The 56,022-nt window shown below is 71.9% G+C and carries 56 protein-coding genes and 1 riboswitch; of the genes, 39 read left to right on the top strand and 17 right to left on the bottom strand.

Annotation, left to right across the window (positions count from 1 at the left end; genetic code table 11):
• The first annotated feature begins 53 nt into the window (after positions 1-53).
• The 4 genes from ACIF8T_RS16685 to ftsY all read left to right on the top strand — a co-directional run bounded on the left by ACIF8T_RS16685 (position 54) and on the right by ftsY (position 7,165).
• Positions 54-257: a hypothetical protein gene (locus ACIF8T_RS16685; protein WP_400035604.1), complete on the top strand. Its 204-nt coding sequence runs from the start codon at positions 54-56 to the stop codon at positions 255-257.
• A 210-nt stretch (positions 258-467) separates the two neighbouring features.
• Positions 468-4,022 carry a chromosome segregation protein SMC gene (smc, locus tag ACIF8T_RS16680; RefSeq protein WP_400035602.1) on the top strand — a complete coding sequence of 1,185 codons (3,555 nt, stop codon included), beginning with the start codon at positions 468-470 and terminating at the stop codon, positions 4,020-4,022.
• 237 nt (positions 4,023-4,259) lie between these two features.
• Positions 4,260-5,678: a sugar porter family MFS transporter gene (locus ACIF8T_RS16675; RefSeq protein ID WP_400035600.1), complete on the top strand. Its 1,419-nt coding sequence runs from the start codon at positions 4,260-4,262 to the stop codon at positions 5,676-5,678.
• Between the two features lie 281 nt (positions 5,679-5,959).
• Positions 5,960-7,165: a signal recognition particle-docking protein FtsY gene (gene ftsY / locus ACIF8T_RS16670; RefSeq protein WP_400035599.1), complete on the top strand. Its 1,206-nt coding sequence runs from the start codon at positions 5,960-5,962 to the stop codon at positions 7,163-7,165.
• A gap of 88 nt (positions 7,166-7,253) precedes the next feature.
• Here the strand turns inward: ftsY and ACIF8T_RS16665 are convergent, their stop codons facing one another.
• The gene (locus ACIF8T_RS16665; RefSeq protein WP_400035598.1) at positions 7,254-7,919 is read right to left on the bottom strand and encodes a bifunctional DNA primase/polymerase; all 666 of its coding nucleotides are present in this window, start codon (positions 7,917-7,919) and stop codon (positions 7,254-7,256) included.
• Between the two features lie 458 nt (positions 7,920-8,377).
• Between ACIF8T_RS16665 and ACIF8T_RS16660 the strand changes: the two genes are divergently transcribed.
• The 5 genes from ACIF8T_RS16660 to ffh all read left to right on the top strand — a co-directional run bounded on the left by ACIF8T_RS16660 (position 8,378) and on the right by ffh (position 16,024).
• The gene (locus ACIF8T_RS16660; protein WP_400035596.1) at positions 8,378-9,877 is read left to right on the top strand and encodes a hypothetical protein; all 1,500 of its coding nucleotides are present in this window, start codon (positions 8,378-8,380) and stop codon (positions 9,875-9,877) included.
• 325 nt (positions 9,878-10,202) lie between these two features.
• A complete protein-coding gene (locus tag ACIF8T_RS16655; RefSeq protein WP_400035594.1) occupies positions 10,203-11,543 on the top strand; it encodes an ammonium transporter in 1,341 nt (446 codons plus the stop codon).
• Positions 11,540-11,878: a P-II family nitrogen regulator gene (locus ACIF8T_RS16650; RefSeq protein ID WP_030231663.1), complete on the top strand. Its 339-nt coding sequence runs from the start codon at positions 11,540-11,542 to the stop codon at positions 11,876-11,878. The genes ACIF8T_RS16655 and ACIF8T_RS16650 overlap by 4 nt, the downstream gene beginning before the upstream one ends.
• A gap of 26 nt (positions 11,879-11,904) precedes the next feature.
• Entirely contained in the window at positions 11,905-14,391 is a 2,487-nt protein-coding gene (locus ACIF8T_RS16645; protein ID WP_400035592.1) for a [protein-PII] uridylyltransferase, read from the top strand.
• Between the two features lie 82 nt (positions 14,392-14,473).
• The gene (gene ffh, locus ACIF8T_RS16640; protein WP_400035590.1) at positions 14,474-16,024 is read left to right on the top strand and encodes a signal recognition particle protein; all 1,551 of its coding nucleotides are present in this window, start codon (positions 14,474-14,476) and stop codon (positions 16,022-16,024) included.
• 81 nt (positions 16,025-16,105) lie between these two features.
• On the opposite strand, the gene ACIF8T_RS16635 is transcribed toward ffh, so the two are convergent.
• Positions 16,106-16,996, bottom strand: coding sequence for a methyltransferase (locus ACIF8T_RS16635; RefSeq protein ID WP_400035589.1), 891 nt, complete (start codon positions 16,994-16,996; stop codon positions 16,106-16,108).
• An 880-nt stretch (positions 16,997-17,876) separates the two neighbouring features.
• On the opposite strand from ACIF8T_RS16635, the gene ACIF8T_RS16630 reads away from it, so the two are divergent.
• The 17 genes from ACIF8T_RS16630 (at position 17,877) to ACIF8T_RS16550 (ending at position 31,217) form a co-directional block, all read left to right on the top strand.
• Positions 17,877-18,479, top strand: coding sequence for a hypothetical protein (locus ACIF8T_RS16630; protein ID WP_400035587.1), 603 nt, complete (start codon positions 17,877-17,879; stop codon positions 18,477-18,479).
• 386 nt (positions 18,480-18,865) lie between these two features.
• Entirely contained in the window at positions 18,866-19,285 is a 420-nt protein-coding gene (gene rpsP, locus ACIF8T_RS16625; RefSeq protein ID WP_400035585.1) for a 30S ribosomal protein S16, read from the top strand.
• A gap of 2 nt (positions 19,286-19,287) precedes the next feature.
• The gene (locus ACIF8T_RS16620; protein WP_389825905.1) at positions 19,288-19,527 is read left to right on the top strand and encodes an RNA-binding protein; all 240 of its coding nucleotides are present in this window, start codon (positions 19,288-19,290) and stop codon (positions 19,525-19,527) included.
• A gap of 108 nt (positions 19,528-19,635) precedes the next feature.
• Positions 19,636-20,181 carry a ribosome maturation factor RimM gene (gene rimM, locus ACIF8T_RS16615; RefSeq protein ID WP_400035583.1) on the top strand — a complete coding sequence of 182 codons (546 nt, stop codon included), beginning with the start codon at positions 19,636-19,638 and terminating at the stop codon, positions 20,179-20,181.
• Positions 20,178-21,011: a tRNA (guanosine(37)-N1)-methyltransferase TrmD gene (gene trmD / locus ACIF8T_RS16610; protein ID WP_400035581.1), complete on the top strand. Its 834-nt coding sequence runs from the start codon at positions 20,178-20,180 to the stop codon at positions 21,009-21,011. The genes rimM and trmD overlap by 4 nt, the downstream gene beginning before the upstream one ends.
• Before the next feature lie 133 nt (positions 21,012-21,144).
• A complete protein-coding gene (gene rplS, locus ACIF8T_RS16605; protein ID WP_199212174.1) occupies positions 21,145-21,495 on the top strand; it encodes a 50S ribosomal protein L19 in 351 nt (116 codons plus the stop codon).
• 60 nt (positions 21,496-21,555) lie between these two features.
• Complete coding sequence (gene lepB / locus ACIF8T_RS16600) at positions 21,556-22,293, top strand: signal peptidase I (RefSeq protein WP_400035578.1); 738 nt, start codon at positions 21,556-21,558, stop codon at positions 22,291-22,293.
• A complete protein-coding gene (gene lepB, locus ACIF8T_RS16595; protein WP_400035576.1) occupies positions 22,286-23,377 on the top strand; it encodes a signal peptidase I in 1,092 nt (363 codons plus the stop codon). Before lepB (ACIF8T_RS16600) ends, lepB (ACIF8T_RS16595) begins: the two co-directional genes overlap by 8 nt.
• Complete coding sequence (gene lepB, locus ACIF8T_RS16590; RefSeq protein WP_400035574.1) at positions 23,265-24,239, top strand: signal peptidase I; 975 nt, start codon at positions 23,265-23,267, stop codon at positions 24,237-24,239. Before lepB (ACIF8T_RS16595) ends, lepB (ACIF8T_RS16590) begins: the two co-directional genes overlap by 113 nt.
• A gap of 166 nt (positions 24,240-24,405) precedes the next feature.
• Complete coding sequence (gene lepB / locus ACIF8T_RS16585) at positions 24,406-25,188, top strand: signal peptidase I (RefSeq protein WP_400035573.1); 783 nt, start codon at positions 24,406-24,408, stop codon at positions 25,186-25,188.
• Complete coding sequence (locus tag ACIF8T_RS16580; RefSeq protein WP_400035571.1) at positions 25,178-25,702, top strand: NUDIX hydrolase; 525 nt, start codon at positions 25,178-25,180, stop codon at positions 25,700-25,702. The genes lepB (ACIF8T_RS16585) and ACIF8T_RS16580 overlap by 11 nt, the downstream gene beginning before the upstream one ends.
• Before the next feature lie 56 nt (positions 25,703-25,758).
• A complete protein-coding gene (locus ACIF8T_RS16575) occupies positions 25,759-26,067 on the top strand; it encodes a DUF2469 domain-containing protein (RefSeq protein ID WP_003965949.1) in 309 nt (102 codons plus the stop codon).
• A 162-nt stretch (positions 26,068-26,229) separates the two neighbouring features.
• A complete protein-coding gene (locus ACIF8T_RS16570) occupies positions 26,230-26,631 on the top strand; it encodes a YraN family protein (protein WP_400035569.1) in 402 nt (133 codons plus the stop codon).
• Position 26,632: 1 nt separating this feature from the next.
• Positions 26,633-28,258 carry a YifB family Mg chelatase-like AAA ATPase gene (locus tag ACIF8T_RS16565; RefSeq protein ID WP_400035567.1) on the top strand — a complete coding sequence of 542 codons (1,626 nt, stop codon included), beginning with the start codon at positions 26,633-26,635 and terminating at the stop codon, positions 28,256-28,258.
• The gene (gene dprA / locus ACIF8T_RS16560) at positions 28,255-29,415 is read left to right on the top strand and encodes a DNA-processing protein DprA (protein ID WP_400035565.1); all 1,161 of its coding nucleotides are present in this window, start codon (positions 28,255-28,257) and stop codon (positions 29,413-29,415) included. Before ACIF8T_RS16565 ends, dprA begins: the two co-directional genes overlap by 4 nt.
• A 274-nt stretch (positions 29,416-29,689) precedes the next feature.
• Positions 29,690-30,529, top strand: coding sequence for an RNA polymerase sigma factor WhiG (whiG, locus tag ACIF8T_RS16555; protein WP_400035563.1), 840 nt, complete (start codon positions 29,690-29,692; stop codon positions 30,527-30,529).
• A gap of 130 nt (positions 30,530-30,659) precedes the next feature.
• Entirely contained in the window at positions 30,660-31,217 is a 558-nt protein-coding gene (locus tag ACIF8T_RS16550; RefSeq protein ID WP_400035865.1) for a TetR/AcrR family transcriptional regulator, read from the top strand.
• A 152-nt stretch (positions 31,218-31,369) separates the two neighbouring features.
• Here the strand turns inward: ACIF8T_RS16550 and ACIF8T_RS16545 are convergent, their stop codons facing one another.
• The gene (locus tag ACIF8T_RS16545) at positions 31,370-32,185 is read right to left on the bottom strand and encodes a murein hydrolase activator EnvC family protein (RefSeq protein ID WP_400035863.1); all 816 of its coding nucleotides are present in this window, start codon (positions 32,183-32,185) and stop codon (positions 31,370-31,372) included.
• 364 nt (positions 32,186-32,549) lie between these two features.
• Here ACIF8T_RS16545 and rpsB point away from each other — a divergent pair, with 364 nt between their 5' ends.
• The 5 genes from rpsB (at position 32,550) to ACIF8T_RS16520 (ending at position 37,266) form a co-directional block, all read left to right on the top strand.
• Positions 32,550-33,437 (top strand): 30S ribosomal protein S2, encoded by an 888-nt coding sequence (rpsB, locus tag ACIF8T_RS16540; RefSeq protein WP_400035561.1) that lies wholly within the window; start codon positions 32,550-32,552, stop codon positions 33,435-33,437.
• A 157-nt stretch (positions 33,438-33,594) separates the two neighbouring features.
• Positions 33,595-34,431: a translation elongation factor Ts gene (gene tsf / locus ACIF8T_RS16535; RefSeq protein ID WP_400035559.1), complete on the top strand. Its 837-nt coding sequence runs from the start codon at positions 33,595-33,597 to the stop codon at positions 34,429-34,431.
• Positions 34,432-34,620: 189 nt separating this feature from the next.
• On the top strand, positions 34,621-35,379 hold the full coding sequence (gene pyrH, locus ACIF8T_RS16530) for a UMP kinase (RefSeq protein ID WP_400035557.1): 759 nt from the start codon (positions 34,621-34,623) through the stop codon (positions 35,377-35,379).
• 196 nt (positions 35,380-35,575) lie between these two features.
• Positions 35,576-36,133 (top strand): ribosome recycling factor, encoded by a 558-nt coding sequence (gene frr / locus ACIF8T_RS16525; protein WP_014675285.1) that lies wholly within the window; start codon positions 35,576-35,578, stop codon positions 36,131-36,133.
• Positions 36,133-37,266 carry a phosphatidate cytidylyltransferase gene (locus tag ACIF8T_RS16520; RefSeq protein ID WP_400035555.1) on the top strand — a complete coding sequence of 378 codons (1,134 nt, stop codon included), beginning with the start codon at positions 36,133-36,135 and terminating at the stop codon, positions 37,264-37,266. The genes frr and ACIF8T_RS16520 overlap by 1 nt, the downstream gene beginning before the upstream one ends.
• An 889-nt stretch (positions 37,267-38,155) precedes the next feature.
• Here the strand turns inward: ACIF8T_RS16520 and ACIF8T_RS16515 are convergent.
• The 12 genes from ACIF8T_RS16515 to ACIF8T_RS16460 form a co-directional block, all read right to left on the bottom strand.
• On the bottom strand, positions 38,156-39,424 hold the full coding sequence (locus ACIF8T_RS16515; protein WP_400035553.1) for a tyrosine-type recombinase/integrase: 1,269 nt from the start codon (positions 39,422-39,424) through the stop codon (positions 38,156-38,158).
• The gene (locus tag ACIF8T_RS16510; protein ID WP_176128829.1) at positions 39,424-39,621 is read right to left on the bottom strand and encodes an AlpA family transcriptional regulator; all 198 of its coding nucleotides are present in this window, start codon (positions 39,619-39,621) and stop codon (positions 39,424-39,426) included. Before ACIF8T_RS16510 ends, ACIF8T_RS16515 begins: the two co-directional genes overlap by 1 nt.
• A gap of 2 nt (positions 39,622-39,623) precedes the next feature.
• The gene (gene repSA, locus ACIF8T_RS16505; protein WP_400035551.1) at positions 39,624-41,000 is read right to left on the bottom strand and encodes a replication initiator protein RepSA; all 1,377 of its coding nucleotides are present in this window, start codon (positions 40,998-41,000) and stop codon (positions 39,624-39,626) included.
• Positions 40,993-41,178 carry a hypothetical protein gene (locus tag ACIF8T_RS16500; protein ID WP_102637910.1) on the bottom strand — a complete coding sequence of 62 codons (186 nt, stop codon included), beginning with the start codon at positions 41,176-41,178 and terminating at the stop codon, positions 40,993-40,995. Before ACIF8T_RS16500 ends, repSA begins: the two co-directional genes overlap by 8 nt.
• An 85-nt stretch (positions 41,179-41,263) precedes the next feature.
• Positions 41,264-41,815 (bottom strand): GGDEF domain-containing protein, encoded by a 552-nt coding sequence (locus ACIF8T_RS16495; RefSeq protein WP_400035549.1) that lies wholly within the window; start codon positions 41,813-41,815, stop codon positions 41,264-41,266.
• Between the two features lie 91 nt (positions 41,816-41,906).
• A complete protein-coding gene (locus ACIF8T_RS16490) occupies positions 41,907-42,224 on the bottom strand; it encodes a SpdD-like protein (RefSeq protein WP_400035547.1) in 318 nt (105 codons plus the stop codon).
• Positions 42,225-42,236: 12 nt separating this feature from the next.
• A complete protein-coding gene (locus ACIF8T_RS16485) occupies positions 42,237-42,392 on the bottom strand; it encodes a hypothetical protein (RefSeq protein ID WP_106412442.1) in 156 nt (51 codons plus the stop codon).
• A gap of 11 nt (positions 42,393-42,403) precedes the next feature.
• A complete protein-coding gene (locus tag ACIF8T_RS16480; RefSeq protein ID WP_030767843.1) occupies positions 42,404-42,595 on the bottom strand; it encodes a mobile element transfer protein in 192 nt (63 codons plus the stop codon).
• Between the two features lie 19 nt (positions 42,596-42,614).
• Complete coding sequence (locus ACIF8T_RS16475; RefSeq protein ID WP_400035545.1) at positions 42,615-43,280, bottom strand: DUF2637 domain-containing protein; 666 nt, start codon at positions 43,278-43,280, stop codon at positions 42,615-42,617.
• Positions 43,280-43,483: a hypothetical protein gene (locus ACIF8T_RS16470; protein WP_400035544.1), complete on the bottom strand. Its 204-nt coding sequence runs from the start codon at positions 43,481-43,483 to the stop codon at positions 43,280-43,282. Before ACIF8T_RS16470 ends, ACIF8T_RS16475 begins: the two co-directional genes overlap by 1 nt.
• An 82-nt stretch (positions 43,484-43,565) precedes the next feature.
• Positions 43,566-44,921, bottom strand: a complete 1,356-nt coding sequence (locus ACIF8T_RS16465) for an FtsK/SpoIIIE domain-containing protein (RefSeq protein ID WP_400035542.1) — start codon at positions 44,919-44,921, stop codon at positions 43,566-43,568.
• 3 nt (positions 44,922-44,924) lie between these two features.
• The gene (locus ACIF8T_RS16460) at positions 44,925-45,278 is read right to left on the bottom strand and encodes a hypothetical protein (protein ID WP_400035540.1); all 354 of its coding nucleotides are present in this window, start codon (positions 45,276-45,278) and stop codon (positions 44,925-44,927) included.
• A gap of 157 nt (positions 45,279-45,435) precedes the next feature.
• Here ACIF8T_RS16460 and ACIF8T_RS16455 point away from each other — a divergent pair, with 157 nt between their 5' ends.
• Together ACIF8T_RS16455 and ACIF8T_RS16450 are read left to right on the top strand one after the other, a co-directional pair.
• Complete coding sequence (locus tag ACIF8T_RS16455) at positions 45,436-46,167, top strand: XRE family transcriptional regulator (protein ID WP_400035539.1); 732 nt, start codon at positions 45,436-45,438, stop codon at positions 46,165-46,167.
• 28 nt (positions 46,168-46,195) lie between these two features.
• Positions 46,196-46,666, top strand: coding sequence for an NUDIX hydrolase (locus tag ACIF8T_RS16450; protein WP_400035537.1), 471 nt, complete (start codon positions 46,196-46,198; stop codon positions 46,664-46,666).
• Between the two features lie 221 nt (positions 46,667-46,887).
• On the opposite strand, the gene ACIF8T_RS16445 is transcribed toward ACIF8T_RS16450, so the two are convergent.
• Positions 46,888-47,445, bottom strand: a complete 558-nt coding sequence (locus ACIF8T_RS16445) for an HDIG domain-containing metalloprotein (protein ID WP_400035535.1) — start codon at positions 47,443-47,445, stop codon at positions 46,888-46,890.
• Positions 47,446-47,842: 397 nt separating this feature from the next.
• Positions 47,843-48,850, bottom strand: a complete 1,008-nt coding sequence (locus ACIF8T_RS16440) for a hypothetical protein (protein ID WP_400035533.1) — start codon at positions 48,848-48,850, stop codon at positions 47,843-47,845.
• A 292-nt stretch (positions 48,851-49,142) separates the two neighbouring features.
• On the opposite strand from ACIF8T_RS16440, the gene ACIF8T_RS16435 reads away from it, so the two are divergent.
• The 6 genes from ACIF8T_RS16435 (at position 49,143) to ACIF8T_RS16410 (ending at position 55,902) form a co-directional block, all read left to right on the top strand.
• Positions 49,143-49,769: a hypothetical protein gene (locus ACIF8T_RS16435; RefSeq protein ID WP_400035531.1), complete on the top strand. Its 627-nt coding sequence runs from the start codon at positions 49,143-49,145 to the stop codon at positions 49,767-49,769.
• A 170-nt stretch (positions 49,770-49,939) separates the two neighbouring features.
• The gene (gene rlmN, locus ACIF8T_RS16430) at positions 49,940-51,046 is read left to right on the top strand and encodes a 23S rRNA (adenine(2503)-C(2))-methyltransferase RlmN (RefSeq protein WP_400035529.1); all 1,107 of its coding nucleotides are present in this window, start codon (positions 49,940-49,942) and stop codon (positions 51,044-51,046) included.
• A 35-nt stretch (positions 51,047-51,081) separates the two neighbouring features.
• Positions 51,082-51,187: riboswitch (TPP riboswitch) on the top strand.
• 80 nt (positions 51,188-51,267) lie between these two features.
• Complete coding sequence (locus tag ACIF8T_RS16425) at positions 51,268-52,356, top strand: thiamine ABC transporter substrate binding subunit (RefSeq protein ID WP_400035527.1); 1,089 nt, start codon at positions 51,268-51,270, stop codon at positions 52,354-52,356.
• Positions 52,357-52,400: 44 nt separating this feature from the next.
• The gene (locus tag ACIF8T_RS16420; protein ID WP_400035861.1) at positions 52,401-54,002 is read left to right on the top strand and encodes an ABC transporter permease; all 1,602 of its coding nucleotides are present in this window, start codon (positions 52,401-52,403) and stop codon (positions 54,000-54,002) included.
• Entirely contained in the window at positions 54,002-55,021 is a 1,020-nt protein-coding gene (locus tag ACIF8T_RS16415; protein WP_400035525.1) for an ABC transporter ATP-binding protein, read from the top strand. Before ACIF8T_RS16420 ends, ACIF8T_RS16415 begins: the two co-directional genes overlap by 1 nt.
• 83 nt (positions 55,022-55,104) lie before the next feature.
• A complete protein-coding gene (locus tag ACIF8T_RS16410; protein ID WP_400035523.1) occupies positions 55,105-55,902 on the top strand; it encodes a maleylpyruvate isomerase family mycothiol-dependent enzyme in 798 nt (265 codons plus the stop codon).
• Positions 55,903-56,022: the final 120 nt, after the last annotated feature.

Here is a 56,022-nt window from a genome sequence, read left to right as displayed (position 1 = left end):
CCTCACGACCCACACCGCTTCGGTCGGTCACTCAGTGTGGAGGACCATCCATCATGGCAAAGGCGCTTCTCGGTTACGTCGGCGGCTCCGACCCGCGACTCCTCGCCGAGATGCGACGGCTCCAGCAGCGCGTCCAGGACCTGGAATCCGAGCTCGTACGGATTCAGGCGGAGAAGGACGCGCTGACGGCTGCCGCTTCTCACGACAGGATCATGGAGAGCGTTGACGCACACGAGGCGGAGCCTGCGCTCACCTGATCACTGCACCGCTCCACAACAGCACGGCAGTGGTCGGGTTGCACTCACAACCGCCACGTTGTCAGAAGTGCAAGGGACGCCTCGGCGTCCCTTCTTTCTTTCCCCCGCGCATCCTTTCACTGTCTTCAACGTCTGGTCTGCCCTGCGCGTTCACCGGCGAAACCGCGCGTTCATGGAGTGAGATATCCCCGGAAGGTAGAGTCCAGCGGCGTGCACCTCAAGGCCCTGACCCTGCGCGGCTTCAAGTCGTTCGCCTCGGCCACCACGCTCCGGTTCGAGCCGGGGATCACCTGCGTCGTCGGGCCGAACGGCTCGGGCAAGTCCAACGTGGTGGACGCGCTCAGCTGGGTCATGGGGGAGCAGGGCGCCAAGTCGCTGCGCGGCGGCAAGATGGAGGACGTCATCTTCGCCGGCACCACCGGCCGCCCGCCGCTGGGCCGCGCCGAGGTGTCGCTGACCATCGACAACTCCGACGGGGCGCTGCCCATCGAGTACGCCGAGGTCACCATCACGCGGATCATGTTCCGCAACGGCGGCAGCGAATACCAGATCAACGGCGACACCTGCCGCCTCCTCGACATCCAGGAACTGCTCTCCGACTCCGGCATCGGCCGCGAGATGCACGTCATCGTCGGGCAGGGCCAGCTCGACTCCGTCCTGCACGCCGACCCCATGGGCCGCCGCGCCTTCATCGAGGAGGCGGCCGGTGTCCTGAAGCACCGCAAGCGCAAGGAGAAGGCGCTGCGGAAGCTGGACGCGATGCAGGCCAACCTCGCGCGCGTGCAGGACCTCACCGACGAGCTGCGCCGGCAGCTCAAGCCGCTCGGCCGGCAGGCCGCCGTCGCGCGCCGGGCCGCCGTCATCCAGGCCGACCTGCGCGACGCCCGGCTGCGGCTGCTCGCCGACGACCTCGTCCGGCTGCGCGAGGCGCTCCAGGCCGAGATCGCCGACGAAGCCGCCCTCAAGGCCCGCAAGGAGGGCGCCGAGCAGGAGCTGAGGAAGGCGCTCCAGCGCGAGGCCCTCCTGGAGGACGAGGTCCGGCAGCTCACGCCCCGCCTGCAGCTCGCCCAGCACACCTGGTACGAGCTCTCCCGGCTCGCCGAGCGGGTGCGCGGCACGGTCTCGCTGGCCGACGCGCGCGTGAAGAGCGCCACCTCCGCGCCCGTGGAGGAGCGGCGCGGCCGCGACCCCGAGGACCTGGAGCGCGAGGCCGCCCGCGTCCGCGAACAGGAGGCCGAGCTGGAGGCCGCGCTGGAGGCGGCCCGGCACGCCCTGGACGACACCGTCGCCCACCGCGCCGAACTCGAGCGCGAGCTCGCCCACGAGGAGCGGCGCCTGAAGGACGCGGCCCGCGCCATCGCCGACCGCCGCGAGCACCTGGCCCGGCTGACCGGGCAGGTGGGCGCGGCCAGGTCGCGGGCCGCCGCCGCCCAGGCCGAGATCGACCGGCTGGCCGCCGCCCGGGACGAGGCCCGGGAGCGCGCCGTCGCCGCCCAGGAGGAGTACGAGGAGCTGAAGGCCGAGGTCGACGGCCTCGACGCGGGCGACGAGGAACTCGCCGGGCGGCACGAGACGGCCAGGCGGCAGCTCGCCGAGGCCGAGGCCGCCCTCACCGCCGCCCGCGAGGCGCTCACCGCGGCCGAGCGGAACCGGGCCGCCACCCAGGCCCGCCACGAAGCCCTGGCCATGGGGCTGCGCCGCAAGGACGGCACCGGCGCCCTGCTCGCGGCACGGGACCGCCTCACCGGCCTGCTCGGCCCGGCCGCCGAGCTGCTCACCGTCGCCCCTGGCCACGAGGCCGCCCTGGCCGCCGCCTTCGGGGCCGCCGCCGACGCCCTCGCCGTCGGCACCCCGTCCGCCGCCGCCGAGGCGCTCCGCCTGCTGCGCAAGCAGGACGCGGGCCGCGCCGCGCTGCTGGTCGCCGGCGCCCCCGACGACGTACCGCACGAGCCGCCCGCCGGCGGGCCGCCGTACGCCGCCGACCTGGTGAGCGGTCCCGCCGGGCTGATGCCCGCCGTGCGGCGGCTGCTGCGCGGGATCGTGGTCGTCGGCACCCTGGAGGACGCCGAGGACCTGGTGTGCGCGCGGCCCGACCTGACCGCCGTCACCGCCGAGGGCGACCTCCTCGGCGCGCACTACGCGCACGGCGGGTCCGCCGGCGCGCCCAGCCTCATCGAGGTGCAGGCCTCCGTCGACGAGGCCGCCGCCGAGCTGGAGGAGCTGGCGGTGCGGTGCGAGGAACTGGGCGAGGCGCAGCGCGCGGCCGCCGAGCGGCGCGCGCGGTGCGCCGTGCTCGTCGAGGAGCTGGGGGAGCGGCGGCGGGCCGCCGACCGGGAGAAGTCGGCCGTCGCCCAGCAGCTCGGCCGGCTCGCCGGGCAGGCGCGCGGCGCGGCGGGCGAGGCCGAGCGGTCCGCGGCCGCCGCGGCCCGGGCGCAGGAGGCCCTGGACAAGGCGCTGGCGGAGGCGGAGGAGTTCGCCGAGCGGCTCGCCGTCGCCGAGGAGACGCCGGTCGAGGAGGAGCCCGACACCGCGGCGCGCGACCGGCTCGCCGCCGACGGCGCCAACGCCCGCCAGACCGAGATGGAGGCCCGCCTCCAGGTCCGTACGCACGAGGAACGGGTCAAGGGGCTGGCCGGACGGGCCGACGCGCTGGACCGGGCGGCCCGCGCGGAACGGGAGGCACGCGCGCGGGCCGAGCAGCGGCGCGCCCGGCTGCGGCACGAGGCGGCCGTCGCCGGTGCCGTCGCCTCCGGAGCCCGGCAGCTGCTCGCCCACGTCGAGGTCTCCCTCGCCCGCGCCGAGCAGGAGCGCACCGCGGCCGAGGCCGCCCGGGCCCGCCGGGAGCAGGAGCTCGCCCGGGCCCGGGCCGCGGGACGCGACCTGAAGGCCGAGCTCGACAAGTTGACGGATTCGGTCCACCGCGGAGAGGTACTCGGCGCCGAGAAGCGGCTGCGCATCGAGCAGCTGGAGACCAAGGCGCTGGAGGAGCTGGGTGTCGAACCGGCGGGGCTGGTGGCGGAGTACGGTCCGCACCGGCTCGTGCCGCCCTCGCCCCCCGCCGAGGGCGAGCCGCTGCCGGAGGACCCGGAGCACCCGCGCAACCGGCCCAGGCCCTTCGTCCGGGCCGAGCAGGAGAAACGGCTGAAGGCCGCCGAACGCGCCTACCAGCAGCTCGGCAAGGTCAATCCGCTGGCGCTGGAGGAGTTCGCGGCGCTGGAGGAGCGCCACCAGTTCCTCAGCGAGCAGCTGGAGGACCTGAAGAAGACCCGCGCCGACCTGCTCCAGGTCGTCAGGGAGGTCGACGAGCGCGTCGAGCAGGTCTTCACCGAGGCCTACCGGGACACCGCCCGGGAGTTCGAGGGCGTCTTCGGCCGGCTCTTCCCCGGCGGTGAGGGACGGCTGGTGCTGACCGACCCCGACCACATGCTCACCACGGGCGTGGACGTCGAGGCCCGTCCGCCGGGCAAGAAGGTCAAGCGGCTGTCGCTGCTGTCCGGTGGCGAGCGGTCGCTGACGGCCGTCGCGCTGCTCGTGTCGATCTTCAAGGCGCGACCCAGTCCGTTCTACGTGATGGACGAGGTCGAGGCCGCCCTCGACGACACCAACCTCCAGCGGCTCATCCGGATCATGCAGGAGCTCCAGGAGACCTCGCAGCTCATTGTGATCACGCACCAGAAGCGCACGATGGAGGTCGCCGACGCGCTGTACGGCGTCTCGATGCAGGGCGACGGTGTGTCGAAGGTCATCGGCCAGCGCCTGCGCTGACCGGCCCGCCAACAGGTATAGACCATCCGGGTGTTGACCTGCTTGGCCCTAGATCAATTCACTTCTTGAACACAACCCCGCTACGCCTTGCTCGAAAATCACAGCCGACCCGCTATTGACTTCGAAACTTGAAGGCATAGTCTCTGCAACGTTGCTTTTACCTTCAGGCACCTTCAGGTGGAACCTCGAAGGGCTGACCCCCATCCGGCAGCGTTGCCGGTGGCCCGAGGAGTACACGTGACCAGCACAGCGCAGGCACCCAAGTCCGGAGCCGGTACGGCTCATCCCGATCATCTCGGGCACGTCATCTTCATCGCGGCGGCAGCCGCGATGGGCGGTTTCCTCTTCGGCTACGACAGCTCCGTGATCAACGGCGCCGTCGAGGCCATCCGGGACCGCTACGACATCGGCTCGGCGGCCCTCGCGCAGGTCATCGCCATCGCCCTGATCGGCTGCGCCGTCGGCGCCGCGACCGCCGGCCGCATAGCCGACCGCATCGGCCGCATCCGGTGCATGCAGATCGCCGCGGTCCTCTTCACCGTCAGCGCCGTCGGCTCCGCGCTGCCCTTCTCGCTGTGGGACCTCGCCTTCTGGCGCGTCGTCGGCGGCTTCGCCATCGGCATGGCCTCCGTGATCGGCCCGGCCTACATCGCCGAGGTCGCCCCGCCCGCCTACCGCGGCCGGCTCGGCTCCTTCCAGCAGGCCGCGATCGTCGTCGGCATCGCGGTGTCGCAGCTGGTCAACTGGGGTCTGCTCAACGCCGCCGACGGTGACCAGCGCGGTGAGCTGATGGGCCTGGAGGCCTGGCAGGTCATGCTCGGCGTCATGGTCGTCCCGGCCGTCCTGTACGGTCTGCTCTCCTTCGTGATCCCCGAGTCCCCGCGCTTCCTGATCTCCGTCGGCAAGCACGAGCGGGCCCGCGCGATCCTCGCCGAGGTCGAGGGCTCGGACATCGACCTGGACGCCCGCGTCAACGAGATCGAGCTCGGCATGAAGAGCGAGCACAAGTCCAGCTTCAAGGACCTGCTCGGCGGCTCCTTCTTCTTCAAGCCGATCGTCTGGATCGGCATCGGCCTGTCGGTCTTCCAGCAGTTCGTCGGCATCAACGTCGCGTTCTACTACTCCTCGACGCTGTGGCAGTCCGTCGGCGTCGACCCGGCCGACTCGTTCTTCTACTCGTTCACGACGTCGATCATCAACATCGTCGGCACCGTCATCGCGATGATCTTCGTGGACCGCATCGGCCGCCGGCCGCTCGCCGTCATCGGCTCGGTCGGCATGGTGATCGGCCTGGCGCTGGAGGCCTGGGCCTTCTCCTTCGACCTGGTCGACGGCAGGCTCCCGGAGACCCAGGGCTGGATCGCCCTGATCGCCGCCCACGTGTTCGTCCTGTTCTTCGCCCTGTCGTGGGGCGTGGTCGTCTGGGTCATGCTCGGCGAGATGTTCCCGAACCGGATCCGTGCCGCCGCCCTCGGCGTGGCCGCCGCCGCGCAGTGGATCGCCAACTGGGCGATCACCGCGAGCTTCCCGTCGCTGGCCGACTGGAACCTCTCCGTCACCTACGTGATCTACACGGCCTTCGCCGCGCTCTCGATCCCCTTCGTCCTGAAGTTCGTGAAGGAGACCAAGGGCAAGGCCCTGGAGGAGATGGGCTGAGCCCGTCCCGCACGCTCGGGGGGAAGGGCCAAGTCCCGCTGCCCCTCTCCCCGTAACCCCGCCGCCGCCCCGGCTCGGACACCGTCCGAGCCGGGGCGGCGGCGTCCGTGCGTCCCGGTCCCGGGCGGCGGCCCGGGGGCGACACGCCGGGGCGGGCCGGGGCCGGTCCGGCCGGAGGCGGGCGGCGGCGGCCGGTTGCGCCGGACCCGGGCCCGTCGCTGACGGCGTGTCAGAAAAGCAGAGGGCTCCCGCCGGACCCCATGGCCGATACTGGACGGGTTATGGACATCGTCATCCTTGCTGTAGTCATCGCCGTGGTCGTGATCGGCGCGCTCGGCGGGCTCCTGGTCGGCACCCGGCGCAGGAAGCACCTGCCCCCGCCGCCCCCCGCCGCGCCCGACATCACCGCCCCTCCGGCCGAGCCGCACGTCGGCGACGAGGCCGAGACGCCGCGGGACGAACCCCGGCGCACCATCGAGGAGGTGGATCTCCCGGGCGGGGGCACCGCCCCCGTCGTGGTGGAGGAGCCGCCCACCGTCGAGGCCCCCGGGATCGAGATCCCGGAGCCCACCGCGGGGCGCCTGGTACGCCTGCGCGCCCGTCTGTCCCGTTCGCAGAACGCCCTCGGCAAGGGTCTGCTGATCCTGCTGTCGCGCGAGCACCTCGACGAGGAGACCTGGGAGGAGGTCGAGGACACCCTGCTCACCGCCGACGTCGGCGTCCAGCCCACCCAGGAACTGGTCGAGCGGCTGCGCGAGCGCGTGAAGGTGCTCGGCACCCGCACCTCCGAGGACCTGCGCGGCCTGCTGCGCGAGGAGCTGGTCACGCTGGTCGACCCCGCCATGGACCGCACCGTCCGGACCGAGCCGGAGGGCCGCAAGCCGGGCATCGTCATGGTCGTCGGGGTCAACGGCACCGGCAAGACCACCACCACCGGCAAGCTCGCCCGCGTCCTGGTGGCCGACGGCAACACCGTCGTCCTCGGCGCCGCCGACACCTTCCGGGCCGCCGCCGCCGACCAGCTCCAGACCTGGGGCGAGCGGGTGGGCGCCCACACCGTGCGCGGCCCCGAGGCCGGCGACCCGGCCTCCGTCGCCTTCGACGCGGTCAAGGAGGGCAAGGAGATGGGCGCGGACGTCGTGCTCATCGACACCGCGGGCCGGCTGCACACCAAGACCGGTCTCATGGACGAGCTCGGCAAGGTCAAGCGCGTCGTGGAGAAGCACGCCCCGCTGGACGAGGTGCTGCTCGTGCTGGACGCCACCACCGGCCAGAACGGCCTGGTGCAGGCCCGGGTCTTCGCCGAGGTCGTCGACATCACCGGCATCGTGCTGACCAAGCTGGACGGCACGGCCAAGGGCGGCATCGTGATCGCCGTGCAGCGCGAGCTGGGCGTGCCGGTCAAGCTGATCGGGCTCGGCGAGGGGCCGGACGACCTGGCGCCGTTCGAGCCGGAGGCGTTCGTGGATGCGCTCATCGGAGACTGACCGGTCACGGCAGTCCGCCGGCACGGCGAAGCGCCCGCCCCCCGAGGTGCAGTCGGGGGACGGGCGCTTCGCCGTGCCGGCGCCGGACTCAGGTCCGCGACCGGTGGGCCACGTACGCCAGCGTGCCGAGCACCAGCCGGGCCTGCGGCGGCCGGGAGGCGGAGTCCAGGGCGGGGGAGCGCAGCCAGCGCACCGGCCCCCGTCCGCCCCGGTCGGAGGGCGGCGCCGTGATGGCGGACCCCGGGCCCAGGCCGCGCAGGTCGAGGGAGGCCGGGTCGTCCCAGCCCATCCGGTAGAGCAGGCGGGGCAGCTCGGCGGCGGCGCCGGGGGCGACGAAGAAGTGGGCGCGGCCGTCCGGGGTCGCGGCGACCGGGCCGAGGGGCAGGCCCATGCGCTCCAGGCGGGCCAGGGCCAGGCGTCCGGCCGGCTCCGCCACCTCGATGACGTCGAACGCCCGGCCCACCGGCAGCATCACGGCGGCGCCCGGGAACTCGCCCCACGCCTCGCTGACCTCGTCCAGGGTGGCCCCGGCGGGGATCACCGGCGCGAAGTCCAGGGGGTGCGCTCCCGGGGCCCGGCAGTCGCGGCGGCCGCAGGAACAGGTGCCGGCCGCGGCCCGCGCGCCGGGCACCACGTCCCAGCCCCACAGTCCGGTGTACTCCGCCACCGTGGTGCCGTCCGAGGAGCGGCCGCGGCGGCGCGAGCCGGACCGGATGTCGCGGATGCCCCGACTGATGCCGATCGTGAAGCCCATGCCCCCTCCAACGGGTCCGACGTTCCGGTGGTTACGCAGCGGACGCGGAACGTGACGCTCTGTTCCTGTCTTCCAGATCCCGGCTTCCCCGTGCCACCCGGCCCAGGCGGCGGCTGGAAGCACTCGGGGTGGTGCAGTCTCCGGTGCGCGCCCCCGGGCGCACTGCTGCACCCGTTCCGAAGTGTCTGTGTCAAGTGAATCGTGGGACGGCGACCGTGAGTTCATTCGAAGGGGTGGCGAATGGTGGCGTTTCTTCGATCGTCGTGGCTGGACGGGTGATCGTAGGATTACTCTGTGTGCACGAGTCCTGGGGGCGCGTGCACTCGCGGGTATGCCGGAGGCAAGTCGGCTTTCCGTTCGAGGGGTGACAAGCGCCGGACGAGCGGTCGTACGAACCGGCATTCTGATAGGGCTTGGCGCACTCGGCGACACAGTGGTCTCAGGGATGGGGGCGTTCAGTGAGCGGCAACGGCGGAAGCGGATCGAGCGCTGGACACGCTGCGCACGCTGACAAGCGCCCCAACGAGCTCCTCACCTCGTGGTTCGTGCGCAGCGGCTGGTCCAAGGGCGAGCTCGCCCGCCAGGTCAACCGCAGGGCGCGCCAGCTGGGCGCCCACCACATCTCGACGGACACCTCGCGCGTGCGCCGCTGGCTGGACGGCGAGAACCCGCGCGAGCCGATCCCGCGGATCCTGTCCGAGCTGTTCTCGGAGCGCTTCGGCGTCGTCGTCTCCGTCGAGGACCTGGGTCTGCGCACCGCCCGCCAGTCACCGTCCGCGACCGGGGTCGACCTGCCCTGGACGGGCCCGCAGACCGTGGCCCAGCTCAGCGAGTTCTCGCGCAGCGACCTCATGCTGGCGCGGCGCGGCTTCCTCGGGAGCTCGCTGGCCCTGTCCGCCGGCCCGGCCCTCATCGAGCCCATGCAGCGCTGGCTCGTGCCCTCCCCCGCGGCACCCCGCTCCGCGCCCGACCCCGCGCCGGCGGCCTCCGGGCGGATCCGCGGCCGGCTCTCCCAGCCGGAGCTGGAGCTGCTGGAGTCCACCACCGAGATGTTCCGCCGGTGGGACGCCCAGTGCGGCGGAGGGCTGCGCCGCAAGGCGGTCGTCGGCCAGCTGCACGAGGTGACGGACCTCCTGCAGGAACCGCAGCCCGAGACGACCACCCGCCGCCTGTTCAAGGTCGCCGCCGAGCTCGCCGAACTGGCCGGCTGGATGTCGTACGACGTCGGGTTGCAGCCCACCGCGCAGAAGTACTTCGTGCTCGCGCTGCACGCCGCCAAGGAGGCGGGCGACCGGCCGCTCGGGTCCTACGTCCTGTCCAGCATGAGCCGGCAGATGATCCACCTCGGGCGGCCCGACGACGCCCTGGAGCTGATCCACCTCGCGCAGTACGGCAGCCGGGACTGCGCGAGCCCGCGCACCCAGTCGATGCTGTATGCGATGGAGGCCCGCGCCTACGCCAACATGGGCCAGCCCGGCAAGTGCAAGCGGGCGGTGCGGATGGCCGAGGACACCTTCGCCGACGCCGGCGAGTGGGACGAGCCGGACCCCGACTGGATCCGCTTCTTCTCCGAGGCCGAGCTGTACGCGGAGAACTCCCACGCCTTCCGCGACCTCGCCTACGTCGCCGGCCGCAGCCCCACCTACGCGGCCCTGGCCGAGCCCATGATGCAGCGGGCGGTGGAGCTGTTCGCGCAGGACGGCGAGCACCAGCGCTCCTACGCGCTCAACCTGATCGGCATGGCCACCGTGCACCTGCTCCAGCGCGAGCCGGAGCGGAGCGCGGCCTTCGCCACCCGGGCCATGCAGGTCGCCAAGAAGGTCCGCTCCGAACGGGTCAACACGCGTATCCGAAAGACGGTCGACACTGCCGTCCGCGACTTCGGCGACCTCGACGCGATCGTCGACCTCACCGAGCGGCTCGCCGCCGAGCTGCCCGAGACCGCCGAGGCGGTCTGACCCCCGCGGAAAACCCCTGGACCCCGGCCGCGGCCGGCCCTCCCGAACTGCCCGACTCGGCTCCCCCAGCCAGGTCATCGGAGGGCCCGCCGCGGCCGGTCTCGTGTCCCGTCCCGGAAGGTTGCGCCACGATAACGATCGCGCAGCCGGACATCCCGGAGTTCATCGACGCGTAACACGCCACGCGCCTTCGTCACGGCCGCGAAACAACGAGGGGCTTCCACCGAAACGGCGCTGCGCCAATCTCATGGCGCATAACCGGCCCACCCCTCAATCCGCTCAGGCTTCGCCCGCACGGGGCCGTACCAACGACGAGGAGACGCCGATGGCTCCAGCCATCACGCTTGCCGCAGAGACGGAGCTCTCTGCCGCCAACACAGGCTTCATGCTCATCTGTTCCGCCCTGGTGATGCTCATGACCCCGGGTCTGGCCTTCTTCTACGGAGGCATGGTCCGCGTCAAGAGCACCCTGAACATGCTGATGATGAGCTTCATCAGCCTCGGGATCGTCACCGTCCTGTGGGTGCTGTACGGCTTCTCCCTCGCCTTCGGAACGGACTCCGGCAGCATCATCGGCTGGAACTCCGACTGGGTGGGCCTCAGCGACATCGGGCTCACCGAACTCTGGGACGGCTACACGATCCCGGTCTTCGTGTTCCTGGTCTTCCAGCTGATGTTCGCCGTCATCACGCCCGCCCTGATCAGCGGCGCGCTCGCGGACCGCGTGAAGTTCAGCGCCTGGGCGCTGTTCGTCGCGCTGTGGGCCACGGTCGTGTACTTCCCGGTCGCGCACTGGGTCTGGGGCGCCGGCGGCTGGGCCTTCGAGCTGGGCGTCATCGACTTCGCCGGCGGTACGGCGGTCCACATCAACGCGGGTGCCGCGGCGCTCGGCGTGATCCTCGTCATCGGCAAGCGCGTCGGCTTCAAGAAGGACCCGATGCGCCCGCACAGCCTGCCGCTGGTCATGCTCGGCGCGGGGCTCCTGTGGTTCGGCTGGTTCGGCTTCAACGCCGGCTCCTGGCTCGGCAACGACGACGGCGTCGGCGCGCTGATGTTCGTCAACACGCAGGTCGCCACCGCCGCCGCCGTCCTCGGCTGGCTCGCCTACGAGAAGATCCGCCACGGCGCGTTCACCACGCTGGGCGCCGCCTCCGGCGCGGTCGCGGGCCTGGTCGCCATCACCCCGGCCGGCGGCGCGGTCTCCCCGCTCGGCGCGATCGCCATCGGCGTCATCGCCGGTGTCCTGTGCGCCATGGCCGTCGGCCTGAAGTACAAGCTCGGCTACGACGACTCCCTCGACGTGGTCGGCGTCCACCTCGTCGGCGGCATCCTCGGCTCCCTGCTCATCGGCTTCTTCGCCACCGGCAAGGGCCAGTCCGACGTGGCGGGCCTGTTCTACGGCGGCGGCCTGGACCAGTTCTGGAAGCAGTGCGCCGGTGTCTTCGGCGTCCTCGCCTACTCCCTGGTCGTCTCCGCGGTCCTCGCCCTCCTCCTCGACAAGACCCTCGGCATGCGGGTCTCCGAGGACGAGGAGGTCACCGGCATCGACCAGGCCGAGCACGCCGAGACCGCATACGACTTCAGCGGCGCCGGCGGCGGTGCCGCCCGCACGACCGCCGTGCCCGCCCCCGTCGTCGACGCCGAGAGCAAGAAGGTGGACGCATGAAGCTCATCACCGCCGTCGTCAAGCCGCACCGGCTCGACGAGATCAAGGAGGCCCTCCAGGCCTTCGGAGTCCACGGCCTGACGGTCACCGAGGCCAGCGGCTACGGTCGTCAGAGGGGCCACACCGAGGTCTACCGCGGTGCCGAGTACACCGTCGACCTGGTCCCCAAGATCCGCATCGAGGTGCTGGTCGAGGACGACGACGCCGAGCAGCTCATCGACGTCGTCGTCAAGGCGGCCCGTACCGGCAAGATCGGTGACGGCAAGGTCTGGTCCATCCCGGTCGAGACGGCCGTACGGGTGCGGACCGGCGAGCGCGGGCCGGACGCGCTCTGACCGCGGAACGAGACGGGAGTCGCTGGGTGACGCGTACGGACGTGCACGACGAAGCAGAGAACTCGGGACCCAGCGGCTACGCGGCGGCCCGGCTGCGCCTCCTCGGTGAGGGGGCGCGGTCCGGGCCGCCGCGCCGTTCGGCCCTGGCGGAGCTGACCGACGACTGGCTCACCGGGCTGTTCACCGCGGGCGCCGAAGGGCTGCGCGGCGTCTCCCTGGTGGCCGTCGGCGGCTACGGCCGCGGCGAGCTGTCCCCGCGCAGCGACCTGGACCTGCTCCTGCTGCACGACGGCGGCGACAGCAAGGCCGTCGCCGCCCTCGCGGACCGCCTCTGGTACCCGGTGTGGGACCTCGGGCTCGCCCTCGACCACTCCGTGCGGACCCCGGCGGAGGCCCGCAGGACGTCCGCCGAGGACCTCAAGGTCCAGCTCGGCCTGCTGGACGCCCGGCACCTCGCCGGCGACCGCGGCCTCACCGCGGACCTGCGCACGGCCGTCCTCGCCGACTGGCGCAACCAGGCGCCCAAGCGCCTCCCCGAACTGCAGGAACTGTGCGCCGAACGCGCCGAACGGCAGGGCGAGCTCCAGTACCTGCTGGAGCCCGACCTGAAGGAGGCCCGGGGCGGACTGCGCGACGCCACCGCCCTGCGCGCCGTCGCCGCCTCCTGGCTGGCCGACGCGCCGCGCGAGGGCCTCGCCGACGCCCGGCGCCGGCTCCTCGACGTGCGCGACGCGCTGCACCTGGCGACCGGGCGGGCCACCGACCGGCTCGCGCTCCAGGAGCAGGACCAGGTCGCCGCCGAGCTCGGCCTGCTGGACGCCGACACCCTGCTGCGGCAGGTCTACGAGGCCGCGCGCGTCATCTCGTACGCCAGCGACGTCACCTGGCGCGAGGTGGGGCGGGTGCTGCGGTCGCGCGCCGTGCGGCCGCGCCTGCGCAAACTGGTGGGGGAGCGGAGCGACTTCCTCAGGAGGGCGGTGGCGGGCGACGGGAAACCGGTCGCCGAGCGCTCCCCGCTGGCCGAGGGGGTCGTGGAGCAGGACGGCGAGGTGGTGCTCGCCCGCGCCGCGCGCCCCGAACGTGATCCCGTGCTGCCGTTGCGCGCCGCGGCCGCCGCCGCGCAGGCCGGCCTCCCGCTCTCCCTGCACGCCGTCCGGCGCATGGCGGCCGGCGTCCGCCCCCTGCCCGCGCCCTGGCCCGCCGAGGCGCGCGAGCAACTGGTGACCCTGCTCGGCTCCGGCCGCCCCACCGTCGAGGTCTGGGAGGCCCTGGAGGCCGAAGGGCTCATCACCCGGCTGCTGCCCGACTGGGAGCGGGTCCGCTGTCGTCCGCAGCGCAACGCCGTGCACGTCTGGACGGTGGACCGGCACCTGATCGAGACGGCGGTCCGGGCCTCCGAGTTCACCCGCCGCGTCAGCCGTCCCGACCTGCTGCTGGTCGCCGCGCTGCTGCACGACATCGGCAAGGGCTGGCCCGGCGACCACTCGGTCGCGGGCGAGATCATCGCCAAGGACGTGGCCGCCCGCATCGGCTTCGACCGCCACGACGTGACGGTCGTCGCCACCCTCGTCCGCCACCACCTGCTGCTCATCGAGACCGCCACCCGGCGCGACCTGGAGGACCCGGCCACCGTGCGCCTGGTCGCCGAGGCCGTCGGCTCCCAGGGCACCCTGGAGCTGCTGCACGCCCTGACCGAGGCGGACGCCCTGGCCACCGGCCCGGCCGCCTGGTCGTCCTGGCGCGGTTCGCTCGTCGCCGACCTGGTCAAGAAGGTCTCGGCCGTCCTGGCCGGCGACCCGCTGGAGGAACCCGAGGCCGCCGCGCCGACGGCCGAGCAGGAGCGGCTCGCCCTGGAGGCCGCCGCCACGGGCGGCCCCGTCCTCGCCCTGCGCGCCCAGACCGGACCCGCCCAGGAGCCCGACGCGGCGCCCGGCGAGCCCGAGCCGCTCGGCGTGGAGCTGCTGATCGCCGTCCCCGACCAGCCGGGCGTGCTGCCCGCGGTGGCCGGCGTCCTCGCCCTGCACCGGCTGACCGTGCGGACCGCCGAGCTGCGCTCCCTGGACCTCCCCGACGGCGTCGACGGCTCGGTCCTGCTGCTGGACTGGCGGGTCGCCGCCGAGTACGGCTCCCTGCCGCAGGCCGCCCGGCTGCGCGCGGACCTCGTACGGGCGCTGGACGGCTCCCTGGACATCGCGGGGCGGCTGGCCGAGCGCGACGCGGCCTACCCGCGCCGCCGGGGCGTGGTCGCGCCCCCGCCGCGCGTGACGGTCGCCCCGGCCGCCTCCCGGCTGGCCACCGTGATCGAGGTGCGCGCCCAGGACGCGCCGGGCCTGCTGTTCCGCATCGGCCGGGCCCTGGAGGACGCGGGCCTGCGGGTGCGCAGCGCGCACGCGTCGACCCTCGGCGCCAACGCCGTGGACGCCTTCTACGTGACCGGACAGGAGGGCGCCCCGCTGCCCGGCGAGGAGGCCGTGTCGGTGGCGCGGAAGCTGGAGGAGACCCTGCGGGGGTGAGGGCGCCCCGGCGACTTGTGCCGCCGGGATACCCTGGAGGGCGATTCCCCAGCCACCACCGACCCCGAGGACCGCGAGCGCCGTGTTCGACACTCTCTCCGATCGCCTGTCAGCGACCTTCAAGAACCTGCGCGGCAAGGGACGGCTCTCCGAGGCGGACATCGACGCCACCGCGCGCGAGATCCGCATCGCGCTCCTCGAGGCGGACGTGGCGCTGCCCGTGGTCCGCGCGTTCGTCAAGAACCTCAAGGAGCGGGCCCTCGGCGCCGAGGTCTCCCGCGCGCTGAACCCGGCCCAGCAGGTCCTCAAGATCGTCAACGAGGAACTGGTCACCATCCTCGGCGGCGAGACGCGGCGGCTGCGCTTCGCCAAGCAGCCGCCGACCGTGATCATGCTCGCGGGTCTGCAGGGCGCCGGCAAGACCACCCTGGCGGGCAAGCTCGGCAAGTGGCTCAAGGAGCAGGGCCACTCGCCGCTGCTGGTCGCCTGCGACCTCCAGCGGCCCAACGCCGTCAACCAGCTCAGCGTGGTCGCCGAGCGCGCCGGCGTCGGCGTGTACGCGCCCGAGCCGGGCAACGGCGTCGGCGACCCGGTCAAGGTCGCCAAGGACTCCATCGAGTACGCGAAGTCCAAGGTCCACGACATCGTCATCGTCGACACCGCCGGCCGCCTCGGCATCGACCAGGAGATGATGCAGCAGGCCGCGGACATCCGCGACGCCGTCTCCCCGGACGAGATCCTGTTCGTCGTCGACGCGATGATCGGCCAGGACGCCGTCAACACCGCCGAGGCGTTCCGCGACGGCGTGGGCTTCGACGGCGTGGTGCTCTCCAAGCTCGACGGCGACGCGCGCGGCGGTGCCGCCCTGTCGATCCGGCAGATCACCGGCAAGCCGATCATGTTCGCGTCGAACGGCGAGAAGCTCGAGGACTTCGACGCCTTCCACCCGGACCGGATGGCCTCCCGCATCCTCGACATGGGTGACCTGCTCACCCTGATCGAGCAGGCGGAGAAGACGTTCAGCCAGGAAGAGGCCGAGCGGATGGCCTCCAAGCTGGCGTCGAAGAAGGGCCAGGACTTCACCCTGGACGACTTCCTCGCCCAGATGGAGCAGGTCCGCAAGATGGGCTCCATCTCCAAGCTGCTCGGCATGCTCCCGGGCATGGGCCAGATCAAGGACCAGATCCAGAACCTCGACGAGCGGGACGTCGACCGCACGGCCGCCATCATCAAGTCGATGACCCCGGCCGAGCGCCAGGACCCGACGATCATCAACGGCTCGCGCCGCGCCCGTATCGCCAAGGGCTCCGGCGTCGAGGTCAGCGCGGTGAAGAACCTGGTGGAGCGGTTCTTCGAGGCCCGCAAGATGATGTCCCGGATGGCCCAGGGCGGCGGGATGCCCGGCATGCCGGGGATGCCGGGCATGGGCGGCGGCCCCGGCCGGGCGAAGAAGAAGCAGAAGCAGGCCAAGGGCAAGCAGCGCTCCGGCAACCCGATGAAGCGCAAGCAGCAGGAGGAGGAGGCCGCGGCCCGCCGCGCCGCCGCCGGGCAGGCGGGCAGCGCGTTCGGGCTGCCGCAGCAGGGCGGCCAGGACTTCGAACTCCCCGACGAGTTCAAGAAGTTCATGGGCTGACACGCCGTCCGCACGGCACCGAGGGCGCTCCCGCAGGGGGGCGCCCTCGGTCGTCCGGCAGGGCGGCGGGCCGCCGGGCCGTCACGGGATCCGGGCGATGAGGTACCGGAACACGTTCGGCATCCAGACCGTACCGTCCTGCCGCTGGTACGGGTGCAGCGCCTCGGTCAGCTCCTTGTCGACCTGCACCTGGTCCGTCGCCGCGATCGCCGGGTCGAACACGCCGGTGGACCTCAGGCCCCGGACCGCGCTGTCCACGTCCGCGTACCCGAAGGGGCACGCCACCCGCCCGGAGCCGTCCGGCTTCAGGCCCGCCCGGTGGGCGACCTCCTCCAGGTCGTCCCGCAGGGCCGGGCGCCAGGCGCCCGCGGTGCGCGGCGGCTCGGACAGCTTGGCGGCCACCCGCAGCACGGACACCGTGGCGCAACGTTCCGGCGGGCCCCAGCCCGCCAGCACCACCGGCGCCCCGCGCGCGGCGAGCGGCGTCGCCTCGGCCAGCAGCTCGCCGAGCCCCTCGGCGTCGCCCGCCAGGCACCCGATCGGCTCGAAGGCGGTCACCAGCGTGTACGCCGCCGTGCCCGTGCCGTCCGCGTCCCGGGGCGAGCCGTCCACCAGCCGGGTCCGCGCACGCCGGGCCGCGTCGTCCGGCTGCCGGGTGTCCGCACGCGCGCGCGTGTCCCGCCCCTCGGGCTGCAGCCGCTGCCGCGCGAGGGCCAGCCGTTCGGGAGAGGTGTCGACGCCCGTCACGGCGGCGCCCCGGGAGGCGGCCATCAGCAGGGCGAGTCCGGAACCGCAGCCGAGGCCGAGCAGCCGAGTCGCGGGACCCACTTCCAGTCGCTCGTAGACGGCCTCGTAGAGCGGTACGAGCATCCGCTCCTGGATCTCGGACCAGTCACGCGCGCGTGCACGCAAGTCCACGCGGGGTGCCGCCCCCGCGTGAGGCAGGTGCTGCCGCACGAGCGTAGGTGTCATAGGTAAGCGCCCCAATCCAGACGAGAGTTTGCTGCTGTGCCCGATGTCCCAGGCCCCCGTGCAGTGCGCCCGCACTCCCCGTATGCCAGGAAACTCCGCACGCGACGCGGCGTCCAGTGGGCAGCGGTCCCCGCTTGTGAGTTGCATGTGCCAGTGGCGAAATTTCACATTCCGGCAACCCGGCGCGAACACGCGCGCCACGAAGGCGCAAGGGCGCAAGGGCGCACGGCGGGCGGCACGACGGCCCGGGCGGGCCTCCTTCCGTGCGCGGCGGATGGCCTGTTCCCGCCCCGCGGCGATGACAGCGGGTGGCGGGTGCCGCGGCGCGGCGGCGGCGCCCCAGGTGATCAAGGGCGGCGACGCGGTTCCGGCCAAGGTCGCGGAGGTGCGGGAGACGGCCGCCGTCCGCGTCGCCGAGCACGTCCGGAGCGCCGCCGGCCGACGAGGCCGCCGGTCGCCGGCGGCCGGTCCGGCGCCCCGCCCGCGGCGCCGGACGGGGCGCACGGGGCCGGGCCGCCCGAGGAGGCACCGGTCTTCCGGCGCGCGGGCGCGGAGGGCGGGTCGGCGCCGGACACCGGAGACGCGACCGGTAACGTCGCAGTGGCCGCGCGCGCCGGCCGGGAAGGCGCCGGGCGCGGGCAAGCGACCGAAACGCCCCTTGTGCAACCGCGCGCCACTGTCGCACCGGCGTACGAACGCCGCCTACCCGCCGGTGCGTACGTCGGACTACGCACCGGCTTGGTACGAGCTGTGCGGCTTCTCCGCAGATCAGCGCACCCGCCCTCGTCAGGTCGCATCAACACCGACTGACGGGTACGTGCAAATTATTTGGGATGCCCCGGAATAGGAACACAGCGGTACCCAGGCTCGTTGTCATTACGTGAGCACGACACCACCTGTTCTCGCCGCAGAGCTGGCGCAGGCGTGGGCCGACATTCAGCGGTACCACCCCGAGCTGCCCGATCTTGCCGCGCCCGAGTCACTGATCGGAGAATCGTCGTCCGCCTGCGGACACGAGCTCTCCTTCGAGCGACTGCTTCACGAAGCAGTCCACGGCATCGCCGCAGCGCGCGGAGTACGCGACACCTCCCGCGCCGGCCGGTACCACAACCGCAGATTCCTCGCGATCGCCGAGGAGCTGGGCCTGGACCACCCGGAGGAACCGCACCCCAGCAGCGGCTTCTCCCTGGTCTCGCTCACGCCCGAGGCGAAGCGCCGCTACCGCCCCACGACGGAGCGGCTGCAGCGCGCCCTGAAGGCCCACTCCGCCGCGACCTCGGCGGACACCGCCCGCACCTTCCGCGGCCCGGCCGCCCGGCACGGCTCCTCCGGCGGAGGGGTGCGCGTCAAGGCGGTCTGCGACTGCGGCCGCAACGTCCGGGTCGTCCCGTCCGTCCTGGCCCAGGCCCCGATCGTGTGCGGCGGCTGCGGCAAGCCGTTCCGCATCCCCGAGGCGGTGGGCGCGGGAGCGGTGGCCGGCTGACGTCCCTCCCGCGGCGCGCACCGGCATCTCGTGGCTGCCGGTCCAGCGCGGTGGGGACGCCGGGTCCTGCGCGATCCGTGCGCGGTCGTGCCGCCGGGGCGGCGGGGAGCCCCGGCCCGCGCACGGGGAGAGCGGGCGGGACGGCCCTCGGCGCCCGGCGCGGCCGCTGCCGCGCCGGGCGCCGCTCCCGCACGGCCGCACGCACGTCACCGCACCCTCGGCTCAGGGCGGCCCCCAGGGTGTGGCACAATGGCTAGCTGTACTCGACAGCCGCACAGGACCCCTCTCTCCTCCGGCTGACGCGTCCATCGGGCACTCGGGTACCGCAACCCCACGCGGCCGTCCCGCCGTGCCCAACCACGTCAAATCCAGGAGATTCCACTCCCGTGGCAGTCAAGATCAAGCTGAAGCGTCTGGGCAAGATCCGTTCGCCTCACTACCGCATCGTCGTCGCCGACTCCCGTACCCGCCGTGACGGCCGGGCCATCGAGGAGATCGGCAAGTACCACCCGACGTACAACCCGTCCGTCATGGAGGTCGACAGCGAGCGCGTGGCGTACTGGCTCTCCGTCGGCGCCCAGCCGACCGAGCCCGTGCTCGCCATCCTGAAGAAGACCGGCGACTGGCAGAAGTTCAAGGGCGAGCCCGCCCCGGCTCCGCTGCTGACGCCGGCCGACAAGCCCGCGCGCCCGTCGTTCGAGGCCCTCGGTGGCGACGACGAGGGCAAGGGTGAGGCGATCACCCAGAAGAAGAAGGCTGAGAAGAAGGACGAGGCCTCCGCCGAGTCCGAGTCGACCGAGGCCTGAGCATGCTCGAGGAGGCTCTCGAGCACCTCGTGAAGGGCATCGTCGACAACCCTGACGATGTGCAGGTCGCCTCGCGCGACCTGCGCCGCGGACGGGTGCTCGAGGTCCGGGTCCACCCCGACGATCTCGGCAAGGTGATCGGTCGCAACGGCCGTACCGCACGCGCTCTGCGCACCGTCGTGGGCGCCATCGGCGGCCGCGGCGTCCGTGTCGACCTCGTCGACGTGGACAACGTCCGCTGACGCTTCGCAGCACCGGCTCGGGCCGGGGAGGGCCACTGGGCCGTCCCCGGCCCGCAGTCGTACGAGCCGCTTCGGCTCGCAGTCGTCCGATCAGGAGAACCAAGCACCGTGCAGCTGGTAGTCGCTCGCATCGGCCGCGCCCACGGCATCAAGGGCGAGGTCACCGTCGAGGTACGCACCGACGAACCGGAGGTCAGGCTCGCCCCCGGCGCCGTCCTGGCCACCGACCCGGCCTCGACCGGGCCGCTGACCATCGAGTCGGGCCGTGTCCACAGCGGCCGCCTCCTGCTGCGCTTCGAGGGCGTGCGCGACCGCACCGCCGCCGAGGCGCTGCGCAACACCCTCCTGATCGCCGACGTCGACCCCGACGAACTGCCCGAGGGCGAGGACGAGTACTACGACCACCAGCTGATCGACCTCGACGTCGTCACCCGGGACGGCGCGGAGGTCGGCCGGATCACCGAGGTCTCGCACCTGCCCTACCAGGACCTCTTCGTGGTCGAGCGCCCCGACGGCACCGAGGTGCTCGTCCCGTTCGTCCAGGAGATCGTCACCGAGATCGACCTGGAGGAGCAGCGGGCCGTCATCGACCCGCCGCCGGGCCTGATCGACGACCGCGCGGAGATCGCCTCGTCGAGGGACGACAGCGCATGAGGCTCGACGTCGTCACGATCTTCCCCGAGTACCTGGAACCGCTGAACGTCTCCCTCGTCGGCAAGGCACGCGCGCGTGGACAGCTGAACGTGCACGTGCACGACCTGCGCTCCTGGACCCACGACCGCCACCACACCGTCGACGACACCCCCTACGGCGGCGGCCCCGGCATGGTCATGAAGACCGAGCCCTGGGGGGACGCCCTCGACTCCGTCCTCGCCGACGGCTACGAGACCGGCTCCCACGCGCCGGCCCTGATCGTGCCCACCCCCAGCGGCCGTCCCTTCACCCAGGAACTCGCCGTCCACCTCTCCGAGCGGCCGTGGCTGATCTTCACGCCCGCCCGCTACGAGGGCATCGACCGGCGCGTCATCGACGAGTACGCCACCCGCGTGCCGGTGTACGAGGTCTCCATCGGCGACTACGTCCTCGCCGGCGGCGAGGCGGCCGTCCTCGTCGTCACCGAGGCCGTGGCACGGCTGCTGCCCGGTGTCCTCGGCAACGCCGAGTCCCACCGCGACGACTCCTTCGCCCCCGGTGCCATGGCGAACCTCCTGGAGGGCCCCGTCTACACCAAGCCGCCCGTGTGGCGCGGCCGGGACATCCCCGACGTGCTGCTCAGCGGCCACCACGGGAAGATCGCCCGCTGGCGCCGCGACGAGGCCCTGCGGCGCACCACCGCGCACCGGCCCGACCTCGTCGAGCGCTGCGACCCGAAGGCCTTCGACAAGAAGGACCGCGAGATGCTCTCCATCCTGGGCTGGGAACCGGACCCCGAGGGCGAGCCGTACGGCCGGTTTTGGCGCAGGGCGGAAGGCGTGGAAGAATAGGCCGCTGCTGTGCGCCGTCCGGCGTGCGCCCCTGCCGCAGGGGGACACGACGCCCGCCCCGATGCGCACCCCAGTGATCCGAACCTCTAGTTGCCGTTGATGACCTGCGGCATCAACGAAGAAAGCAGACGAAATGTCTCACCTGCTCGACACCGTCGACGCCGCGTCGCTGCGCAGCGACGTCCCGGCCTTCCGCCCCGGCGACACCGTGAACGTCCACGTCCGCGTCATCGAGGGCAACCGCTCCCGCGTGCAGCAGTTCAAGGGCGTCGTCATCCGCCGCCAGGGCTCCGGCGTGCGCGAGACCTTCACGGTCCGCAAGGTCTCCTTCTCCGTCGGCGTCGAGCGCACCTTCCCGGTGCACACCCCGATCGTGGAGAAGATCGAGCTCGTCACCCGCGGTGACGTGCGTCGCGCCAAGCTGTACTACCTGCGCGAGCTGCGCGGCAAGGCGGCGAAGATCAAGGAGAAGCGCGAGAACTGAGCGCTTCCCGGGGAGCACGCTCCCCGGGTGCACAGCGCGGCCGGATAGCATCTGGCCTCGATGGACACCGAACAGCCGACGGAGCGCGACCGCTCCTCCCGCCCTTCCGACTCCGAGCAGCCCTCGGAGCCGCGGGGCGTGGGGGAACGGTCGCGTTTCGCGTTGGTGTCGCGGACCGCGGACTGGCTCCCGGGCGGGCGGACCACCCTGGCCGTGCTCGTCTTCCTCGTGTTCCTGCTGCTGCTCAACACCTTCGTGCTGCGGCCCTTCCAGATTCCCAGCGGATCCATGGAGCAGGGATTGAGGATCGGGGACCGGGTTCTCGTAAATAAGTTGGCGTACCGTTTCGGGGCCGAGCCGCGGCGCGGTGACGTCGTCGTCTTCGACGGCACCGGCTCCTTCGGGGACGCCGACTACATCAAACGCGTTGTCGGTGTGGGGGGAGACCACGTGGTCTGCTGCGACAAGGAGGGGAGTGTCCAGGTGAACGGCCGGTCGGTCGACGAGTCGACCTTCCTCTACCCCGGCGACCGTCCGTCCGCGGTGCCCTTCGACGTCGTCGTCCCCGACGGCAGGCTCTTCGTCCTCGGCGACCACCGCAGCGACTCCAGCGACTCCCGGGACCACCTCGGCTCGCCGGGCGGCGGCATGGTCCCGGTGCGCGCGGTGATCGGCCGTGCCGACTGGATCGTCTGGCCCTTCTCCCACGCCACCCGCCTGCACCGCCCGGACGCCTACGCGCGCGTGCCCGCCCGCGAGGTGGGCGGACCGACCACCGGGACGGGTGCCCATGGGTAGCCGCGGCAAGCCCCGCGGGGCGCCCGCGAGCCCCGCCGAGAACCTGCTGCCCACCGGTGCCCGGCGCGCCGGCGGACCGGCCGCCGGCCGCACCCGCGCCGAGCGGCGCCGGCTCCAGCGCAAGGTCAAGCGCAAGCGCAGGCGCAGCGCCGTCAAGGAGATACCGCTCCTGATCGGCGTGGCCGTCCTCATAGCGCTCGTGCTGAAGACGTTCCTCGTCCAGGCCTTCGTCATCCCGTCCGGCTCCATGGAGCAGACGATCCAGATCGGCGACCGGGTCCTGGTCGACAAGCTCACCCCCTGGTTCGGCTCCAAGCCGCAGCGCGGGGACGTCGTCGTCTTCAAGGACCCCGGCGGCTGGCTCAACGACGAGCAGACCACGGTCAAGAAGGAGGACCCCGTCGTCGTCAAGCAGGTCAAGGAAGGGCTCACCTTCATCGGCCTGCTGCCGTCCGACGACGAGAAGGACCTGATCAAGCGGGTCGTCGGCGTCGGCGGGGACCAGGTCAAGTGCTGTGACGCGCAGGGACGCGTCACCGTCAACGGCGTGCCCCTGCAGGAGGACTACCTGTATCCCGGCAACGCCCCGTCCACCACGCCGTTCGAGGTCACCGTCCCCCGGGGCCGGCTGTGGGTGATGGGCGATCACCGGTCCAACTCCGCCGACTCCCGGGTCCACCAGAACACCGAGTACGGCGGCACGGTCTCCGAGGACGAGGTGGTGGGGCGGGCCATGTTCATCGCCTGGCCGCTGAACCACTGGACCACCCTGGAGGAGCCGAAAACCTACGCTTCGGTGTCCGACGCGGCCGCCGGGTCGACCGCTGCCCCACGGCTGTCGCATAGGGTTGCCCCCGAAGAATCGAACGGAACGATCCAGCTCCCGAGCCCTGCGGAACTCCCGCTCGTTATGGGAGTGGTGGGCCTGCGCCGTGTGTGGGGCAGGCGGCAGCACAGAGTGAGGAGTTGGCGTGGGGGATGTGGCGGTTGGCGCACGGTCCGGGCACGACGGCGAGGAGCACCGCGGGCGCCCCGCGGAGTCGGCCGGCCCGGTCGCGGACAGCGCCGTGACCTCCGGGAGTGACTCCGAGACGGCCGAGGACGGCAGGGTGACGGGCGAGCAGTACAGGACCGAGGACGACGGGCCGGGCGACACGCCCCCGGTCAGGAAGCAGCGCTCCTTCTGGAAGGAGCTGCCCATCCTGATCGTCATCGCGCTGGTGCTCGCGTTGCTGATCAAGACCTTCCTGGTGCAGGCGTTCTCCATCCCCTCCGACTCGATGCAGAACACGCTCCAGCAGGGCGACCGGGTCCTGGTCGACAAGCTGACCCCGTGGTTCGGCTCCGAGCCCGAGCGCGGCGAGGTCGTCGTCTTCCACGACCCGGACAACTGGCTGGCGGGCGAGCCGGTGGCCGACCCGAACGCCTTCCAGACGTTCCTCAGCTGGATCGGCCTCATGCCGTCCGCGGAGGAGAAGGACCTCATCAAGCGGGTCGTCGGCGTCGGCGGCGACACCGTCGAGTGCACCAAGACCGGCCCGCTGAAGGTGAACGGCAAGGCGCTCAACGAGCCGTACGTCTACCCCGGCAACACGCCGTGCAGCATGGACGACCAGGGCGGCCAGTTCAAGGTCAAGGTCCCCGAGGGCTACCTCTGGGTCATGGGCGACCACCGCCAGAACTCGCGGGACTCGCGCTACAACCGCGCGGACAAGCACAACGGCATGGTCCCGGTGGACGAGGTCGTCGGGCGGGCCATCGTCGTCGCCTGGCCGGTCAACCGCTGGGCCACCCTGCCGGTGCCGGACACCTTCGACCAGCCGGGCCTGGACGACCGGGCGGCGGCCGCGGCCCCGGTGGTGGTGCCGAACGCCCTCGCGCTGGCCGGAGTGCTGCCGGTGGTGCTGTGGCGCCGCAGGCGGCCGGCGGTCGCCGGGACGCGCTGAACCCCGCCGCGCGCCGTGCCCGGCCCCGCGACGCGGGAGCGGCCGGTGCCGTCGACCGGCCCGGCCGCCGGCCGGACTCCGCCGGGGGAGCGGCCGGAACCGCCGCCTCCCCGGCCGGGACGGAAGGGCTGACCGGGCCGGGTACCGCCGGGTAGGGTGCGGACCCATGGGTGGTGAGAGCACGTCGCGTACGGCGCCGCGCAGCGGCGGCACGAACAGCGGCCCGGTCGGCGGACGGACCGGGCAGCGGCTGTCCGGGCTGGCCGTGGCGCTGGGCCTGGTGCTGTTCCTCGGGGGATTCGCCTGGGGAGCGGTGGTCTACCGGCCGTACACCGTGCCCACCGACTCCATGACCCCGACGATCGGCGCGGGCGCCCGCGTGCTGGCGCAGCGCGTCGACGGCGATGCCGTGCGCCGTGGTGACGTCGTCGTCTTCCGGGACGCGACCTGGGCCGACGCGCCCATCGTCAAGCGGGTGGTCGCCGTCGGCGGCGACACCGTCTCCTGCTGCCAGGACGGCAGGCTGAAGGTCAACGGCAAGGAGATCGACGAACCGTATCTCCCCGCGGACACGGCGGGCGGGGCCGCGAAGTTCCCGGCCGTGACCGTCCCCGAGGGCCGTCTGTTCCTGCTCGGCGACGAGCGCCGCACCTCCCTGGACTCCACCGCCCACCTCACCGACGCGGCCGGCGGCACGGTGGCGCGCGACGCCGTGGACGCCCGGGTCGACGCCGTCGTGTGGCCCGTGGACGGCATGCTGGAGCGCCCCGCCGGCTTCGAGACCCTCGGCCCCCTCTCCACGCCCGGTCCGCTGCGCACGATCGTCGCGGCGGTGACCGCCGGAGCCGTGCTCGTGCTCGGCGGAGCCGCCTACGGTCCGATCGCCCAGCGCGCGGGAGCGGCCCGGGCCCGGAGCCGGGCGAACGCGGAGCCCGCCGGTGTCCGCTGAGGCCGGGCGGACGGAGCAGGACACCTACGCGGGCGGGCTGCGCAAGGTCGCCCGGGTGGTGCTGCTCGACCCGCGGGACCGGATCCTGCTGCTGCACGGGCACGAGCCGGACGATCCGGCCGACGACTGGTGGTTCACGCCCGGCGGCGGCGTGGAGGGCGACGAGACCCGTGAACAGGCCGCCCTGCGGGAACTCGCCGAGGAGACCGGCATCACCGAGGTCGAGCTCGGCCCGGTGCTGTGGCGGCGCCGGTGCTCCTTCCCGTTCGCCGGCCGCCGCTGGGACCAGGACGAGTGGTACTACCTGGCCCGTACCGAGCGGACGGCGACCGGGGCCACGGCGCTGACCGAGCTGGAACGGCGCAGTGTCGCCGGAGCGCGCTGGTGGACGTGCCGGGAACTGACCCGGGCACATGAGACGGTGTATCCGACCAGACTCGCCGAGCTGCTGCGCACGCTGCTCGACGAAGGTCCCCCGGCCAGGCCCGTGACCCTAGACCCGGAAATCGTCTAGCGGCCCAGGGGACTGGCGCACAATGGTGGGATCGCACGGCTGAAGGGGAACATGCCATGAGCGCCGAGGACCTCGAGAAGTACGAGACCGAGATGGAGCTGAAGCTCTACCGGGAGTACCGCGATGTCGTCGGTCTGTTCAAATACGTGATCGAGACCGAGCGGCGCTTCTACCTCACCAACGACTACGAGATGCAGGTGCACTCGGTCCAGGGCGAGGTGTTCTTCGAGGTGTCCATGGCGGACGCCTGGGTGTGGGACATGTACCGGCCGGCCCGCTTCGTGAAGCAGGTCCGGGTCCTCACGTTCAAGGACGTGAACATCGAGGAGCTCAACAAGAGCGATCTGGAGCTGCCGGGCGGCTGAGCGGAGGCCGGAGGCCGGCGGCCGGGCCGGGGCCGGCGGCCGAGCGGCGGCCGGGTCCGGCCCGGCGCCGGACCCGGCCCGGTTCCGTCCCCCCGTGCGGGTGACGGAGTTGTCCACAACCGGTGAGTAACGCACCAAGATCCACTCCGGTGGGCCGGGTGCGTGACCGTGGGCACCGGAGGTGGTGCCGACATGAACACCCATCGGGCACGCAGCGCACTGGGCAGGTACGGCGAGAACCTGGCCGCGCGGCGGCTGGCCGCGGCAGGACTGACGGTCCTCGAGCGTAACTGGCGCTGCGGCAGGACCGGAGAGATCGACATCGTGGCGCGGGACGGGGACGTCCTGGTCGTCTGCGAGGTGAAGACCCGCAGGGCGGGCGCGTTCCAGCATCCGATGGCCGCCGTGACCCCGCGGAAGGCCGGCCGGCTGCGCGACCTGGCCGAGCGGTGGATCCAGACCCACGGGGGAGCGCCGCCCGGCGGCGTCCGCATCGACGTGGTGGGCGTGCTGCTGCCCGCCCGGGGAGCGCCCCTGGTGGAGCACGTGCGGGGGGTGGCCTGAGATGGGATTCGCCCGTACGTGCTCGGTGGCGCTGGTGGGGGTCGAGGGCGTGGTGGTCGAGGTGCAGGCCGACCTCGAACCGGGCGTCGCGGCGTTCACCCTGGTGGGGCTGCCCGACAAGAGCCTGACGGAGAGCCGGGACCGGGTGCGGGCCGCGGTGGTCAACTCCGGCACCGCCTGGCCCCAGAAGAAGCTGACGGTCGGCCTGAGCCCGGCGTCCGTGCCCAAGAGCGGCAGCGGCTTCGACCTGGCCGTCGCCGCGGCCGTCCTCGGGGCCGCCGAGCGGATCGACCCCCGGGTCCTCGCCGACATCGTGATGATCGGGGAGCTCGGGCTGGACGGCCGGGTCCGGCCGGTCCGGGGGGTGCTGCCCGCGGTGCTGGCCGCGGCGGACGCGGGGTACGAGCAGGTGGTCGTGCCGGAGGGCGCGGCCGCCGAGGCGTCCCTCGTGCCCGGGGTGTCCGTGCTCGGGGTCCGCAGCCTGCGCCAGCTGATCGCCGTCCTCGCCGACGAACCCGTGCCCGACGAGGAACCGGACCAGCAGGGCCGCCCGGACCCGCTGCTGGCCGGCCTGCGCGTGCCGGGCACCGGCGCCGCCACGGGCATGCACGGCGCCGGGGCGGCCCAGCACGACCACGGCCACGACCTCGCGGACGTGGTGGGCCAGCTCTCGGCCCGCACCGCGGTCGAGGTCGCCGCGGCGGGCGGGCACCACCTGTTCCTGGAGGGGCCGCCCGGTGCCGGCAAGACCATGCTCGCGGAGCGGCTGCCCACCCTCCTGCCCCGGCTCGACCGGCAGGAGGCCCTGGAGGTCACCGCCGTGCACTCGGTGGCGGGCCTGCTGCCCCCGGGCAAACCCATGATCGACGTCGCCCCCTACTGCGCCCCGCACCACTCGGCCACGATGCAGGCCCTCGTCGGGGGCGGCCCCGGCATCGCCCGGCCCGGAGCCGTGTCGCTGTCCCACCGCGGGGTCCTCTTCCTGGACGAGACGCCCGAGTTCAGCGGCCGGGCGCTGGACGCGCTGCGCCAGCCGCTGGAGGCCGGGCACGTCGTGATCGCGCGCAGCGCGGGGGTGGTGCGCTTCCCGGCGAAGTTCCTGATGGTGCTGGCGGCCAACCCGTGCCCGTGCGGACGCTTCTCGCTGAAGGACGCCCTGTGCGAGTGCCCGCCCTCGGCGATCCGCCGCTACCAGGCGAGGCTGTCCGGCCCGCTGCTCGACCGCGTCGACCTGCGCGTCGAGGTGGACCGCGTGACCCGCACCGAGCTCGCCGCGCGCGGCACGCCCGGCGAGTCCACCGCGGTCGTCGCCGGCCGGGTGCGGGCGGCCCGCGCCCGGGCGGCGGCACGCCTGGCCGGTACGCCGTGGCGCACCAACAGCGAGATCCCCGGCCGGGAACTGCGCAGCCGCTGGTACGCCGCCCCCGGCGCCCTGGAGGAGGCCGAGCGCAGCCTGGAACGGGGCGTCCTCACCGCCCGCGGGCTCGACCGGGTGCTGCGCGTCGCCTGGACCGTCGCCGACCTCGTCGGACACGACCGCCCCGACGCGACGGACGTCGCCCTGGCCCTGCAACTGCGCACCGGGGTGCCGCGGGGCGTGCCCATGGCCCTCGGGGCACCGGCGTGAGCGCCACGGGCGCCCCGGACGACGAGCTCCTCGCCCGGGTCTTCCTCACCCGTGTCGTCGAGCCCGGTGACGAGGCCGGCGGGCGGTGGGTGCGGGAGTTCGGGGCGCGGGAGGTGGTCCGGCGGCTGCGGGACGGCGGACGGCCGCTGCCGGGGGTCAGCGCCAGGCGGTGGACGGGGCTGCGGGCCCGGGCCGAGCAGGCCGAGCCGCACCGGGACCTCGCCGCCGCACGGGAGGCCGGGGTGCGGTTCGTGTGCCCCGGGGACGGCGAGTGGCCGGGGCAGCTCGACGACCTGGGGGATGCCCGCCCCCTGGGCCTGTGGGTGCGCGGGCGGCCCAGTCTGCGGATGTGGGCCCTGCGGTCGGTGGCGGTCGTGGGCGCGCGGGCCTGCACCGAGTACGGGGCCCACATGGCGGCCACCATCGCCGCCGGGCTCGCCGAGCAGGGCTGGGTCGTCGTCTCCGGCGGCGCGTACGGCGTCGACGGCGCCGCCCACCGCGGGGCGCTGGGCGCCGGCGGGGCCACCGTCGCCGTCCTGGCCTGCGGCGTCGACCGGCCCTACCCGCAGGGCCACACCGAACTGATCACCAGGATCGCCGACCAGGGACTGGTCGTCGGAGAGCTGCCGCCCGGGGATCATCCGACGCCGAGCCGGTTCGTCCTGCGCAACCGGGTGATCGCCGCACTGACCAGGGGCACCGTGGTCGTCGAGGCCGCCCACCGCAGCGGCTCGCTGGCCACGGCGCGGGCGGCGCGGCGGCTGGGCCGTCACACGATGGGGGTGCCCGGCCCGGCCACCAGCGGCCTGTCCGCGGGCGTGCACGAGCTGCTGCGCACCGACGCGGTCCTGGTCACCGACGCCGCGGACGTCGTCGAGCTCGTCGGCGCCATGGGGGAGCTGGCCCCGGAGCGGCGCGGACCGGTGCTGCCGCGGGACCTGCTCGGGCCGGCCACCCGGGAGGTGCTCGCCGCGCTGCCGGCCCGCCGGGCGGCCCCGGCGACGGAGATCGCGCGCTCCGCGCAGACCTCGGCGGACGACGCGGTCGCCAGGCTGTACGAACTGCGGGCACTCGGTTACGTCGAACGACACGGCGACGGCTGGAAGTTGACACGCCAGGCGACGACCTCGCTCCGGGGCGGTCGCGGGCCGTGCTGACCGTGCCGGTTCCGCCGTACGGGGGAAACCCCGACGGGCCTTGCAAATTAACCCAGTTGGGGGTGGCCGGGCGATCACGCCGAGCGACCGCCGTGCCCCGGCGGGACGTCCTGCGGAACGTATCTGCGCATGGTCCCGCCTCCGCCCTTCGCACACCGCGACACCTCAGTCACGCTACGCTCACGAGGATTCCGACACGGACAGGCATCCCGACATCAGACAGACACCCCGCTCAGGTACCACCACTCCACGGCAGAACGGCACAAGGCGACGAATGCCCCAGCACACCTCCGGGCCCGACCGGGCGGCGATCCCCCCTGCCGCCCGCGACGGTGGCAGCGTGCGGCCGCCCGCCCCCTCGACCCTCGACGAGCTGTGGCGGTCGTACAAGGCGACGGGGGACGAGCGGCTGCGGGAGCAGTTGATCCTGCACTACTCGCCGCTCGTGAAGTACGTCGCGGGCCGGGTCAGCGTAGGGCTGCCGCCCAACGTGGAGCAGGCGGACTTCGTCTCCTCCGGGGTGTTCGGGCTGATCGACGCGATCGAGAAGTTCGACATCGACCGGGAGATCAAGTTCGAGACGTACGCGATCACGCGGATCCGCGGCGCGATGATCGACGAGCTGCGGGCGCTGGACTGGATCCCGCGGTCGGTGCGGCAGAAGGCGCGCAACGTGGAGCGGGCCTACGCCACCCTGGAGGCGCGGCTGCGGCGGACGCCCACGGAGGGCGAGGTCGCCGCCGAGATGGGCATCGCGGTGGACGAACTGCACGCCGTCTTCAGCCAGTTGTCGCTGGCCAACGTCGTGGCGCTGGAGGAGCTGCTGCACGTCGGCGGCGAGGGCGACCGGCTGAGCCTCATGGACACGCTGGAGGACACCGCCGCCGACAACCCGGTCGAGGTGGCCGAGGACCGGGAGCTGAGACGGTTCCTGGCGCGGGCGATCAACACCCTCCCCGAACGGGAGAAGACCGTCGTCACCCTGTACTACTACGAGGGGCTGACGCTGGCCGAGATCGGCAACGTGCTCGGTGTGACCGAGAGCCGGGTGAGCCAGATCCACACCAAGTCGGTGCTGCAACTGCGCGCCAAGCTGGCGAGCTTCGGGCGCTGAACCCGGGCGGGCCGCGGCTGTCGGGCGGAGCCGGGCGCGGGCGCCGGGCGGGAGGGAGTCGCGGAGTGACTCCCGCCGGAGGGGGCGCGTCCGTAGAGTGGTCGACGTGCCAAGGATTCGAGCGGCCTCCGTGGCCGAGCACCGGTCGATGCAGCGTGCCGCCCTGCTGGACGCGGCTCGTTCCCTGCTGTCCGAGGGCGGGACGGAAGCCCTGACCTTCCCGGCCCTCGCCGAGCGGACGGGACTCGCGCGATCGTCCGTGTACGAGTACTTCCGGTCGCGGGCGGCCGTGGTCGAGGAGCTGTGCGAGGTCGACTTCCCGGTCTGGGCCGCGGAGGTGTCGGCGGCGATGGACGCGGCGGACGGGCCCGAGGCCCGGGTCGAGGCGTATGTGCGCAAGCAGCTGGAGCTGGTCGGCGACCGGCGGCACCGGGCCGTGGTCGCCATCTCCGCGAGCGAGCTGGACGCGGGGGCCCGGGAGAAGATCCGGGCGGCCCACGGCGGACTCGTCGCGATGATCGTCGAGGCGCTCGCGGAACTGGGGCACGGCGAGCCCCGGCTGGCGGCGATGCTGCTCCAGGGCGTCGTGGACGCGGCCGTGCGGCGGATCGAGCTGGGGGCCGCGGAGGAGCCCGGAGTGATCGCGGAGGCGGCGGTCGGCATGGCCCTGCGGGGCGTCGGGGGCTGAGGCCGGCCGGGCCGGGACGAGGTGCACCGGCGGCACCGGGCCGGCCGCGTACCCGTCGCCTCCCTCCCCGGCGACGGAGCTGCACCGGCTGCGGAGATCAGGAGCCCGGCTGCACTCCCGGCACCGGAGGCCGGCTGCACCGGCCGCGGAAGTCAGGAGCCCGGTGGCACCCCCAGCACCGGCAGCAGGCGTGGCCGGCTCGCGTTCAGCAGCCAGGGCGGGAGGAGGGAGAGCGGGTCGAGGTACGTCCTCCCCGTGCGCAGGCCCCAGTGGACGCAGGGGGCCGCGCAGTGCGAGCCCGTGGGCTCCACCGCGCCGATCACCTGCCCCGCCAGGACGGCGTCGCCCTTCTCCACCGACGCCCGCACCGGCTCGTACGTCGTCCGCAGCGGCGGGTCACCCGTCCCGGGCAGCTCCACCGAGACCACGCCCCGCCCCGCCACGCGGCCCGCGAAGGACACCCGGCCCGCCGCCACCGCCCGTACCGGCGCGCCGGGTGGCGCCGCCAGGTCCACGCCCCGGTGGCCCGGGCCGTACGGCGTCGCCGGGGGTTCCCAGCCGCGCAGGACCCGGGGACGCGTCCCCACGGGCCACGTCCGCCCGACGGCCGGGACACGCCCCTCCGCGCCGCCCGAGACGTGATCTTCCGGGTCGGCGGGGACACGCTCCGCCGCTCCGGCCGGGGCGCGGTCCGCCGAGCCTGCTGGGACACGGCCCTCCGGGTCGGCCGGGACACGGCCTTCCGCTCCGGCCGGAGCGCGGTCCTGCGAGCCGCCCGGGACAGGGCCGCCCGGGACAGGGCCGTCCGGGCCGGCGGGGAGACGGGCCTCCGCATCGACCGGAGGACGGCCCTCCGTGCCGGCCGGGACACGACCCCCCGCCCCGGCCGGAGCATGACCCCCCGAGCCGGTCGGAGCATGATCCTCCGAGTCGGCCGGCCGGGGCGTGTCCGGGCCGGCGGCCGTCAGTTCCGGTGGTGGGGACAGCAGGGCGGTCACCGTCAGGACCAGCAGCAGGACCAGGCGTGCGCACACCCTCACGCATCGTTTCGTTCGCATGGGGACAGCGTCCCGGGGACCCGCCGATCATGGCTGGTAGCTGTGGACCACCGGCCGGTTGTGGACAACGGCGTCACCCGGGGCCTCGCGGGTCCCGTACACTTCTGGTGGCGATCCGGGCCACCGGGTCGACTTCGCACGCCCACGACACGGCACCCTTCCAGGTTCGTGTCAGCGCCCCTCGGTCCCTCGTGGCACGGCGCGCAGCGGGCGTCAGGCGCGGAAGCCGTCCGGCATCCGCGGCACAACCGGGAAATACGAGGAGAGTACGGCCATGGCCGTCGTCACGATGCGGGAGCTGCTGGAGAGCGGCGTCCACTTCGGTCACCAGACCCGCCGTTGGAACCCGAAGATGAAGCGCTTCATCTTCACCGAGCGCAACGGCATCTACATCATCGACCTGCTCCAGTCGCTGTCGTACATCGACCGCGCCTACGAGTTCGTCAAGGAGACCGTCGCCCACGGCGGCACGGTCATGTTCGTCGGCACGAAGAAGCAGGCGCAGGAGGCCATCGCCGAGCAGGCCACCCGCGTCGGCATGCCCTACGTCAACCAGCGCTGGCTGGGCGGCATGCTCACCAACTTCTCGACCGTCTACAAGCGTCTGCAGCGCCTCAAGGAGCTGGAGCAGATCGACTTCGAGGACGTCGCGTCCTCCGGTCTGACCAAGAAGGAGCTCCTGGTCCTCTCGCGTGAGAAGGCCAAGCTGGAGAAGACCCTCGGCGGTATCCGCGAGATGCAGAAGGTGCCCAGCGCCGTCTGGATCGTGGACACCAAGAAGGAGCACATCGCGGTCGGCGAGGCCCGGAAGCTCAACATCCCGGTCGTCGCCATCCTCGACACCAACTGCGACCCCGACGAGGTCGACTACAAGATCCCGGGCAACGACGACGCGATCCGCTCCGTCACCCTGCTCACCCGCGTGATCGCCGACGCCGTCGCCGAGGGCCTGATGGCCCGTTCCGGTGTCGCCGAGGCCGGCAAGGGTGACAAGGCCGCGGGCGAGCCGCTCGCCGAGTGGGAGCGCGACCTGCTCGAGGGCGAGAAGAAGGCGGACTCCGAGGAGGCCGCTCCGGCCGCGGAGGCTCCGGCTGCCGAGGCTCCGGCTGCCGAGGCCGCCCCCGCCGAGGACGAGAAGGCCGCCGAGGGCGAGCAGGCCTGACCTGCCGGCGCAAGCCGTTGACGGCGGGAACGGTGACATGAGATCCGTTCCCGCCGTTCACCCGTAGGTCGGCGGCAGGACAGCGGCCTCCGTCCCCATGGAGGCCGCACCCCGCAGATCTTCGATCTTCCAGACTTCGAGAAAGATTCACAGACTCATGGCGAACTACACCGCCGCCGACGTCAAGAAGCTCCGCGAGCTCACGGGCGCCGGCATGATGGACTGCAAGAAGGCGCTGGACGAGGCCGAGGGCAACGTCGAGAAGGCCGTCGAGGCGCTCCGCATCAAGGGCCAGAAGGGCGTCGCCAAGCGCGAGGGCCGCTCCGCCGAGAACGGTGCCGTCGTCTCGATCATCGCCGACGACAACTCCTCCGGTGTCCTCGTCGAGCTCAAGTGCGAGACGGACTTCGTCGCCAAGGGCGACAAGTTCCAGGCCGTCGCCAGGACCATCGCCGAGCACGTCGCCAAGACCGCCCCGGCCGACATCGAGGCCCTGCTCGCCTCCGAGATCGAGCCCGGCAAGACCGTCCAGGCGTTCGTGGACGAGGCCAACGCCAACCTCGGCGAGAAGATCGTCCTGGACCGCTTCGCGCAGTTCGCCGACGGCTTCGTCACGGCGTACATGCACCGCACGATGCCCGACCTGCCCCCGCAGATCGGTGTCCTCGTCGAGCTGGACAAGCCGAACGCCGACGTCGCCAAGGGCATCGCCCAGCACATCGCCGCCTTCGCGCCGAAGTACCTCTCCAAGGAGGACGTGCCGGCCGACGTCGTCGAGGCCGAGCGCCGCATCGCCGAGGAGACCACCCGCGCCGAGGGCAAGCCCGAGGCCGCCCTGCCGAAGATCGTCGAGGGTCGCCTCAACGGCTTCTTCAAGGACGCCACGCTGCTCGGCCAGCCCTACGCGCTCGACAACAAGAAGTCGGTCCAGAAGATCCTGGACGAGGCCGGTGTCACCCTGAAGCGCTTCGCGCGCATCAAGGTCGGCATCTGAGTCCGTACCCGACGGGCGCGCGACCCCGATAGGGTCGAAAGCAGTCGTCCGGGTACCCGGTCACGCACGCGCGCGTGCCCGACGACAGCAGATCTGACGAGGAGGCCATTGCCGTATGGGATGCGAAACACGCCCCGTCGGCAATGGCCTTCCTCGTATGTGCAACACGTGAAAGAGGCGGGATCCCCCATGACCACCAAGGGCCAGAAGAGCGACGACGGCAAAGTACCCGGCCGGTTTCTGCTGAAGCTGTCCGGAGAGGCCTTCTCCGGCGGCGGGGGTCTGGGTGTCGACCCGGACGTGGTGCACGCCATCGCGCGCGAGATCGCGGCCGTGGTCCGCGACGGCGCGCAGATCGCCATCGTCATCGGCGGCGGCAACTTCTTCCGTGGTGCGGAGCTCCAGCTGCGCGGCATGGACCGGGCCCGCTCCGACTACATGGGCATGCTCGGCACCGTGATGAACTGCCTCGCCCTCCAGGACTTCCTGGAGAAGGAGGGCGTGGACTGCCGCGTGCAGACCGCCATCACCATGGGGCAGGTCGCCGAGCCGTACATCCCGCTGCGCGCCGTGCGGCACTTGGAGAAGGGCCGCGTGGTCATCTTCGGCGCCGGTATGGGCATGCCGTACTTCTCCACCGACACCACCGCCGCCCAGCGCGCCCTGGAGATCGACGCCGAGGCGCTGCTGATGGGGAAGAACGGTGTCGACGGGGTCTACGACTCCGACCCGAAGACCAACCCCGACGCGGTGAAGTTCGACCACCTCGGCTACGGCGAGGTCATCACGCGCGACCTGCGGGTCGCCGACGCCACGGCGATCACGCTGTGCCGCGACAACAGGCTCCCGATCGTCGTCTTCGAGCTTCTGGCCGAGGGCAATATCGCGCGTGCCGTCAAGGGTGAGAAGATCGGCACGCTGGTGGGTGACCAGGGCAGCCGGGACTGACCGGCCGGCCCAGGGTCCGCACGACGCCGGTCCGCCGCACGCCACCTGTCCGGGGGACGGACGGGACGGAGCCGGGCCGGGGGATGGACAATGACCTGCCGGTCGTGAACCGTGCAGGAAGAAGACGCGACGCAGCCGGCCGCCGCCCCGACGAGGAACCGCAGCCGGGCCTACTCAAGACACGCAGGAGCAAGTGGTGATCGAAGAGACCCTCCTCGAGGCCGAGGAGAAGATGGAGAAGGCCGTCGTGGTCGCCAAGGAGGACTTCGCCGCGATCCGCACCGGCCGTGCGCACCCGGCGATGTTCAACAAGATCGTGGCCGACTACTACGGCGCGCCGACCCCGATCAACCAGCTGGCCTCGTTCTCGGTGCCCGAGCCGCGCATGGCCGTGGTGACCCCGTTCGACAAGAGCGCGCTGCGCAACATCGAGCAGGCCATCCGCGACTCCGACCTGGGCGTCAACCCGAGCAACGACGGCAACATCATCCGGGTGGTGTTCCCCGAGCTGACCGAGGAGCGCCGCCGCGAGTACATCAAGGTCGCCAAGGGCAAGGGTGAGGACGCCAAGGTCTCCATCCGCTCCGTGCGCCGCAAGGCCAAGGACGCCATCGACAAGCTGATCAAGGACGGCGAGGTCGGCGAGGACGAGGGCCGCCGTGCGGAGAAGGAGCTCGACGACACCACCGCGAAGTACGTCGCCCAGGTGGACGAGCTCCTGAAGCACAAGGAAGCGGAGCTGCTCGAGGTCTGATGAACGACTCTTCCTGGGGCGCGCCGCCACACACCGGGTACTGGGGGCCCACCGATCAGGGACCTGCCCCGGCGGGTCCCGCGTACGATGCGCGTGACGCGCAGCACACTCGCCCCATGCCCGTCGTACCCGACGTACCCGATCACGGCGGAGACCAGGATGACGACCGGGGGGCCGCTCGGCTGAGCGGCCCGCTGTTCCGGGACGAGACGTTCCGCGACCAGACGGCACAGGCCCACCCCTACGGGGAGGTGCCGCAGAAGCAGGATCCGGAGCCCATGGCCGACGCCCCGCAGCCGGCACCGCAGCCGCAGAAGAAGAGCGCGGGGCGCGACCTGAGTGCCGCGATAGGGGTCGGCGTCGGACTCGGCGCCGTCATCGTCGCGTCGCTGTTCGTCATCAAGGCCGTGTTCGTCGGCGTGGTCGCGGTCGCGGTCGTCGTCGGCCTGTGGGAGCTGACCAAGCGGCTGGAGGAGCGCAAGGGCATCCGCGCGCCCCTGGTGCCGCTGGCGCTCGGCGGTGCCGCGATGGTCGTCGCCGGGTACGTGCGGGGCGCCGAGGGGGCGTGGGTCGCCATGGCGCTCACCGCGCTGGCCGTGCTGGTCTGGCGGATGACCGAACCGCCCGCCGACTACCTCAGGGACGTCACCGCGGGCGTCTTCGCGGCGTTCTACGTGCCGTTCCTGGCGACCTTCGTCACGATGATGCTGGCGGCCGACGACGGGCCGTGGCGGGTGCTGACGTTCCTGCTGCTGACCGTGGTCAGCGACACGGGCGCGTACGCCGTCGGCTGGCGCTTCGGCCGGCGCAAGCTCGCCCCGCGCATCAGCCCCGGCAAGACCCGTGAGGGGCTGCTCGGCGCGGTGGCGTTCGCGATGGCGGCCGGCGCGCTGTGCATGCAGTTCCTGATCGAGGGCGGCGCCTGGTGGCAGGGCCTGCTGCTGGGTCTCGCGGTCGCGGCCAGCGCCACGCTGGGCGACCTCGGCGAGTCCATGATCAAGCGGGACCTGGGCATCAAGGACATGGGCACGCTGCTGCCGGGGCACGGCGGGATCATGGACCGGCTGGACTCCCTGCTGCCGACCGCTCCGGTGGTGTGGCTGCTGCTCGTGCTCTTCGTGGGCTCCGGCTGAACCGCGCCGTACTTCCCGCGGGCGCCGGCCGAGCCGGACCCGTCGCGACGAGCCCCCGCCCCTCACCGGGCGGGGGCTCGTCGCCGTCGTGGACGGGGACCGGGGCACCGGGAACGATCTGCGACACTGGAAGAACCATGCCCAAGCCCGGAGAACTGGCAGCGAGCGGGCAGCAACAAGCCCCCCACCAGCGCGTTTGGTGCAGATAGGGGGCCTGGTTCAGGTCACTGGGCCGTCTCTGGGCCGTCTGACCTTGTAGACCGCTGACGTTCGCGATCTCGGTTAACTGGTCGGCTACCGCAGACTTCGGCGAACTACGTGCTGAGACGAGTCGCTGACCACTGCGCATGGTCCCGCAAAGTTTGGGTGGTACCACCTTGAAAAGTTTCCGTCGACTTAGATCTCGGAACTTTGATGAGACACGAGATTTGCGAACCAGTCACGAACTTTCGTGGGTGTCGCTAGGGTAGTACCACCAACACATCTTGAGATGCGTAGGGGTGGGGCCAAAGTTGCGTCCTGCACAGCGGCCTCGAACGTGAGTGGGGTCCCCTCCGCTGGCCATGCCTCGGGGACCCCGGTGAGCTACCGGCCGTGTAGAAGCCCGGTCAGGTGTGCCGTGGTGATGGCGGCAACCATCGCCACGAGCACGTCCCAGGCCATCCGCTTCGCACGGCCGTAGCTTTTGCTGGCACGTACGGGCGCGAGCCTTCTCCTGACCTGGTCGACACCCGTTGACCACAGTGCCGCAACTCGGCGCCGTAGGTTCATCACGTCGTTCTTCCTCCATCCAGCGGGCACTACGTATCACCCGCTGGACACAGGGAGTGTCGAAACCAGTGCCCGCGCTTAGTAAATCGGATCAGTGGAGGGGCCGGGGCGAGAATCCCTAAGTTCGGTGACCACGATGGCAGGAGAAGGCCTGGCCGTCGTCGATGTATAGGACGCCATCGACGGCTTTTCGAGTCCGTTCCTGACTCGACGGCATCAGGTGCGCGTACACCCGCAGTGTTAGCCCAGGGTCGGAGTGCCCCAGGTACTCGCTCACGGCCTTGATGCTCTCGCCGGCGTCCAGCAGGACCGAGGCGTAGAAGTGCCGCAGCGCGTGCATGCCGTGCTCGCGAGCGGACTGGTGCTTACCGTCCTCCCCGGCTTCCGCGATCAATCCGGCCGACGCGAGGGCGGGCTTCCACTCCTGGATGTTGAAGTTGCTGCGCCAGACGAGTCCGCTCGCGGTGTTCGTGAACAGGAGGCGGGCCGACACCTTCGGGCCGTCCGGCTTGCGCCAGGGCAAGGTGATCTCGACCGGCTTGAAGGTGTCCATGTGGGCTCGCAGGGACTCGGCCACCGAGGGCGGCAAGGGTACGTCCCGCTCCTTGTTGCACTTCGGAGGAGCGAACACGGCCTTCCCCCGGATCAGCTTCACCTGCCGGACGACCCGGATGATGCCGCCGTCGAAGTCGAGCGCATCCTCAGCCAGCCCTACGATCTCCCCTTGACGAAGTCCGCACCCGGCACCCACGTCCACCATGGGCCGGTAGCGCTGGGGGAGAGCCGCGCGGACCGCCCGGACCTGAGCAGGCAGCCACGGCACAACCCGGCGTTGCTCGGCGGCCGGCGGACGAACGGACTTCGCGGAGCACGGGTTACGGGGCAACAGCCCGTCGTCGACCGCCGCACTGAGGACGGCCCGTACGTCGCCGTAGATGTTCCGCGCATAGCCGCTGCTCACGGCCGGGTCATTCTCCAGCGCGCTCACCAGCGCACGAATGTGCTCCGGGCGGAACGAGTCCAGCGGCCGGGAGCCGATCAGGCGAAACGCGTGCAGGCGTAACCGCTGCTCGACGACGACCTGACTGGCCGGGTCGATGCCGTGCGTCTTGAGCCACTTCTCGGCGTAGCTCTTGAAGGTGATCCGAGCGGCACGCGGGTCGATGTACCGACCGCGCGACATGTCCGACGCGATGTCCGTGAGCCACTGCTCGGCGAGGCGCTTCTGTCGGTCCGGGAAGCTCTTGGACTTCTCGGTGCCGTCAGGGCCGATGTACCGAGCGCGGTAACGCATGCCAGCGCCGTATCGGTCAGTCTTGACCTTGACGGGCTTGCCGTCCGGGCCAGTCTCTGTCTTGTACCAGCGGTCTTGGATGTGCCCCGCCATCAGGCAGCCTCACCGATCTGTGAGTCCACCCAGGCACGCACGTCGGTCGGGTCGAAGCGGAGGTGCCGGCCGACGCGGAAGCCGCGGGGACCGGTGCGCTTGCGGCGCCACTGATAGACGGTTTCGACGCTGGGCAGCTCGAACATCTCGACCAGGTCCTCAGGGGTCAGAAACCGGTTCGGCAGGTCTGAGGCCATGGTCAGCACTCCCTTTCGTCGGCGAGTTGGTCGCGCAGGGCTTCGCGAGCGGTTTCGCGGTTGAGCTGGAGGTCGCGGGCGATGGTGGCGGCGAGGACGGATTCACCGGGGGTGTGGCCGTGTCCGGCGTACTGCCAGTCAGCGAGGACCAGGACGGTGTCCGGCTCGGCGTCCTCGAGGCCGAGGGCGGCGCGCTCCTGGGCGGCCCGGTACTCGGCGCGTGTCTGGCGGAGTTCGCTGAGCGTGGTCGAGTAGCGGCGGGACTTCGAGGAGAAGTGGCCGCGGAAGCCGAGCATGTGAGCCCAGGCCCACAGCCGTCGGTCCGGGTAGAGCGGGTCGAGGGTCTTGCAGGCTTCGATCAGGCGGCGGGTGTGCTCGGGGACCTGGTGGCGGTCGAGCTCGGCCGGCTCGCCGATGCGGCGGTCCAGGGTGCCGGTGCTCTCGGCCGCTTTGGTCGCGTACTTGGCGACGTAGGAGGCGACAGCCTGCTCGGTGATGTCGGAACCGTCTCCGAACGCCTTCACGGGGCGGATGTCGAGCTGGGGGCCCCAGCGGAAGGTGCGGGCCGGTTGGTCCTCGGCGGCCGGGACGGAGACCGAGGTGTAGGAGTGCGCCGCAGTTGCACGGATCGCGTCGGCGAGCATGTCGACGGTCGCCCAGGCCGGGGGAGGAGTGTCCGGGCCGTCCGGTCCGTCGAGTCGGATTACGGCATGGAAGTGCAAGGCCCCACGCTTCTGGAACTCGGCGACTTTGCCGTACGACAACCGGGCACGCTCTTTCAGCTCGCGCTGGGTGAGGCCGGCGCGAGCGGCGATCTCGCGGCGGAGCCGGTTGGTGAAGCGCTGCCAGAGCTGTCCGGCGTGGTTGTTGAACAGCACCGCGCCCGCGTAGTCGTAGGTGTCCGGGTTGAGGGCGGTGCCCAGCTCCGGGGCGTCGGGAGCGTGGCGAGTGCCGCAGCGGCAGACGCCGCGATCGGGGCGGTTGTGGACCGGGCCGAACGAGGGTGCGGTGAGGGTGACGAAGACCCGGGGGTGATCCCGGACGGCGGCGGGGATGTCGCGGCGGTCGTCACCGGCGAGGCCCGCGCGGATGAGGTGGTAGGTGTCGCCCGCGTAGGTCCAGGCACAGGAGGGGCAGCGGGAGGCACGCCGGTTGCCGCAGGCGAGGCGGAGACGGCCGCCCGGCTCGCCCTCGGTGGAGTAGTGGTGCAGGGTCTCGCCTGTGGTCTTGTCCTTGTGCACGACCCAGCCGGTCAGGTGGATGGGGTCGGCGCAGCCACCGGTGCGGCGTATCTGTTCTTCCCAACGGTGGTAGTCGACGGCCGAAGCCACCCTCAGCAGGTCGCTGAGGGTGGTCGGGTCGAGCAGCGTCTCAGGCACCAGCGCCCTCCCGGACGCGGCGGGCGGTGACGGTACCGGTGCCATGGCAGACCGGGCAGTGAGCGGTGATGGTGCGCAGGTGCCCGCGCAGGTCACGGCCGCCGATGGTGACGGCGACGGAGGCGAAGCCGTCGCAGGCCGGGCAGATACGCGACGCGGGCGGGGTGTGCTGGGTCATGATGGTGGTTCCTTTCGATTGCGGTTGGAAGGAACGGCCCCGGGTGGCGGCGTGCTTGGCGGCTTGTGCGCCACCCGGCGGCCGGTCAGCGAGAGAGGCGTGAGCCCCGGCGACCACGGCCCTTGGCCGCGTACATGGCCGCGTCGGCGGCGGCGAGGGCATCGGTCAGCAGCGGCACCGGCAGCTCAGCGAGGCGGCAGACGCCGACCGACGCGGCCAGCGGCAGCGAAACGCCGTTGTAGGGCAGCGGCCGGTGGAGTGCGGCGGTGAGCGCGTCGAGGTCGACGGCGGCCAGGTCCTGGACGACGGCGACGAACTCGTCCCCGCCCAGGCGTCCGGCGGTGCCGTGACGGCCGCACCAGGTGCGCAGGCGGTCGGCGGTGGCGATGAGCGCGGCGTCCCCGACGGCGTGGCCGTGGGTGTCGTTGAGGGCCTTGAAGTGGTCGAGGTCGACCAGGAGGACGGCGGTGGCCGGGTGCCGGCGGATGCAGTGTTCGGCGCGGGCGGTCCATCCGGCGCGGGTGTGCAGACCGGTCAGCGGGTCACGGCGGGCGGCGGCGAGCCGGTGGGTGAGGAAGCCCCCGTGCACGGCCCAGCCCAGTAACGGCACCAGGGCGGCGGCTATCTGCAGGTCCATGAGCGTTCCCTTCGGTGAAGGCGGTTGGCGAGGTATGGGTCCCGGAAGGCGGCGGCGTGCTTGGTGGCTTGTGCGTCGCCACCGGGACCGGTCAGCGGCGGTGCTGGGAGGCCAGCAGCGAGCGCAGGACGACGGCGCAGACGGCGACCGAGGCGGCGGTGATGGCGACGGCCAGGAGCATGGAGACCAGGACGGCGCCGACGACCAGGACCACGGCGCTGCCGCCGCCGGCCAGGGCGAGCGCGGTGCCGGGGGTGAGCTGGACCGTGGGCCGAGCGGGGCCAGCGACCGGGGCCGGGGTGGGCGGCGAAACCGAGGTGCCCGGGGTGATGGTGGTCGGCTCCACCACGGTGGGAGGGGTGACCGTGCCGGTGGGCTGGGGCATGATCGGGAGCTTGGGCCGGAACATGAGCGGGTCTCCTTACTTGACGGCGGTGTCGATGACCGGGGACAGGAGGCTGTCGGCGAGGAGGTAGCCGCCGAGCAGCAGCACCAGGACCAGCCAGAGCGGCGGGCGGATGAGCTTGACGCCGAGCCAGCCGACGACGACCAGGGCGAACCAGAGGGGGACATCCATGGGGTGGCCTCCTAGCGGACCTTGCAGCGGTGGGTGCGGGCGGCGAGCTGGGCGGCGGACTGGCTGGAGTAGTCGGCGGACCAGCCGCAGCCGTCAGAGCTGCACACGGCGGCGTGCTTGGTGGTGCCGTTGCGGTCGCGGTGGGTGCCGATCTGCACCGGGCCGATCCGCATCACGGAGTGGAAGAAGTCGCGGGCGGGCATGACGGGGTCTCCTCTCGGGTCAGGTGAGCTGGGCGGCGATGGCGTCCGCGAGCTGGGGCGGGACGCCGAGGCGGGCGCGGAGGGTGTCGGTGTCGATCCGGGAGCCGGTGCGCTGCTGGTGGTCGGCGGCGACCTTGCGGGCGTGGTCGACCAGCGCGGCCGGGACCGGCACCACCGGACGGGGCTTCGCGGTGGGCAGCGCCGGGGTTTCCTCGGCCGCCGGGACCGCTACGGCTTGAGGTTCCGGGTCCGGCTCAGCAGCGGTGACCGGTTCGGGCTCATGCTCCGGGTCCGGGGCGGAGGGTGCTGGCGCTTCCGGCTCCTGCCGATTGGGTGAGTGGGCGAGGAGGGTGCCGCCCATGAAGGCCAGGGCGGGCCAGGCGGCGACGAGGATGCGCAGCCAGGCCGGAACGTCGTCCAGGTCGAGGAGTCCGGCGGTGGCGACGTTCGCGCCGAGCGAGGCGACCAGGGAGATGAGGAACCAGCACCAGGCGAGCCGGGACGGCCCGTCCGTACGCAGCCGTCGCCAGGCGGCGACCAGGAGCAGGTCGACCGAGACCGGGTAGGCCCAGGCCTTCCAGCCGTCCTGTCCGGCAGCGGCGGCGAGGTCGTGCAGGTGCGCGAAGGACAGCGCCCCGGCGATGACGGCCTGGACCAGGACGGCGTCGACGCGGAGGCGGGCCATCACGGCCGCCCTCCCGGGTACTGGGGGCCGTCGATGGGGTCGTAGCCGGGCGGGAAGACGCCGGGCGGGGGTTCGGGGAGGGAGACAGCCAGGGACGGACCGATGGCCTCGATGAAGGCGCGGTCAGCGCCGAAGGTATGGGCGTACAGGGCCAGGGCGCTGAGCAGCTGCACCGTGCGGTTGAAGTCCTCGCGGGTGTCCACGGGTTCACCTCCGGTTTCTGGCATGGCAGGGGTAGGGACTTGGCGCGAAGATCGGTCGCGCCGACCGATCAGGTCGTGTGGCTCAGGCAGCGGCCGGGGCGAACTCGACAGCCGGGGCCGGAACCGGTGTGAGGGTGCCGAGCGCGGGCCTGAACGGGGCCAGGGCGGGAAGGTCCGGGGTCAGGTCGGCGTGCCGGTTGCAGATGTTCACGGCCTGCCGTAGCGAGGTGTGAGGGGCGCGGATGCGGGCCCAGCCGCCGGTCGAGTCGCCGGTGATGGCGACGCCGGGGGTGTCGGTGGGGATCTGAATCGCGGCGAGGACGGCGTCCGGGGCGATGTCGCCGAGGGCCATATTCGCGGAGGATTCGTCGTTGACGCGGTGGGCGGTGCGGCCGGTGAGCTGGGCGCGGAGCATGGTGATGCCCTTGCCGAGTTCGGAGCCGAAGCGCTGTCCGCAGATCTCCAGGTAGATGCCGGCCGCGCGGCCGAGCTGAGCGAGGCGGACCAGGGCGGTGATGATCCGGTCCCGGCGCTTCTCCTCCTCCTTGGACGCGTAGAGGGCGAGTTCGGCGACCTCATCGATCAGGACCACCACCGGCACCGGCCGCAGGTCTTCGGGCAGGTCCCAGATGTCGGCGGCGATCTCCGCATCCGGCACGTCGGCGGTGATCCGCTGCTCGGCCCGGATGAGTTGATACACGTCCTGCATGTGGGCCACCAGCGCATCGAGGAGGTCGGCGGCGGCGTCCGGGTTATCGGCGAGCGCGGAGAACCGACGTGCCAGCGGAAACAGTTCGACGCCTTGCTTGCAGTCGATGCCGACCAGCGCGACCCGTTGCGGCGTGAGCGCGGCGACGAGGTTGCGCTGGTAGACGGACTTGCCGGACTCTGTGGCGCCGAGAGTCAGGGCGTGTGGCACGGCCCGGTAGTCGCGGTAGTGCACGGCGCCGTCCTCACGCAAGGCGACCGGGACCCGCATCGGACGGGTGTCGACGTGCGCGGGCATCTGCACCCGCTTGAGCACGTCGTAGCCGGTCATCCGCAGTTCCACCACGCCCGAGCGCAGCTCACGGGAGGTGACGCCGTACATGGCGAACGAGTGCCGCAACCGGTCGCACGAGGCCGCAACGTCGAAGGCGTCCTGACCGGGACGGAGCTTGAGCCGCAGCACCATTCCGGTCCGGGTTATCCGCACCCGCAGGATGCGCGGGGCTCGCGGGCCGGGTACGGGCCGGTTGGTCATCCGGGCCAGGGTCAGGCGCCAGCGGGAGGCCGGGACTGTCAGGCCGCAGGCGTCCATGACCGAGCCGTAGCGGACCAGGACCCGCAGGACTGCGAAGGTGGCCCCGAAGGTCAGCCAGTACCAGGCGGGGCGCCGCCACCGCAGGAGACCCGCAGCGGCGACGACCAGCACCAGAGCGACAGCCAGCCACGTCACGGCTCAGGCCGCCTTCGAGGCCGAACCCGCAGCGGCCAGCGAGGTGACCGCGACCGCGCGGAAGGCGATGCCGTGCCGCTTCTGGCCGTTGAACTCGTTCTCCCACGCCGAGGCGACCAAGCCGGTCAGAACCACGGGAGTCCCCATGGCCAGGTCCTCGGAGACGCCGGGCTGCGGGACGGTGAGCTTGAGGATCTCGACCTCGTCGGGCGTGGAGAACATGACTTCCACGACCATCAGGGTGACGCCGTCCTTGTCGGTGGCGATCTCACCGGTGCGGCGGTCCTTGACCTTGGGCTGCGGGGCCTTGGCGACCATCACGGTGGCGTTGGAGGTGTCTACGGGGATCTGACGCATCGTCTTGTCTCCTGCTGATCTCAGGCGTTGGCCGACTCTCCGTCGGTGAGATCAGGAGACCGTGGAAGGGGTTGGACGCATCACCGTCCGTATGGACGTTTAGGGACGTCTGAGCTACCGTCAAAACGTCCCCAGTGGTCCTGGTGAAGGGCACGTCATGACGAACGAGCGTCTGCGCGCGGCGATTTCAGGGAAGGGCGAGACGATCCAGTCCGTTGCCGAGCACGTCGGAGTGGATCCCAAGAGCGTCGAGCGGTGGATCACGACCAGCCGCACCCCGCACCGCGGGCACCGCTGGAAGGCGGCGAGCTTCCTCGGCGTCGACGAGGTCTATCTCTGGCCGTCAGTGGAGAAGCAGGCGGAGAAGGCCAGCACGTCCGAGCTGATCACGTACTACCCGCACCGTGGCGCGGTGCCGGCGCCGCTCTGGTCATCCCTCATCGAGAAGGCGACGGACCAGGTCGACATCCTCGTGTACGCCGGGCTCTTCCTCTTCGACAACCACCCGGACCTGCCCGACCAGCTGGCCGAGAAGGCGAAGGCCGGCGCCCAGGTCCGCATCCTGCTCGGTGACCCCGACTCCGAAGCGGTTCGCCAGCGTGGCGAGGAGGAGGGCATCGGCGGTGACCTGGCCGCACGCGCCCGGATCACTCGCCGCTACCTTGAGCCCGCCATGTCGACGGCAGGCGTCGAGATCCGGCTGCACGATACGATCCTCTACAACTCGATCTACCGGTTCGACGAGGACGTTCTCGTGAACCCACACGTCCTCGGAGCTCCCGCCGGCCAGAACCCGGTGATGCACTTCCGGTACCTCCCCGGAGCGCGGACCTTCCGGCACTACATGCGGAGCTTCGACTACGCCTGGGAGCGGGGCCGGAGGGCGTGACAGGCCCCGAACGTGCAACGCTGAACGCATGGCCCGTATCGACTACTTCAACGATCCCAACGCCCCGAAGGCGAACAGCCTCGTCCCCTCCGTGACCGCCGTCGCTCGCAACGAGGCCGGGGAAGTCCTGCTGATCCACAAGACCGACAACGACCTCTGGGCCCTGCCCGGCGGCGGCATCGACCTGGGCGAGTCGGCCCCGGACGCAGCGGTACGTGAGACGAAGGAAGAGACCGGCTTCGACGTGGAGGTGACGGGCCTCGTCGGCATCTACACCAACCCCGGCCACGTCATGGCGTACGACGACGGCGAAGTCCGCCAGCAGTTCTCCATCTGCTTCCATGCCCGCATCACCGGCGGCGAGTTGCGGACGAGCAGCGAGAGCAAGGAAGTGGCCTTCGTCGACCCGAGCAAGCTGGACGAGCTGAACATCCACCCGTCGATGCGCATGCGGATCGAGCATGGCTTGGCCGACCGGGCAGAGCCCTACATCGGCTGATGCCCTCGGTAGGGTCCAGCCATGAATGAGACCGACCCGTCGATGGAGGCCGCCAAGGGCAGAGTGCCCCTGTGGCTAGACCCGGACGACCTGCGATGGCTGGCTCGCCACTGCTGCTGCCCCACGGACGCATCCGATGAGGAGAAGGAGCGCTGTGGACGCCTGCGGTTCCGCGCCAGTGCAGCGCTGCACAAGCACGGCCACTCCCACTGACCAAGCGATCAGGAGCCGAGGCCGAGGCGGGTACGTGTCCGCTCGACAGCCGCACCGAGGTATGGCCGCGCCTTGCTGATCGCGTTGTGGACCTCGGAGCCCGGCTTATAGCGGACCAAGATCTCGTCGATCCGGGTATCGAAGTCGAAGGCCTGTCCGGCGGGGCCGGTCGTCATGTCAGCGAAGATCAGAGCGTCCAGGACTGGCGAATCCTCCCGCTGGTAGACGGCCAGCTCGGCCGAGAGTCCGCGCTGCTCGGCCTCGTACACGGCGCCGGAGTGATGAGCGACCAGCTGCACCAGGCGCGCCGGCGCACCCAGTGATTCCAGATGCCGAGCCCCGTCGAGGGGATGGAACCCGGTGTCACGCAGCTCGGGCGCGTAACCGATGTCATGCAGCCAGGCAGCAGAGATGAGGAGATCCCGGTCCACCTCGGACACAGCCGCGGAAGCTTCGCGAGCCCGAGCAGCCACGGCCTGAGTGTGCAGCCAGCGGTTCCCGAGTGGAGGAAGCAGGGACTCAGCGAGTTTGGCCGCTCCCTGGGGCGTGTCCAGTGCAGAAGGCATGGATGGAACGGTAGCCGAGCCGAGCAGCGAGCCGACAGGCCACGATCGAGGCGCATTGATCAGGCGCGGTAAGACTTTCCCTACTTCATCAAGGCCCGCGCACGGCGCGGGCGCGCGCCGCCTCTACGGCGCGGCCCGCCTCCTGTCTTCGCCCCGGCTGGCCGCGCCAGGCGGCGCGCTCGGCGGCTGCGGGCATGAAGCGGGGCGACACCCTCTGTGGCTGGGGCGGTCGGCTCCACGGCTTTAGGCAGCCACTTTGGGGCGAGCCTCTAAGATCTTGGCCCCAACGTCGTGCTTTAACGGGCAGGTCCACAGACTGCCCGACTCGCCATCAGCTTACGGGGCCAAGATCACTCGCCCCAAAGCAGCTCCAGCCCAAAGCCGCTCCGCCGACCTTCTACTCACGCACCGCGACGAGGTTGGAAAAGCGTGGAATAGCTCGGTAAACAGCAAATGGAATCAAGGAGAATCCAGGATACTGAGGGAGGTCGATGAATCCCATCCCTCCCAAGTTTTTCATGAGGCCATTAATATTGTCTGCAAACCGAACTCTGTTCACGGCTCCATTCGAGCCAAAGAAATCAAAGTCGGGCACTGTCGTATCTTCGGGGCCGTAGCTTCCCACGCTGCCCACGAGTGTCCACTCCTGCGGCTCTGTCCCGTATCGCGCGAAGAGGATATCGGCTTCCGTGTCCAGATACTGTCGCCCTTCCTGCAGGCGGGAGCCGATTAGTACGTCCCCCGAGTCGACAGGTGAGAGATTGATGTGCAGACCCGGGGCGAAGATTCCTCGCGACATGCGGATAATAGAACGAAGTGAATCACCATCAATCCCCCCAACTCCCTTGAAGTCGGGGATCAGGTCCTCTAGCTGTCGATCTGTCTGCGCCTGACCAGACCTCGGTGGCTTTGGACCCTGCTGCCCGCCTCTGCCTTTCCCCTTGCCGGGGGCTGCCTGGCCAGCATTGGTAGACAAGCCCACGCCCATGCCTTGAAGGCCGAGTGCAACGGAGGCAAAGGCTGAAAAAACGCTGGCGGCGTATCGGGTATCGAAGAGAGATCCCATAGCGGTGATGCGAATAAGGGAACCGGGTGGGGCAATCGTTTTGATGGTCCCTGAGCTCCACTGAAGCGGATCGGCTGCCTCCTCGGAAATGTCCTTGAGTACGCCTTCGGACTCCAATGCATCTTCCAGCATCGGGAAAAGAGCATCGCCGAGAGATTTCTGGGTGTACCTCTCGCTACCGGTTACTTGGAGATGCTGGGCGAAGCTTCGCGGTCCGACCGTCGATCTCTTCTCTTGCGTACTCGTTTCTCGCTCTTCTTCTGCAACGCCCCCCTCAAGCTGAGCCAGCATTGCCCGCACCTTGTCGGTGTCTACGTACAAAAACTCGCGCAGAATCAAGTGGCACCCCTCACTGAGTTTGAAGGGTGATGTTATAGCTGGGATTGGCGGCGTGCTGGGCGATTGGAAATATTGGCACTGAGTGCCGAACCTCCTGGTAGCGAAAGAAGACCGAACTGCTGTGCCGGTACGTACGTGCGAACACCTTCCCGGGCCGTCCTGGTTCCTGGAAGGGCGCTCAGTGATGATCAACGCTGGCGTTCGGCCGCGTCCTGGCCAGATCGCCCCCTTGTGTGCCCTTCGTGCACCTGTCACACAGGTCAGAGGCGGGACCTGGGGAGGGGAGCACTGTATGTCGGTGTTGGGTGGCTATCCGGTAGGACCGTCGGCCTGGGCCGTCGAGAGGTTTGGGCGGCATGCCGGCGCGCTTGCTGCTGCGGTTCCGGTGCAGCTGGCCAAGGCGCACGCGAAGGCTCATGCTGCGCACCTTGCTGCGGGGCTTAAGAAGCGGAGTCCGTATGGGGTTGCCCTGGCGGGCCTTGTGCGCGAGCACCTGGCGGAGACGGCTCGTGAGCTGGGGGAAGCCGTACGAGACGTGCGCGGATACGAGTACGCCGTGATCAACGATCACGCGCTCTTCCCCTTCCGCTACGCGGACAGGCCCAGGTCACCGGATCGGGCCCGGTTGCCGGCCAATGCGTCTCCTACACGGCAGCGGCTGTTTCGGGCGCACGGGCCGCAGCCTCCGGAGGGTCTCTTCGACGTCGATGAGGATCTGGTGACCGAGGAGTACCTGGGGCTGCACGAAGCGTTCGAGGAGCTGGGAGCTTCCATCAGGCTCGTCTGTGTGTTCTTCACGGCTGACGCCGAGAACGGCATCCATGCCATTCACTGGGGTGACGCCCATCTCGAACCCGACCGCACCTTCACATGGCCGTACAGGGAACAGCTCCCGGTCGCTCCTGCCCAGGTGGAATGACGGGCCGTGGGCGCCGGCACCTGGGCACCTACGGCGTCGGCTGATTGAGTCCTGGGCCGTCCCTGGGCCGTCCGAGGCCGACCAACGCTGACAGTCGGCACCCACGGGTGACCACCCCCACCCCGCTCTGGCCTGGGCTACCAGAGTCGATCTGCGACACTGGTAGCACCATGCCCAAGCCCGGAGAACTCACTTTCGTCGCCCCGCGCGGAGCCAAGAAGCCGCCGCGGCACCTCGCCGACCTCACGCCCGCCGAGCGCAAGGAGGCGGTGGCCGCGGTCGGGGAGAAGCCGTTCCGTGCCAAGCAGCTCTCGCAGCACTACTTCGCGCGGTACGCGCACGACCCGGAGCAGTGGACGGACATCCCCGCCGGCTCCCGCGGCAGGCTCCAGGAGGCGCTGCTGCCGGAGCTGATGACCGTCGTGCGGCACCTGTCGACCGACCAGGGCACCACGCGCAAGACGCTGTGGCGGCTGTTCGACGGGACGCTCGTCGAGTCGGTGCTGATGCGCTACCCGGACCGGGTGACCATGTGCATCAGCTCGCAGGCCGGGTGCGGGATGAACTGCCCGTTCTGCGCCACCGGGCAGGCGGGCCTGGACCGCAACCTGTCCACCGCCGAGATCGTGCACCAGATCGTGGACGGCATGCGGGCGCTGAGGGACGGCGAGGTCCCCGGCGGGCCCGCGCGGCTGAGCAACATCGTCTTCATGGGCATGGGCGAGCCGCTCGCCAACTACAACCGGGTGGTGGGCGCCATCCGGCGGCTGACCGACCCGGAGCCCGACGGGCTGGGCCTGTCGCAGCGCGGGATCACCGTGTCGACCGTCGGTCTCGTCCCGGCGATCCACCGGTTCGCCGACGAGGGCTTCAAGTGCCGCCTCGCCATCTCCCTGCACGCGCCCGACGACGAGCTGCGCGACACCCTCGTCCCCGTGAACACCCGCTGGAAGGTGCGCGAGGTCCTCGACGCCGGGTTCGAGTACACGGCGAAGTCGGGCCGGCGGCTGTCCATCGAGTACGCGCTGATCCGGGACATCAACGACCAGGCGTGGCGCGGTGACCGGCTCGGCCGGCTGCTCAAGGGCAGGCCGGTGCACGTCAACCTCATCCCGCTGAACCCGACGCCCGGGTCGAAGTGGACCGCGTCCCGGCCCGAGGACGAGAAGGCGTTCGTGGAGGCCGTCGCCGCCCACGGTGTGCCGGTGACCGTTCGGGACACCCGTGGACAGGAGATCGACGGGGCCTGTGGTCAGCTCGCCGCGACCGAGAGGTAATCTGACCACCGTAAAATCCGCGTAAGAACATCTGCATATTCCGACAGGGGAGCGCCACAGCGCTGAGAGTGCGGCACCGGCCGCAGACCCTCCGAACCTGGCCCAGGTCATTCTGGGTAGGGAGATCGGTCATCACTCGAGCTGTTGCGCCCTGCCCGGGGCCCCTCCGAGGGGTCCCGGGCAGGGCCGCGTCTCTTCCTGGTCACCCCAGGAGGAATTCAGTGGGCATCACCAAGAAGCGGTTCACGGCCGTGGTCGTCGGTCTGGGCCTGGTCGGCGGCCTGGCCGCCTGCGGGTCGTCCGACGGCGACGGACAGCCGTCCGGCGGTTCCAGGACGGTCACCCTGGTCAGCCACGACTCGTGGGCCGTGTCGAAGGACGTCGTCGCCGCCTTCGAGAAGCAGTCCGGCTACCGGGTCCGGGTCCTCAAGGACGGCGACGCCGGGACGGCCGTCAACAAGGCGATCCTGACCAAGGACAACCCGCAGGGCGACGTCTTCTTCGGCGTCGACAACACCCTGCTCTCCCGCGCCCTCGACAACGGGCTGTTCCAGTCCTACGAGGCGAAGGGCGCGGACCGGATCAGGGCCGAGTACCGGGCCGACGGGGAGCGGCACCGGGTCACGCCCGTCGACACCGGCGACATCTGCGTCAACTACGACAAGAAGTACTTCGCCGACCGCGAGCTCGACCCGCCGAAGAGCTTCGACGACCTGGTCCGGCCGGAGTACAAGGACCTCCTCGTCACCGAGAACGCCTCGACCTCCTCGCCCGGCCTCGGCTTCCTGCTGGGCACGGCCGCGCGGTACGGCGACGACGGCTGGCAGGACTACTGGAATAAGCTCAAGGCCAACGGCGTGAAGGTCGTCGACGGCTGGGAGCAGGCCTACAACGAGGAGTTCTCCGGCTCGGCCGGTGGCAAGCAGGCCAAGGGCGACCGGCCGCTGGTCGTGTCGTACGCCTCCTCGCCGCCCGCCGAGGTCGTCTTCGCCGACCCGAGGCCCGGCACGGCCCCGACCGGCGTCGCCGAGGGCACCTGCTTCCGGCAGGTCGAGTACGCGGGGCTGCTGAGCAACGCGAAGAACGCCGAGGGCGGCAAGGCGCTCCTCGACTTCCTGGTCGGCAAGCGGTTCCAGGAGGACATGCCGCTCAACATGTTCGTCTACCCGGTCACCGAGGACGCCGAGGTGCCCGAGGAGTTCACGCAGTACGGACCGCAGGCCGCCGACCCCGAGACCCTGGCCCCGGAGAAGATCGCCGACAAGCGGGACGAGTGGGTCAAGTCGTGGACGTCGCTCGTACTGAAGTAGCCGTCCGCCGGGACCGGCGCGGGAGCGCGGCGCGGTTCGGCCTGATGGCCGTGCCCGTCGCGTTCTTCGCGGTCTTCTTCGCCTATCCCGTCGCCGCGATCGTCGCGCGCGGTCTGCAGGCGGACGGGGCCTGGCAGCCCGGCCGGATCGCCGAGGTGCTGGGGGAGTCCGGCGTCCGGCACGTGCTGTGGTTCACCACCTGGCAGGCGCTGGCCTCCACCGCGCTCACCCTGCTGGTCGCGCTCCCCGGCGCGTACGTCTTCGCGCGCTTGGACTTCCCGGGCAAGCAGGTGCTGCGGGCCGTGGTGACCGTGCCGTTCGTGCTGCCGACGGTCGTGGTGGGGACGGCGTTCCTCGCGCTCGTCGGGCGCGGCGGACTCCTGGACGAGTTGTGGGGCGTCCGGCTGGACACCACCGTGTGGGCGATCCTGCTCGCGCACGTCTTCTTCAACTACGCGGTCGTCGTCCGCACGGTCGGCGGCCTGTGGGCGCAGCTCGACCCGCGGCAGGAGGAGGCCGCGCGGATGCTCGGCGCCTCGCCGCTCGCGGCCTGGCGCGGGGTCACCCTGCCGGCCCTGGCGCCCGCCGTGGCCGCCGCCGCGCTCATGGTCTTCCTGTTCACCTTCACCTCCTTCGGCGTGGTGCAGATCCTGGGCGGGCCGACGTTCTCGACGCTGGAGGTGGAGATCTACCGGCAGACGTCCGAGATCTTCGACCTGTCCACGGCGGCCGTGCTGACGATGGTCCAGTTCGCCGCGGTGGGCGTGATCCTGGCCGTGCACGCCTGGACCGTGCGGCGCCGGGAGACCGCGCTGCGGCTGGTGGACGCCGCCGTCACCGCGCGCCGGCCGCGCGGGGCCGGACAGTGGGCGCTGCTGGCCGGGGTGCTCGCCACGGTCGCCGTCCTGCTCGTGCTGCCGCTCGCGGTGCTGGTGCAGCGGTCGCTGGACGCGCCCGGCCTCGGCTACTACCGGGCGCTGACCCGGGAGGACGGCGGCACCTTCCTCGTCCCGCCGATCGACGCCGTCGGCACCTCCCTGCGGTACGCCGTCGCCGCCACCGCCGTCGCCGTGCTGATCGGCTCGCTCGCCGCCGTCGCGCTCACCCGGCGGGGCGCGGGGCGGTTCGTGCGCGGTTTCGACGCGCTGCTGATGCTGCCGCTCGGGGTGTCGGCGGTGACCGTCGGCTTCGGGTTCCTGATCGCGCTGGACGAACCGCCGCTGGACCTGCGCGGTTCGTGGATGCTGGTGCCGCTCGCGCAGGCGCTGGTCGGCGTCCCCTTCGTGGTGCGGACCATGCTGCCGGTGCTGCGGGCGGTGGACCACCGGCTGCGGGAGGCGGCGGCCGTGCTCGGGGCGTCGCCGTGGCGGGTGTGGCGCGAGGTCGACCTGCCGCTGGTGCGGCGGGCGCTGCTGATCGCGGCCGGGTTCGCCTTCGCGGTGTCGCTCGGGGAGTTCGGGGCGACGGTGTTCATCGCGCGGCCCGACAACCCGACGCTGCCGGTGGCGGTGGCGCGGCTGCTCGGGCGGCCGGGCGAGCTCAACTACGGGCAGGCGATGGCCCTGTCCACGCTTCTGATGATCGTGTGCGCGGTGGCGCTGCTGGTGCTGGAGCGGCTGCGGACCGACCGGACCGGGGAGTTCTGATGCTGCTGAGCCTGCGGGACGCCACCGTCCGCTTCGGCGGGCGGGCCGTGCTCGACGCCGTCGGCCTGGAGGTCGCCGAGCACGAGGTGGTGTGCGTGCTCGGGCCCAGCGGCAGCGGCAAGTCGACGCTGCTGCGGGTGGTGGCGGGGCTGCAGCCGCTGGACGCCGGGCGGGTGCTGCTGGACGGACGGGACCAGGCGGGGGTGCCCGCGCACCGGCGCGGGGTGGGGCTGATGTTCCAGGACCACCAGCTGTTCCCGCAGCGGGACGTGCGCGGGAACGTCGCCTTCGGGCTGCGGATGCACGGTGCCGCGCGGCGCGCACAGGACGAGCGGGTACGGGAGCTGCTGGATCTCGTCGGGCTGCCGGGGGCCGCCGGGAGGGCTGTCGCCGCCCTGTCGGGCGGGGAGCAGCAGCGGGTGGCGCTGGCCCGGGCGCTGGCGCCCAGCCCCCGGCTGCTGATGCTCGACGAGCCGCTCGGCCAGCTCGACCGGTCGCTGCGGGAACGCCTGGTCGTCGAGTTGCGGGAGCTGTTCGGCCGGCTCGGCACGACCGTGCTGGCCGTGACGCACGACCAGGGCGAGGCCTTCGCGCTCGCCGACCGGGTCGTGGTGATGCGGGACGGGCGGATCGCCCAGTCCGGTACGCCGCTGGAGGTCTGGCAGCGGCCGGCCGACGCGTTCGTGGCCCGGTTCCTGGGGTTCGACAACGTGGTCGAGGCCGCGGTCGGCGACGGGGTCGCGCTGACACCGTGGGGCAAGGTGCCGGTGCCGCAGGACGCCCTGCGGGGCGCGCGGACGCTGCTGGTCCGGCCCGCCGGTGTCCGCCTGGTGGCCGCCGACGCGGGGCTGCGCTGCACGGTGACGGCCCGGACCTTCAAGGGCACCCACGTGGCCGTCCACCTCCAGCCCGAGGACGCCCCGCGCCTGGAGGCCGCCTGCGCGCTGCGGGCGGCGCCCGAGGTGGGGGACGAGGTCGGGGTGGAGTTCGACGCGGACGACGTGGTCGTGCTGGACTGACCCGCCGGGCGTCGTGCCCGCCCGCCGGCCCGTCCGGCGAAAACCGGGAAGCGCGGGCGGGCCCGTACTCCTAGGGTGACCGCATGACGCTGCTCCCGCACGACCGCTACTGCGACGAGACCGCCCACCAGATACGGCAGTTGAGGGCTCTGGTCACCTCCGGTGCCGACCTGGCCGCCACGGTGCCGACCTGCCCCGACTGGTCCCTGGAGGACCTCGTCCGGCACGTCGGCGGTGCCCTGCGCTGGGCGGAGTTGCTGGTGCGCACCCGGGCCGTCGCGGAGATCCCCGAGGAACGGGTGCCGGGGTACGCCGGCCCGCGGGCCCGGGGCGACGCCGCGGCGCTGGACGCGTGGCTGGCGGAGTCCGCCGCGGCGGCCGACAGGGCGTTGCGGGAGGCCGGGCCCGACGCGGCGGTGTGGAGCTGGGCCGGGACCCGCACGGCCGGGTTCTGGGCGCGCCGGATGACGCACGAGGTCACCGTGCACCGCGCGGACGCCACGCTCGCTGCCGGGCTGCCGTACGAGGTCGCGCCCGAGGTGGCCGCCGACGCGGTCGACGAGTGGCTGGAGATCGTGCGGTTCGTGCAGCGGACGGTGCCCGGCGACGCGGTGCGCGAGCTGCGCGGCCCCGGCCGCAGCATCCACCTGCACGCCACCGGCACCCCGCCCGGGCTGGACGCCGAGTGGATCGTGGACCTCACCGAGGAGGGGATCGACTGGCGCCGCGGCCACGAGCGGGCGACGGTCGTGCTGAGCGGCCCGCTCACCTCCGTCCTGCTCGCCTTCTACCGGCGGCTGCCGCTGGACGCGCCGGGGCTGGAGGTGCGGGGCGAGCGGGCGCTGCTGGAGTTCTGGCTGGAGCGGGCGACGTTCGGGTGAACGGCGCCGTGGGGCCCCCCCCCCCCCGGGGGGGGGCCGGGCGGGGGGGGGGGGGGGGGGGGGGGGGGGGGGGGCCCCGGGGGCGGGGGGGGGCGGCGCCGCGGCCCCCCCCCGCCCCCG

Source organism: Streptomyces sp. NPDC085946, from assembly GCF_044540485.1.
Classification (GTDB): Bacteria; Actinomycetota; Actinomycetes; order Streptomycetales; family Streptomycetaceae; genus Streptomyces.
Note: the sequence above shows the minus strand (reverse complement) of the source record. Positions and strands in the feature narration are given on the sequence as shown.

Bases quoted from the DNA above. Each gene is read 5' to 3' on its own strand.
- ACIF8T_RS16520 (WP_400035555.1), top strand. From the start codon at position 36,133: ATGAACGACTCTTCCTGGGGCGCGCCGCCACACACCGGGTACTGGGGG.
- ftsY (WP_400035599.1), top strand. From the start codon at position 5,960: ATGGACATCGTCATCCTTGCTGTAGTCATCGCCGTGGTCGTGATCGGC.
- rpsB (WP_400035561.1), top strand. From the start codon at position 32,550: ATGGCCGTCGTCACGATGCGGGAGCTGCTGGAGAGCGGCGTCCACTTC.
- ACIF8T_RS16420 (WP_400035861.1), top strand. From the start codon at position 52,401: ATGGCCGTGCCCGTCGCGTTCTTCGCGGTCTTCTTCGCCTATCCCGTC.
- ACIF8T_RS16490 (WP_400035547.1), bottom strand. From the start codon at position 42,224: ATGTTCCGGCCCAAGCTCCCGATCATGCCCCAGCCCACCGGCACGGTC.
- ACIF8T_RS16455 (WP_400035539.1), top strand. From the start codon at position 45,436: ATGACGAACGAGCGTCTGCGCGCGGCGATTTCAGGGAAGGGCGAGACG.
- ACIF8T_RS16620 (WP_389825905.1), top strand. From the start codon at position 19,288: ATGCTCGAGGAGGCTCTCGAGCACCTCGTGAAGGGCATCGTCGACAAC.
- ACIF8T_RS16485 (WP_106412442.1), bottom strand. From the start codon at position 42,392: ATGGATGTCCCCCTCTGGTTCGCCCTGGTCGTCGTCGGCTGGCTCGGC.
- ACIF8T_RS16410 (WP_400035523.1), top strand. From the start codon at position 55,105: ATGACGCTGCTCCCGCACGACCGCTACTGCGACGAGACCGCCCACCAG.
- pyrH (WP_400035557.1), top strand. From the start codon at position 34,621: ATGACCACCAAGGGCCAGAAGAGCGACGACGGCAAAGTACCCGGCCGG.
- ACIF8T_RS16450 (WP_400035537.1), top strand. From the start codon at position 46,196: ATGGCCCGTATCGACTACTTCAACGATCCCAACGCCCCGAAGGCGAAC.
- ACIF8T_RS16565 (WP_400035567.1), top strand. From the start codon at position 26,633: ATGGGATTCGCCCGTACGTGCTCGGTGGCGCTGGTGGGGGTCGAGGGC.
- ACIF8T_RS16650 (WP_030231663.1), top strand. From the start codon at position 11,540: ATGAAGCTCATCACCGCCGTCGTCAAGCCGCACCGGCTCGACGAGATC.
- ACIF8T_RS16480 (WP_030767843.1), bottom strand. From the start codon at position 42,595: ATGCCCGCCCGCGACTTCTTCCACTCCGTGATGCGGATCGGCCCGGTG.
- trmD (WP_400035581.1), top strand. From the start codon at position 20,178: ATGAGGCTCGACGTCGTCACGATCTTCCCCGAGTACCTGGAACCGCTG.
- ACIF8T_RS16510 (WP_176128829.1), bottom strand. From the start codon at position 39,621: ATGGCCTCAGACCTGCCGAACCGGTTTCTGACCCCTGAGGACCTGGTC.
- rlmN (WP_400035529.1), top strand. From the start codon at position 49,940: ATGCCCAAGCCCGGAGAACTCACTTTCGTCGCCCCGCGCGGAGCCAAG.
- lepB (WP_400035576.1), top strand. From the start codon at position 22,286: ATGGGTAGCCGCGGCAAGCCCCGCGGGGCGCCCGCGAGCCCCGCCGAG.
- whiG (WP_400035563.1), top strand. From the start codon at position 29,690: ATGCCCCAGCACACCTCCGGGCCCGACCGGGCGGCGATCCCCCCTGCC.
- ACIF8T_RS16500 (WP_102637910.1), bottom strand. From the start codon at position 41,178: ATGACCCAGCACACCCCGCCCGCGTCGCGTATCTGCCCGGCCTGCGAC.
- ACIF8T_RS16495 (WP_400035549.1), bottom strand. From the start codon at position 41,815: ATGGACCTGCAGATAGCCGCCGCCCTGGTGCCGTTACTGGGCTGGGCC.
- ACIF8T_RS16445 (WP_400035535.1), bottom strand. From the start codon at position 47,445: ATGCCTTCTGCACTGGACACGCCCCAGGGAGCGGCCAAACTCGCTGAG.
- ACIF8T_RS16475 (WP_400035545.1), bottom strand. From the start codon at position 43,280: ATGGCCCGCCTCCGCGTCGACGCCGTCCTGGTCCAGGCCGTCATCGCC.
- ACIF8T_RS16435 (WP_400035531.1), top strand. From the start codon at position 49,143: ATGTCGGTGTTGGGTGGCTATCCGGTAGGACCGTCGGCCTGGGCCGTC.
- ACIF8T_RS16460 (WP_400035540.1), bottom strand. From the start codon at position 45,278: ATGCGTCAGATCCCCGTAGACACCTCCAACGCCACCGTGATGGTCGCC.
- ACIF8T_RS16655 (WP_400035594.1), top strand. From the start codon at position 10,203: ATGGCTCCAGCCATCACGCTTGCCGCAGAGACGGAGCTCTCTGCCGCC.
- ACIF8T_RS16415 (WP_400035525.1), top strand. From the start codon at position 54,002: ATGCTGCTGAGCCTGCGGGACGCCACCGTCCGCTTCGGCGGGCGGGCC.
- lepB (WP_400035578.1), top strand. From the start codon at position 21,556: ATGGACACCGAACAGCCGACGGAGCGCGACCGCTCCTCCCGCCCTTCC.
- lepB (WP_400035573.1), top strand. From the start codon at position 24,406: ATGGGTGGTGAGAGCACGTCGCGTACGGCGCCGCGCAGCGGCGGCACG.
- ACIF8T_RS16665 (WP_400035598.1), bottom strand. From the start codon at position 7,919: ATGGGCTTCACGATCGGCATCAGTCGGGGCATCCGCGACATCCGGTCC.
- tsf (WP_400035559.1), top strand. From the start codon at position 33,595: ATGGCGAACTACACCGCCGCCGACGTCAAGAAGCTCCGCGAGCTCACG.
- ACIF8T_RS16685 (WP_400035604.1), top strand. From the start codon at position 54: ATGGCAAAGGCGCTTCTCGGTTACGTCGGCGGCTCCGACCCGCGACTC.
- ACIF8T_RS16575 (WP_003965949.1), top strand. From the start codon at position 25,759: ATGAGCGCCGAGGACCTCGAGAAGTACGAGACCGAGATGGAGCTGAAG.
- ACIF8T_RS16635 (WP_400035589.1), bottom strand. From the start codon at position 16,996: ATGACACCTACGCTCGTGCGGCAGCACCTGCCTCACGCGGGGGCGGCA.
- rplS (WP_199212174.1), top strand. From the start codon at position 21,145: ATGTCTCACCTGCTCGACACCGTCGACGCCGCGTCGCTGCGCAGCGAC.
- ACIF8T_RS16515 (WP_400035553.1), bottom strand. From the start codon at position 39,424: ATGGCGGGGCACATCCAAGACCGCTGGTACAAGACAGAGACTGGCCCG.